At 53.7% G+C, this 57,671-nt stretch carries 43 protein-coding genes (2 of these 43 cut by a window edge); 25 read left to right on the forward strand and 18 right to left on the reverse strand.

Annotation, left to right across the window (positions count from 1 at the left end; genetic code table 11):
* From gcvT to A6X21_RS02615, 5 genes are all read left to right on the forward strand, one after another.
* On the forward strand, positions 1-574 hold the 3' portion of the coding sequence (gene gcvT / locus A6X21_RS02595) for a glycine cleavage system aminomethyltransferase GcvT (protein ID WP_068845954.1). Its footprint begins 518 nt before the window's first position; only the last 574 of its 1,092 coding nucleotides appear in the window; its start codon lies off the left edge, out of view; the stop codon is at positions 572-574.
* 228 nt (positions 575-802) lie between these two features.
* The gene (locus tag A6X21_RS02600; RefSeq protein WP_068845955.1) at positions 803-1,105 is read left to right on the forward strand and encodes a hypothetical protein; all 303 of its coding nucleotides are present in this window, start codon (positions 803-805) and stop codon (positions 1,103-1,105) included.
* Positions 1,106-1,737: 632 nt separating this feature from the next.
* Complete coding sequence (locus A6X21_RS02605) at positions 1,738-2,754, forward strand: DUF1559 family PulG-like putative transporter (RefSeq protein ID WP_083233352.1); 1,017 nt, start codon at positions 1,738-1,740, stop codon at positions 2,752-2,754.
* Position 2,755: 1 nt separating this feature from the next.
* On the forward strand, positions 2,756-3,223 hold the full coding sequence (locus A6X21_RS02610) for a carboxypeptidase-like regulatory domain-containing protein (protein ID WP_068845956.1): 468 nt from the start codon (positions 2,756-2,758) through the stop codon (positions 3,221-3,223).
* Positions 3,224-3,862: 639 nt separating this feature from the next.
* Positions 3,863-4,483 (forward strand): hypothetical protein, encoded by a 621-nt coding sequence (locus tag A6X21_RS02615; RefSeq protein ID WP_131818154.1) that lies wholly within the window; start codon positions 3,863-3,865, stop codon positions 4,481-4,483.
* Positions 4,484-4,623: 140 nt separating this feature from the next.
* Here the strand turns inward: A6X21_RS02615 and A6X21_RS02620 are convergent, their stop codons facing one another.
* Both A6X21_RS02620 and A6X21_RS02625 read right to left on the reverse strand, forming a co-directional pair.
* On the reverse strand, positions 4,624-5,928 hold the full coding sequence (locus A6X21_RS02620; protein ID WP_068845958.1) for a thioredoxin domain-containing protein: 1,305 nt from the start codon (positions 5,926-5,928) through the stop codon (positions 4,624-4,626).
* 127 nt (positions 5,929-6,055) lie between these two features.
* Complete coding sequence (locus A6X21_RS02625; RefSeq protein WP_068845959.1) at positions 6,056-8,536, reverse strand: discoidin domain-containing protein; 2,481 nt, start codon at positions 8,534-8,536, stop codon at positions 6,056-6,058.
* Between the two features lie 515 nt (positions 8,537-9,051).
* On the opposite strand from A6X21_RS02625, the gene A6X21_RS02630 reads away from it, so the two are divergent.
* Positions 9,052-9,747 (forward strand): TIGR02117 family protein, encoded by a 696-nt coding sequence (locus A6X21_RS02630; protein ID WP_068846036.1) that lies wholly within the window; start codon positions 9,052-9,054, stop codon positions 9,745-9,747.
* A 101-nt stretch (positions 9,748-9,848) separates the two neighbouring features.
* Here A6X21_RS02630 and A6X21_RS02635 read toward each other — a convergent pair whose 3' ends face one another.
* Both A6X21_RS02635 and A6X21_RS02640 read right to left on the reverse strand, forming a co-directional pair.
* The gene (locus A6X21_RS02635; RefSeq protein ID WP_068845960.1) at positions 9,849-11,159 is read right to left on the reverse strand and encodes a hypothetical protein; all 1,311 of its coding nucleotides are present in this window, start codon (positions 11,157-11,159) and stop codon (positions 9,849-9,851) included.
* Entirely contained in the window at positions 11,149-11,790 is a 642-nt protein-coding gene (locus A6X21_RS02640) for a sigma-70 family RNA polymerase sigma factor (protein ID WP_240490142.1), read from the reverse strand. The genes A6X21_RS02635 and A6X21_RS02640 overlap by 11 nt, the downstream gene beginning before the upstream one ends.
* Positions 11,791-12,183: 393 nt before the next feature.
* Between A6X21_RS02640 and A6X21_RS02645 the strand changes: the two genes are divergently transcribed.
* A complete protein-coding gene (locus A6X21_RS02645; protein WP_068845961.1) occupies positions 12,184-13,236 on the forward strand; it encodes a DUF1559 domain-containing protein in 1,053 nt (350 codons plus the stop codon).
* A 163-nt stretch (positions 13,237-13,399) separates the two neighbouring features.
* Positions 13,400-13,879 carry a hypothetical protein gene (locus A6X21_RS02650; protein ID WP_068845962.1) on the forward strand — a complete coding sequence of 160 codons (480 nt, stop codon included), beginning with the start codon at positions 13,400-13,402 and terminating at the stop codon, positions 13,877-13,879.
* On the opposite strand, the gene A6X21_RS02655 is transcribed toward A6X21_RS02650, so the two are convergent.
* The 3 genes from A6X21_RS02655 to metH form a co-directional block, all read right to left on the reverse strand.
* Positions 13,848-15,104 carry an MFS transporter gene (locus A6X21_RS02655; RefSeq protein ID WP_068845963.1) on the reverse strand — a complete coding sequence of 419 codons (1,257 nt, stop codon included), beginning with the start codon at positions 15,102-15,104 and terminating at the stop codon, positions 13,848-13,850. The two genes, A6X21_RS02650 and A6X21_RS02655, sit on opposite strands and share 32 nt — an antisense overlap.
* A 130-nt stretch (positions 15,105-15,234) precedes the next feature.
* Positions 15,235-16,221, reverse strand: coding sequence for a 3'-5' exoribonuclease YhaM family protein (locus A6X21_RS02660; RefSeq protein WP_068845964.1), 987 nt, complete (start codon positions 16,219-16,221; stop codon positions 15,235-15,237).
* Between the two features lie 175 nt (positions 16,222-16,396).
* On the reverse strand, positions 16,397-20,182 hold the full coding sequence (gene metH / locus A6X21_RS02665; protein WP_068845965.1) for a methionine synthase: 3,786 nt from the start codon (positions 20,180-20,182) through the stop codon (positions 16,397-16,399).
* Positions 20,183-20,651: 469 nt separating this feature from the next.
* On the opposite strand from metH, the gene A6X21_RS02670 reads away from it, so the two are divergent.
* A complete protein-coding gene (locus tag A6X21_RS02670) occupies positions 20,652-21,695 on the forward strand; it encodes a DUF1573 domain-containing protein (protein WP_068845966.1) in 1,044 nt (347 codons plus the stop codon).
* A gap of 285 nt (positions 21,696-21,980) precedes the next feature.
* Here the strand turns inward: A6X21_RS02670 and A6X21_RS02675 are convergent, their stop codons facing one another.
* Both A6X21_RS02675 and A6X21_RS02680 read right to left on the reverse strand, forming a co-directional pair.
* A complete protein-coding gene (locus tag A6X21_RS02675) occupies positions 21,981-22,346 on the reverse strand; it encodes a transthyretin-like family protein (RefSeq protein WP_131818156.1) in 366 nt (121 codons plus the stop codon).
* Positions 22,347-22,871: 525 nt separating this feature from the next.
* Positions 22,872-23,888, reverse strand: a complete 1,017-nt coding sequence (locus A6X21_RS02680) for a DUF1559 domain-containing protein (RefSeq protein WP_068845968.1) — start codon at positions 23,886-23,888, stop codon at positions 22,872-22,874.
* Positions 23,889-24,808: 920 nt separating this feature from the next.
* Here A6X21_RS02680 and A6X21_RS02685 point away from each other — a divergent pair.
* Complete coding sequence (locus A6X21_RS02685) at positions 24,809-25,708, forward strand: alpha/beta fold hydrolase (RefSeq protein ID WP_068845969.1); 900 nt, start codon at positions 24,809-24,811, stop codon at positions 25,706-25,708.
* A 568-nt stretch (positions 25,709-26,276) separates the two neighbouring features.
* Here A6X21_RS02685 and A6X21_RS02690 read toward each other — a convergent pair.
* Complete coding sequence (locus A6X21_RS02690; protein WP_165603665.1) at positions 26,277-28,892, reverse strand: ComEC/Rec2 family competence protein; 2,616 nt, start codon at positions 28,890-28,892, stop codon at positions 26,277-26,279.
* Positions 28,893-29,239: 347 nt separating this feature from the next.
* On the opposite strand from A6X21_RS02690, the gene A6X21_RS02695 reads away from it, so the two are divergent.
* The 3 genes from A6X21_RS02695 to A6X21_RS02705 all read left to right on the forward strand — a co-directional run bounded on the left by A6X21_RS02695 (position 29,240) and on the right by A6X21_RS02705 (position 32,680).
* Positions 29,240-30,577, forward strand: a complete 1,338-nt coding sequence (locus A6X21_RS02695) for a glycosyltransferase family 4 protein (protein ID WP_068845971.1) — start codon at positions 29,240-29,242, stop codon at positions 30,575-30,577.
* A gap of 122 nt (positions 30,578-30,699) precedes the next feature.
* Positions 30,700-31,242 carry a DNA starvation/stationary phase protection protein Dps gene (gene dps / locus A6X21_RS02700; protein WP_083233354.1) on the forward strand — a complete coding sequence of 181 codons (543 nt, stop codon included), beginning with the start codon at positions 30,700-30,702 and terminating at the stop codon, positions 31,240-31,242.
* Positions 31,243-31,456: 214 nt separating this feature from the next.
* The gene (locus A6X21_RS02705) at positions 31,457-32,680 is read left to right on the forward strand and encodes a dipeptidase (RefSeq protein WP_083233355.1); all 1,224 of its coding nucleotides are present in this window, start codon (positions 31,457-31,459) and stop codon (positions 32,678-32,680) included.
* Between the two features lie 65 nt (positions 32,681-32,745).
* On the opposite strand, the gene A6X21_RS02710 is transcribed toward A6X21_RS02705, so the two are convergent.
* Positions 32,746-33,342: a hypothetical protein gene (locus A6X21_RS02710; protein ID WP_068845973.1), complete on the reverse strand. Its 597-nt coding sequence runs from the start codon at positions 33,340-33,342 to the stop codon at positions 32,746-32,748.
* A gap of 349 nt (positions 33,343-33,691) precedes the next feature.
* Here A6X21_RS02710 and A6X21_RS02720 point away from each other — a divergent pair, with 349 nt between their 5' ends.
* The 4 genes from A6X21_RS02720 to A6X21_RS02735 all read left to right on the forward strand — a co-directional run bounded on the left by A6X21_RS02720 (position 33,692) and on the right by A6X21_RS02735 (position 38,096).
* Positions 33,692-34,933: a M16 family metallopeptidase gene (locus tag A6X21_RS02720; protein WP_068845975.1), complete on the forward strand. Its 1,242-nt coding sequence runs from the start codon at positions 33,692-33,694 to the stop codon at positions 34,931-34,933.
* Between the two features lie 82 nt (positions 34,934-35,015).
* Positions 35,016-36,272 (forward strand): M16 family metallopeptidase, encoded by a 1,257-nt coding sequence (locus tag A6X21_RS02725; RefSeq protein ID WP_240490143.1) that lies wholly within the window; start codon positions 35,016-35,018, stop codon positions 36,270-36,272.
* Positions 36,273-36,285: 13 nt separating this feature from the next.
* Positions 36,286-36,867 (forward strand): isochorismatase family protein, encoded by a 582-nt coding sequence (locus A6X21_RS02730; protein WP_083233356.1) that lies wholly within the window; start codon positions 36,286-36,288, stop codon positions 36,865-36,867.
* Entirely contained in the window at positions 36,867-38,096 is a 1,230-nt protein-coding gene (locus A6X21_RS02735) for a GTPase family protein (protein WP_068845976.1), read from the forward strand. The genes A6X21_RS02730 and A6X21_RS02735 overlap by 1 nt, the downstream gene beginning before the upstream one ends.
* Before the next feature lie 183 nt (positions 38,097-38,279).
* On the opposite strand, the gene argC is transcribed toward A6X21_RS02735, so the two are convergent.
* Positions 38,280-39,287 (reverse strand): N-acetyl-gamma-glutamyl-phosphate reductase, encoded by a 1,008-nt coding sequence (gene argC, locus A6X21_RS02740; RefSeq protein WP_068846041.1) that lies wholly within the window; start codon positions 39,285-39,287, stop codon positions 38,280-38,282.
* A gap of 408 nt (positions 39,288-39,695) precedes the next feature.
* Between argC and A6X21_RS02745 the strand changes: the two genes are divergently transcribed.
* Positions 39,696-42,032 (forward strand): DUF1592 domain-containing protein, encoded by a 2,337-nt coding sequence (locus A6X21_RS02745; protein ID WP_068846042.1) that lies wholly within the window; start codon positions 39,696-39,698, stop codon positions 42,030-42,032.
* 279 nt (positions 42,033-42,311) lie between these two features.
* The gene (locus tag A6X21_RS02750) at positions 42,312-43,796 is read left to right on the forward strand and encodes a hypothetical protein (protein WP_068845977.1); all 1,485 of its coding nucleotides are present in this window, start codon (positions 42,312-42,314) and stop codon (positions 43,794-43,796) included.
* Between the two features lie 89 nt (positions 43,797-43,885).
* Here the strand turns inward: A6X21_RS02750 and greA are convergent, their stop codons facing one another.
* The gene (gene greA, locus A6X21_RS02755) at positions 43,886-44,371 is read right to left on the reverse strand and encodes a transcription elongation factor GreA (protein WP_196349448.1); all 486 of its coding nucleotides are present in this window, start codon (positions 44,369-44,371) and stop codon (positions 43,886-43,888) included.
* 233 nt (positions 44,372-44,604) lie between these two features.
* Positions 44,605-45,741, reverse strand: coding sequence for a Gfo/Idh/MocA family protein (locus tag A6X21_RS02760; protein ID WP_068846043.1), 1,137 nt, complete (start codon positions 45,739-45,741; stop codon positions 44,605-44,607).
* A gap of 271 nt (positions 45,742-46,012) precedes the next feature.
* Here A6X21_RS02760 and A6X21_RS02765 point away from each other — a divergent pair, with 271 nt between their 5' ends.
* From A6X21_RS02765 to A6X21_RS02775, 3 genes are read left to right on the forward strand one after another with little or no spacing between them, the layout of a single operon-like run.
* On the forward strand, positions 46,013-46,267 hold the full coding sequence (locus A6X21_RS02765; protein WP_068845978.1) for a ribbon-helix-helix domain-containing protein: 255 nt from the start codon (positions 46,013-46,015) through the stop codon (positions 46,265-46,267).
* Complete coding sequence (locus tag A6X21_RS02770; protein WP_068845979.1) at positions 46,264-46,647, forward strand: type II toxin-antitoxin system RelE/ParE family toxin; 384 nt, start codon at positions 46,264-46,266, stop codon at positions 46,645-46,647. The genes A6X21_RS02765 and A6X21_RS02770 overlap by 4 nt, the downstream gene beginning before the upstream one ends.
* A 54-nt stretch (positions 46,648-46,701) precedes the next feature.
* Positions 46,702-48,198 carry a serine/threonine-protein kinase gene (locus A6X21_RS02775; protein WP_068845980.1) on the forward strand — a complete coding sequence of 499 codons (1,497 nt, stop codon included), beginning with the start codon at positions 46,702-46,704 and terminating at the stop codon, positions 48,196-48,198.
* A 143-nt stretch (positions 48,199-48,341) separates the two neighbouring features.
* Here the strand turns inward: A6X21_RS02775 and A6X21_RS02780 are convergent, their stop codons facing one another.
* Entirely contained in the window at positions 48,342-51,140 is a 2,799-nt protein-coding gene (locus A6X21_RS02780; RefSeq protein ID WP_068845981.1) for a DUF2339 domain-containing protein, read from the reverse strand.
* Positions 51,141-51,609: 469 nt separating this feature from the next.
* Here A6X21_RS02780 and A6X21_RS02790 point away from each other — a divergent pair, with 469 nt between their 5' ends.
* Both A6X21_RS02790 and A6X21_RS02795 read left to right on the forward strand, forming a co-directional pair.
* Positions 51,610-52,929 (forward strand): DUF1552 domain-containing protein, encoded by a 1,320-nt coding sequence (locus A6X21_RS02790; RefSeq protein ID WP_068845983.1) that lies wholly within the window; start codon positions 51,610-51,612, stop codon positions 52,927-52,929.
* A gap of 132 nt (positions 52,930-53,061) precedes the next feature.
* Entirely contained in the window at positions 53,062-53,709 is a 648-nt protein-coding gene (locus A6X21_RS02795; protein WP_068845984.1) for a hypothetical protein, read from the forward strand.
* 43 nt (positions 53,710-53,752) lie between these two features.
* On the opposite strand, the gene A6X21_RS02800 is transcribed toward A6X21_RS02795, so the two are convergent.
* Together A6X21_RS02800 and A6X21_RS02805 are read right to left on the reverse strand one after the other, a co-directional pair.
* Positions 53,753-55,285 (reverse strand): RtcB family protein, encoded by a 1,533-nt coding sequence (locus tag A6X21_RS02800; RefSeq protein ID WP_240490144.1) that lies wholly within the window; start codon positions 55,283-55,285, stop codon positions 53,753-53,755.
* Between the two features lie 249 nt (positions 55,286-55,534).
* The gene (locus A6X21_RS02805) at positions 55,535-56,179 is read right to left on the reverse strand and encodes a DUF4304 domain-containing protein (RefSeq protein WP_068845985.1); all 645 of its coding nucleotides are present in this window, start codon (positions 56,177-56,179) and stop codon (positions 55,535-55,537) included.
* Positions 56,180-56,369: 190 nt separating this feature from the next.
* Between A6X21_RS02805 and A6X21_RS02810 the strand changes: the two genes are divergently transcribed.
* Positions 56,370-56,825, forward strand: coding sequence for a hypothetical protein (locus A6X21_RS02810; RefSeq protein WP_131818157.1), 456 nt, complete (start codon positions 56,370-56,372; stop codon positions 56,823-56,825).
* 173 nt (positions 56,826-56,998) lie between these two features.
* On the opposite strand, the gene A6X21_RS02815 is transcribed toward A6X21_RS02810, so the two are convergent.
* A protein-coding gene (locus A6X21_RS02815) for a proline--tRNA ligase (RefSeq protein WP_068846045.1) crosses the window boundary here: on the reverse strand, positions 56,999-57,671 show its 3' portion. Its footprint extends 1,100 nt past the window's final position; the window shows 673 of its 1,773 coding nt (coding positions 1,101-1,773); the start codon falls outside the window, past its right edge — the gene reads right to left on this strand; its stop codon occupies positions 56,999-57,001.

Raw genomic sequence — 57,671 nt, forward strand, 5'->3', positions numbered from 1 at the left:
CATGACCTGGTCGAACGAACCCGTCCTCGTCAGCCGTACAGGCTACACGGGCGAAGACGGCGTCGAACTCATTATCGATAGTGGCTCAGCGGTGGCTCTCTGGCAGGCTGTTCTGGCCGCGGGTGAATCGGTCGGGATTCTCCCCAGCGGCTTGGGCTGTCGAGATACCTTGCGTCTCGAAGCCGCCATGCCTCTCTACGGCCACGAGCTTTCGGAAGAAATCGACCCCTTAAGCGCCGGGCTCTCCTTTGCCATCAAGCTCTCGAAGGCTGCCAACTTTATTGGAAAAACCGCTCTGGAAAAAATCGCTAACGGCACCATTCCGCGCCCGCGTGTGGGTCTGGCACTCGATGGCAAACGCATTGCCCGGGAAAAAACCGCGGTTGTCTCTGGCGAAAACGTCATTGGTGAAGTGACTTCCGGCACATTTTCCCCCACCTTCCAGAAGTCGATCGCCATGGCCTATGTCGACGCAGCTTTTGCCGAACCTGGCACCCGACTGGAAGTCGATATCCGCGGGAAACGGGAATCCGCCACCATCGTCCCCCTTCCCTTTTACAAGCGGAACTCCTAACGTTTCAGTAGAGCTCTCTGGTTGGTGCTTTAGGCGTAGGGTGGGTTAAGGCCCTGCGCAACCCACCAACTCAACCCTCGCTCGTTGGAGTCATGTAGGGTGCATGAAGTCCTCGAAATGCACCAATTCAACCCTCGCCCATGTCCGCATGGGAGAGGGTGGCCGCAGGCCGGGTGAGGGCTCGTCCGGATTCACAACCAACTACCAACAACCCCTGGACTTCACATCATGGCCGATCGTGAATACTCGCGTTACCAGTCCAAAGTCATTAAAGCCTTCTACGACAACCGCGACACCAGCGACCAGCAAAGGCTGAGCGAACTTGTTGCCGACCTCTACCTGACGGAGGGCAAAAAGAAGGCCAAGCTCTGGGCAACGGCTCAAGAGATCATGACCCGCATCGGCGTCCCCGCCTCCCGCATCGCCCACGTCGTCGCCTCAGACGACGCCGCGATCCTGGCCGAGGTGGTCAAAGACATCCAGGCGGGAAAAATCCAAAAACCCGCCCCCCCCAAACCACCCACCACCTAACAAAACACCCGGCCATCTCGTAGGGTGCATGAAGTTCCGACGCAATGCACCAGCTTTGTGGAGCCCTAGGTGTAAACACGAGACCATGCTGCCGCTGTAGGGTGCGGTCAAGGCTTTGCGCAACCCACCACCTGAAAATTAGGGCCCTGTTGATCGGTGTTCCTGCCAACGACCACGACCTGACATTCCTCTTCACGGTCTTCACAGAACAGCGCCCAACCTGAATCTCCGACACAAGGTGGCTCCGGTTGAAACTCCAATTTCTACCGGGGTGGTGAAGCCACTGGAGGCCTCGGCCGGGCGGCCAACCCGGCCAAGCTCCACCCACGATCCTTCGAGTCCCTCAAGTCAGTCACTCTGGCACCGCAATCTCCCTGGCCACCGGCTTACTCGTCGCTTGCCAACGGGTAACCTGTGCCAGGCAGCCCAGAATCAGCACTCCACCCGTGGGCTTGCGCCGGACTTGCAAACCAGGTGCAATTACGCGGATTGCAGGGAATTTCGCCCGCCGATCGCCTTCCGTGGCCAAAACCTGCCAGATTCAGCAGAAGCCCCACTCATCTGGTGACCGACATTGACACAGCCTGGAGACACGCTCCATACTTTTGCATACTTATTGCAAAGGCGTCCCTGTGCGTTATCACGATCCCAAACTGCACCAGACCTCTCGTGGTGGTGCCGCCGGCTTCACCTTGATCGAACTGATGGTCGTACTGACCATCATTGGGGTATTGCTTGCACTTCTCCTCCCCGCAGTGCAGCAATCGAGGGAAGCGATGAGGGCCACTCAATGCAAGAACAACTTGCGGCAGATCGCTTTGGCCCTCCATCAGTTTCATGATGTCCACCAGGCTTTCCCTCCTGCCAGCATCAAACCACGTCCCGACGGTGACCAGAGCCAAATCTGTGGAAGTTCTGAAGCAACCTGGTTGATTCGACTCTTGCCGTATCTGGAGCGGACTCAGCAATACGCCGAATGGGATGTCTCTGCACCCTTCATGAACCATTCGGAAGAAGTCCGGCGACGGGCTGTCCCTCACTATCTCTGTCCCTCTCGCAGGGGCCCTGACAATGCCGTTTCCGAAGCACAGCAAGTTCTCCTGGCTGCTCCTTGCGGTTGTGGATTCGATATTGTCCTGCCCGCTGGAGCAACCTCCGACTACGCTGGCAATCTGGGAGATCTCTCCCCCGGAGCAAACTACTCCGTAAACGACTTCTACTGGGGCGGCAACGGAACCGGTGTGCTCATCAATAGCCGTGGCGTGTGCGACTTATTGAAGCCGCTCGGCTGGATCGATCGTATCAGCTTCACCAAACTGCAGGATGGATCATCGAATACGTTACTGGTGGGAGAAATGCACATTCCACGAGGAAAGCTCAACGTGCCTCCCCATAACGGTGCCGCCTATAACGGTGACCATTTCTCGGCCTATGCCCGGATTGCTGGACCGGGGGCACCTTTACAGCGCCCGGATGGAGCTGAAGCATCCTACACGATTGGAACCTACCGCTTTGGCAGCTGGCATCACGAGACCGTGAACTTCGCCCTTGCGGATGGAAGTGTCCGCAGCCTGTCATACCACATGTCGACCTCTGTGCTCGGTCATCTGGCCCACCGACAAGACGCGGCCCCATCCTCAGAGAATTAAGATGAGACGGGATCGACGAACTTTACTGATGGCGTTAACACCGATCGGCCTGATACTGGCTTTGATCTCAGGGTGTGGGCCAACGACTCCCGGGACAATCCCTGTGTCCGGCATCGTCATGGACTTCGATGGCTCGCCGATCGCAGGCGGGCTGGTCGAACTGGAGTCTCAAACTGGCGGCATCAACGCCCGTGGCGAATTGAACGCCAAAGGGGAGTTTCAGCTTTCGACGTTCGCCACCGGCGATGGTGCCGTGCCCGGAGTGCATCGTGTGATTGTTCTGCCGCCCATCAGCCCTTACGCAGGCGCCTCAGTTCTGGCAACACATCGAACCCACTCAGCAGCCCCGCGCAGGCTCTCTTCGAGGCTCGCCGACTATCGGACATCCGAACTGGAAGTCACAATTCCAGCCACCGGCCCTCACCGCCTCACCATCCGGCTGCCCCGCTTCGACGACCAGGCAAAGTGATACCCCGCCACAGCCTGGAGGCGAGCATTCAGCACCCATGCCAGTGGCACGAGAGGATGGCCCTCAGCAGGCTGTAGGTTGCGGTTAAGGCTTTGCGCAACTCACCACCTGAATAACACGGCTCTGTTGATCGGTGTTCCTGCCAACGACCACAACCTGACATTTCTATCCTCGGTCGTCACAGAACTCCGATGTCCGATCTTGACCACTGACGCCGGCAGGTACCAATAGTATCAGCGGCTTCGCGAGAATCCCCTGAAACAATCCCCTGCCGTTCATCGTAATCGTGCCAACACCTGTTCACCTGCAACCCTTAGAATGATCCCTCGGAACGAAGGTGAATTCAGGGGATGTTTCCACGACACTCATGCGAATCTACGAAAACACCGCTTGGCAATCGAATTGCCGATAGGACTCGGAGTTCTTCTCAACGTTTAGCGAAGGCTGGCGAATTCCGTGAATTTGAAGATGACGTGAGGGATATGGGGGTTATTATTATGAAATGCGTCAAAGGATAGTCGTTTGCACAAAGCCTTAGTCCTTCCTACTTGGCTGCTGTTAAGCTGCGACCTTTGCCTGGAGATTCTCAGAAGTATTCAGGAAGCTGATCGATGTTGTTCGAGTTCAGGATTTTTCTCTATGACCGCGATAAGCCGACTGGCTACGGTGTTATTTATACTTGTCTTTCATGACAGCGCGAGCGGTGATGACCATTGGCAGAAATGCCTTTTTGAGTATTGCCATGATTTAAAAAAACTCTTCAATCAGACCTCAAACGAATGCTCAAGAATTCTATTAGCATTGGGCGATTTTGAGGGTGTCACCCACGCAATGGAACCTCAAGTCAAAGATCGTCGCGTCTTCTTGGGTATTTGCCCGGATTCAGATCTGCAATTGAAAAGAATCTCATCTCACGTCGTCCATAAAGTCAACATTTTGCCGGAATGGAGTCCGCGTACCGTATTAAGCACGTTCGCAGATCTTGAATTAAAGCGGGCTAATGCACTTCCAGATCGTCGGCCTGAAGTATACACCCATGTTATCCAATACGGTCGCTCAACGGGGAAAATCACCACGAATTTGGGACGAACTCTCCTTCATGGCCAAGGGAATGAAATTGAGCAAATGCAGATTGGCAGTCAACTCGACACAGCCTCACTAAAAGAACCCACGCATGTGATCGTCATGTTCATTGGTCGCTGCGACGTGGATGAACCATTACGGCTGATGGGTGTGGTCTCCCGAACAGTGGTGCCCTAAACTGCATAAAACCATAGCTTGCGGTTTAGGTTTTGCGCAATCCACCTGCTCAAAACCCGCTGGGTGAGACTCGATTTTTCGGCTTATCGAATTGGGGAACGGAGTTTGCCTTCACATTCCAGGGCTCGTGCCCCGTTGCCTCATTCGGAGGCCTTACCTGAGTGATTGCCGCCGGGAAGATAATAGGCCTTCATCGAAATCGTTCCTGCCGAGTCAGTTCCGCCATCTCCCTGCGCTTCAATTCTCAGGAGAACCTGGCGTCCCTTCGCCTGCGGGAGCTCGACAATCTCTTCAATCTTCGGCTTCATGGGTTTATCTGCAGACCACACCTTCTCGCCATTCATCAGAATCGTGAGCGACTTGACTTTGATGTTATGGCGTCCGACGTTCCAGTAGCGATTGAGTTCCAGACGATAAAACCCCGCTTCGCCAGCTTGTGAAGTGATATCGACTTCCCAGGTCGATATCTCCTGCTGGACGTGATGCGGTCGCCAGCCATACTTGAGGTCGACCGGCCCGGTAAAGAACTCCGCATACCCTTGAGCCCCCAGGCCCATTAGAGAATTCGGATCCAGCTTCTGAATCTCTTCCAGAACCTTCAGCGACTCTTTCTCATGATTTTTCCACCTGCGGTACACAGCATACTTGGCAGCCAGTGCCCGTTGCCGGTATTCGACAGTGATCTGCTTGTTCTCAAGCACGTTATCAATCGTAGCGATCGCTTTGTTATGCTGCCCTTTTTCTGCGAGTCCGGTCACTTCTTCGAGTAGCTTATAGGGCTGAAATTCATACCGGGCCTGCCAGCCCAGTTGATCTTGAGGATCGCTGGCCTTCAGCTCGGCCAACACGGGCTTATAGCCATCAATTTTTGGTCGATAGGTTTCATTAATCCCCCAGCCGACATTCATTAGTTCGAGGCTTTTCCCCAGAAGATCAGCCCGGGCCTTCCCCTGGACTTTAGTGGCCTTCTCCCAGAGTTCATCCCGCTCTTTACGCTTTGCAAGAAGTTCCTGAATCTGGGCGACCACACCATCCACTGGGGTCTGTTCGAGATTTTCCGTCAACTGACCAATATCCCGGCCCTGTGCATCGTAGAGACCGATCAGTGGTACCTGAAACAGATAGCGATTGAGATTGTTCTTCTTGTCGCGCTCCTGCTTAGGCCTGGCAGCTTCTGCTTCAGTATGGTCAACGTGGACGAGAATCACGTTCTCGCCCAGCGCATTACGAAAGGCCGATGTCTCAAAGACATCCCGGAGAAACTTCATCGAACCAGGATGCCAGTCACTTCCCGTCACCAGCACCACAATATCGCCCGGCACTGCTTTCGCCATTTCCAGGGCGTCACTCAACGTCGGTGCGGTTCTTGTCTCAGCAGCGCTCACGCCTGCTGAAAGAGAGGCAATCACCACCAGCAACAGGGTCAGATTTCGTATCGAGGACATCATCAGTTCTCATCAAGGACGGCATCAAACACCGTCTCAATTTTGTTGGGGAAGTATCGGTAATATCGCCGATCCATGGGGGGATCAATATCGTCACTTCATTACGCTATATACAATAACCATCTAACTACTGAGCAGGCCTCCCGTAGACATATACACCATTGAGATGGAGAAAGTCTTTGCGACCGTCCGGGTAATCCCCTTCAATTCGGACATATTTAGCAAGTGGCCGGCGTGATGTGAGATCAATCTGCCAGACCTTTTCATTCTTATTCGCCTTAAAGACCTGTTGCCAGTTCTTCCCGTCAATTGAGACAGCCACCTTAAAGGGGACAGCCCGGGCAGAGTTTCCACCATCAACATTGACAATCGCGATCCCACTGATGTTTCCCTGCTTCCCCAGCTCCACGACAAGGGCAGGATTTGCCTCCTGATCGGTATGAAACCTTCCACCCGACTCCTTGAGAATCCCTGCATGCTCCAGTGGTTCATCCCAACGGCAGGTGGTCGAGATCGCAGGGATGCCCCCTTCACTCAGCAGCACTCCGCTATAGGGCTTATGAGCCGTCTTGTAGTTCGGTTTAATAAATTTCGCGCCCAGTTCAGAAAGTGCATAAAAGGCCGATTTATCGGCTGTCTGCTCGGCCAGCAGGATCCCCTGTCGACACAGACTCTTCAATGCATCTTCACTATTACTTGCAGTGCTTGTGGCGGCTGCAGCTAACCCAGCCAGAAGCCCTTCTTTCAAGGAAACATCTTGAGCTGCCATTTTCTGGCAGGCATCCAGAAAGCGGGCGAAAATCTTATCGTTTGAAATCGTCGTTTGAAGGACATCTCCAAAGAGGCCGGGCTTTGCCGCCTGATCTCGCTGTTTACCCATCTCTTCGACGATTCGATCCAGTGGCATTTGCATGACCAGATTTTCAACCGGCTTTTCGTAACCGGCCAACCAGATCTTCTGCAGAGCCACACGATCGCTACTTGAAGTTCCTCCCTGGCAGAACCGCTTGATCAGGAGCCAGCTTGTCTCGGGAGTTCGTTGAAAAGTCGTTACCGCCAATTGGGCGGCTTCACTCTTCACGACGATCGGTGCATTCTGCTGTTGTAGCAAATCAAAGTATTTCGCCTGAAATCCATAATGGAACGGATTGGCCAGGGTTGCCTGCTTGTAGATTTGTGTTCGTACATTCGTCTCTTCCTGCGGCAAAACTTCGGCGGCCCAGGCCAGATACTGCGCCTCTCGTAAATTCGGATGCATCCAGGCGGCATCACCTGCAAACAGGTCCGCCCAATTGGCCTCAAAATAATTCCGATGGGGGGTCCGATGATTCCCATCGACACTGTTGCCATCGACCCACTTTCCTCTCTCCGGGCGGACGGCGAAAGCACAATGCCCCGGCTCTCCCATCGTCGTCGCTGGAATCCCGTCCGCCTTGGCGGATAATGCTCCAGTCGTACTGAGTGACCCACAAACCCCACCCACTCGAACCGTCTTCTGCGTATAGTTCAGCCTTTCACTCCACGGCATATAGTACCAGGCCGACTGGATGGAATCGCCAAACGGACTATCCCCTAAATAGTGAACCTGCCATGCCGCCGATCTGGCTTCAGTCGGTGAAAAACTGGCGCGGTTTCCAATCCACGTTAATTCATCAAAGGTGACTGTCGCAGCCACAGCAAACCGCATCTCCCAGATATCGAGTTGAACAAAGCCAGGATGAAGTTTTCCTTGGCGGTTGCGATCTCGATAATAACGGTAAATCTGCACGGCATTGACCGGTGTCTGATCCGACATCGCCGTTTCCAGTGCGACACTTGTCGCGATTTTCTGTTCCAGAGACGGCTTTCGAATTTCGGGGTCGAACTCAGCAATGGCCGCCAGAGCCAATAATCCGGTGACGGGACTCTTGAAGCTGCCAGAGCCGACAAACTCTTCCATCCATAACGTCTGCGAGAAGAATTCTTTGAGAAAAGTCTGTTCACTGGGCGACTTCAAAAAGACCAGTAACTCTTTAGGCGAAAACTGACGCAGAATCTCGTGGCGAACCAGTTCTCGCCGTAGTGCCGGCTCCCGTAACTTGGCCGTAAGATCGCCAGTCCCTAATGCCTGAACTTTTCCGCGTAATGCCGATGCTTGTGCAGGAAACTCGCTCAGCCACAGATCAACCGCGGGATCAATCGGCTCCACCACGCTGGCTGTTACCGCATGGGAAGATTGATTGCTCTCTGTTTTGCCATGAATCGTCGTTTTGCCAGGAATCGTGTCGCTGACAGCGATGGCATCTCCCGGAGTGCTGGAAACAGCCACTGCCATTCCAGCGACCGAAGTTCCAGCACCAGCTTTCCCATTCATCACAGGATCCACAGCCGCCAGAGAAGCTCCTTCGGAAGACGTTGGAGCAGCTCGCGTCAAAACGATCAATGCCACGATCACGGCCAGCAGACCAGCGCCTCCCAACCCCAGACCGACGACAAGCAGGTTGGAGTTACCGCCTGTCGTTTTGGTACTCTTCCTGGCCGACGATGGAGCGGAACTTCGTCGCACCTGTGGAGCCGTGCCAAGGCCATGTTTTCTCGGGCGTGGTGCGGGCGGCAACTTTTGAGACATGCGTATTTTCCAAAGCAAAAATGCGTTTTCAACAGTGTTAGTCTAGCCTGATTCCCTAAGGGGACACAGCCAGCGATTGTTCACGCGAGCGATCGCATCAAGGATCTGATCAAACCAGTTTTCGACCTGAAAACATTGAGACCGGTATTGGGCTCAGCACACGCTCTTCAATCAGGGATCTTCAGAAACGAAAGGGGGCTCTCTGGTGCTTAAAGTACAGCACATTGACCTTCAGTGCAAACACTTCTTGAGAGTCTCTCGACATCGTTAAGGTTTTGTTACTCCAAGAATCCGCGGCAACGAGTGCATGCCACTCACCTTCCTGACGATCAGGTCCAGCGGCCCTCGTCGGCAATGTCGATGAAATGCCGTCAGCTCAATACGCAGATGGCTCGACAGATTTCCATAACACAACGACGCCAAGTGGTGTACACTCACTTGCTCATCAGGCCCGAAGTAACAGATTGACTCTATGAATGGGAAAAAACATTCTCCCACCAGCTTTTGAAACCAGTATGAGTTCCACGATTCCTGTCACCTGGTATTCAAGATTTACCCGTTGGGCGTGGCGGTTGGGGAAGTGGGCATTCTTTGGCGCGCTTGCGTATGCCGCCCTGATCGTCATCGGCCTCTTCCCGGTGAACAATGACTTCAAACCCTCACCAGAGGGAGTCGAAATTTTTGTCGTTTCCACAGAAGTGCATGCCGATCTGATCGTTCCCGTTTCGCACGAGTTAGTCGACTGGTCAGAGGAATTCGATCCTGCCTGGTTTCCAGGGGATATCAGTCGCTATTCGCATGTGGCCATCGGCTGGGGTGATCGTGGCTTTTTCCTTGATACCCGAACCTGGGCAGATCTCAAACTTTCAACGGTGATCAATGCCCTCTTCTGGCCTTCCCGCACCTGCCTCCACGTCGACTTGACTCAGCCCGAGTACTATACCAATGCGGTCTCAGTCAAGCTTTCCCGGGATCAGTACCGCGAACTGACGCAATTTATAAAGTCCACGTTCCAACGAGACCACCAGGGCCGAATCATTCCCATTCCTGGCTACTCATATAGCCAGACAGATACTTTCTTTGAAGCCCATGGGAACTACCATCTCTTCAACACCTGCAACTCCTGGGTGGGCCTAGCTCTTCAAAAAGCCGGTGTCCGCACGCCATGGCAATCAACACTCCCACACACACCCACACTTTATCTGAAATGACAGTCCATCTCAGTAAGTGCATTTGGCATAATCTGACACACTACATACTGAAGTATTACCAGGGCTTAGACCTCCTAGCAAAGTGATTGATCAATCGACCGCTATGGCAGTGCCTTTATTCCGCTGACAACAGGCGCGACGGCTCGAAACGAGCTCCCTACACGGATCTCGTCAAAGTCTGTCGAATGATTCGCACGAATCGAGATGCCATCAAAACGAAAATCGGGTATTTGCAGGCGGAGTGCAGCATCTGTCACTTGCGGCTCTTCGCCCAATTGCGGATTGATCCAGACCACAGCTTCTTCGGTACCAGGCCGAAAAATAATCCTGGTTACGAGAAATACCATTTCACCAGATGGTACCGAACTCGTCTTGAGATTCACCTCGGCCTCTGTCTGGAGAGCTACTGCCGTCCAGTTCCCGGAAGGTGCCGCACCAAGTTTTCCAATGCGCAGCCCTGCCACCTCTTTAGAACCTAACAGTAAATACGAATAGCGATTATTCTCTGCTGTACTAATAGATGACTGCGCCAGAAAACTGATCCAGATCACTGTACCATCGGCTCCGATACTGTCACCATCGCGCATCTCGGTGGGAAACTTCTCAATATCGATTTTGCGAGTCGTGACCGATCGGGGCCGGGTCGCAGTCCTCATTTGCTTACCGGTCGATTTGAGAACAAGACCGGAGGCATCGGTATATCCTAAAGGCCCGAACTTTCTCATATCTTTCGGTTCCCAAGGAAAATCTGCGTCCGAATAGTCAGCAATCATCGCGACTTTTGAATCATTTTCTTTCCAGGGCTCCAACCATCCTGAACCACCATTTAAACCATTCATCCCGCCGGAAGTCGGCCAATCAATACTCCCATTAGTCCCCCGAGACCAGGGGGTTCGCTCATAGTCAAAACTTTCTTCAGCATAGATCTGGCCAGAATCCACCGGTGACCAGTAAGAGAACACTACCATCAGGCTGATGCAACCTGCCAGCAGCAGAAGTACTGGGATCACCCAGAGTTGATAGCTCCATCGCCTGATGACAGAACGAGATCGATCATCGAACTCTGGCTCTCCAGCGAAGGTCAGATCGAGATCTTCCCGACCAATTCCCGAATTAACAGTCACATGGACGGAATTTACCGTCGGTTCCTGGTATCGAGCTTTATGAGGAACGATCGACAGGTCAGAGGTGGCTGGCAGCCCGGCCTGCAGTCTTGTCCGCAGATAAGAATGTAGAAAAATACGATAGAAAGCTCTGTCTGCATGCTCTGGATCAGCCTTGATCCAGGCCGTCAATGCGTCCGATTGCTCATCTGTGAGCGGATGACGATCGAGGTGCGCATCGATCAACTCAAATGCTTCGGCATCACTCAGAGGACGGGAAGCATCATCGTTTGCTCCGTCATCGCTCATGGGAACTCGCTGCCTCATTCAAGGTCGAACGCATACAGTCAATCAGATAGGTTCGAATTCGTGTCAATGCCGTACGGACTGCACCAGATTTCATACCGACCTTGCTGGCAATTTCTTCAGTCGTCAAATCATCGTAATACCTGAAGTGCAGCAAACTTCGAGAGCGGTTCGCCAATGTCGTCAGGCATTTTTCCAGAGCCCATTTTTCCTCTGAAACAATCGTCTGAATGCGATCACAGGCCTGACTCAACGCCTCGATGGAATCACCAATAAATTTGACTGGCCTGCGTTCTTTCTTGCGGTAAAAGTCGGCTACCTTGATCTTCGCCACCCACAAAGCCCAAGGTAGAAAGGGCCTGGACGAGTCATAATCATCGAATCGCTGCGCAATTTCAGCCGCGACCTCCTGCAGCAGATCTTCGGCGTCAGAAAACTGAGGGGTCGATGCAATCAGGAAAGCGGTCAGAGAAGGTTGGGCTTTCGTCCAATGAACAGCAAAGAGTTCCCGGGATCCCACTCGCGACATTTCTCGGACAGGACGCGGCTTTTGTTCCGATTCTGAATGTCCCTCACTGGGAACTTTGGGAATCGCCTCCGGCGGTTTCGATGGCGAGGAGTTTTTATCATCCATTGTCCTCATCCCTCAAAAAAAAGTCGTCTGCATGACGCATCAACACATTCCGAGATTTGCTGATCGCACGATGAGAGCGTTGATGAATCGGCCAAGCACGATTGCAATTCGTCTGCAACACCTGATTCCACAGAATTGTATGCTCCAAGACACACGAAAACCTAACCTCAATAGAAATCTAAGGCGTCATTGTGAAGATTCGATGAGATTCCCGGAGTCTCTGTAACAGTTCCACCACTACCGCGACATTTGAGTGCAACTTTCGAAACCATCATCAAGTTGTCCTGCGAAGTTATCGCTTAAAAGATTCTATCCCGCCCTAGAACCTGCCAAAACCTGCAGTCACATCAACACCCACCAATACAATTATTGCTCTCTTAGAAGGGGCTCACCGTGCCACACCAGAATCGTCTTGGATTCACTTTAATTGAATTGCTCGTGGTGATCGCCGTGATCGCCATCCTGATTGCACTGCTGTTACCGGCTGTTCAACAGGCACGCGAAGCTGCTCGAAGAACACAATGCCGGAACAATCTCAAACAACTCGGGTTGGCTCTGCACAACTACCATGATACTCATGGCTGGTTGCCACCAGGTTGCTACCTCACCACGTTACCTTCAGGAGATTTTGGTGGAAGACGCCAGAACGGCCTCCCGGGAATGTTGCCCTTTCTCGATCAGGCACCACTTTACAATGAATATGCATCGAGAAATTTTCGTATTCGCCCCTGGGATAATAGTCTTGCCCTCAACCAGGTTCAGATTCGCGGATTGCTGTGCCCTTCGGACTCCCCTGTCACTCAAGCTGACGCACCTGTTGGCAAAACCAATTACATGTTCAGCAGGGGAGACTCGATACAAGACAATAATCACTGGGCAGGCAATGGAAATCGAGGAGTGCGAGGGATGTTTCCAGGGCTCGGTGAGACCGCCTTAATTGGTAAGGCTCAAAGATTTTCTTCTATCACTGATGGTTTGAGCAACACGATTGCGATGTCCGAACGAATTATCGCCAAAACAGGTGGTACCCGTGTGAGCGATGGTGTCACCGCAGCCAATATTGGCGACACATTCCGTAATCGCCCTGCACTCTGCCTGTTACAGACTTCCACTGATAAAACCTACACTGGAACGACGATCGTCTACTCGGGCGTCCGTTGGCTGGATGGAACGCCTATGGTTTCCGGTTTCACCACGACCGTTGGCCCCAACAAAGCCAGTTGTGCCAACGGAAATCGTGACTATGCAGACGGAGTCTTCGACCCTACCAGCCAGCATACGGGTGGTGTCAATGTTCTTTTTGGAGACGGCGCTGTTCGCTTTATCAGTGAGAATATCGACACTGGTAATTTATCTGTTGGATCCGTCACGACAGGAGCGTCACCGTATGGAGTCTGGGGCAATCTGGGTTCAGTGAACGGGAATGAAGTTGTGACAGATTTCTAACTCGAATTCCACCAGAGTACCCAGTACGAGTCATATCGACATTCGTATTGCTCCCAATAATCGACCTACGCCACTTATCATCGAGTCCCATAGTCGGATCGATTGCATCACTGAATTGTGTAGGAATAATCCAGCATAATTCTATTCGAGCAGAATGTTCAATATGTCAGTCTATCAACTCAGTATTTGTTTAATATGCCTGGTGATCTTACCAGGTTGTGGGCGGGGAACAGACTTCTGGAAATCGCGACGTCCTTCAACCACTGTCGCCAAAGGTATCGTTACATATCGTGGCAATCCACTCCCCAAAGCGATGATCCTCTTTCAACCCACTGATACTACAGCAGTTGCCGCCTCTGCAACCACCAATGCTGCCGGTGAATTCGAGTTGCGATCATTCCCTCCCGCAGACGGGGCAGTTCCCGGTAGTTATCAGGTCATGATCTTTAAAACTGATTACGATGACCCTAAATACGATGTCATGCCTGTCAATAACAACGATCCTGACTATATGAAAGAGACGGCAGATCCTCAGCCCGTTTCTCTGATTCCAGTGCGATACAACGACCCCAAGCTCTCTGGCCTGACCGCTCAGATTCCTACTGATGGTACTACGGCCCTACGATTCGATCTGGTCGATTAACCTGTCCGTGCCGCGACTCTTCATCCGGATGCCGACTGGCGACGACAAGGTATAAACACCCGACGAGGAATGCGCTCGAAGCGCTGGTTGCGAACATCCAGAAGAAGCCGGCTTCGTCGATGATCCGGCCCAGAAACGGGGCGAAGACGAGACCACCAAGATCCGTCATCCCCAGGATGATGGCCGTCCCGGTTCCTCGGGCCGATATGGGAAAAGCCCCAGCCCCCAGCGAAACGACTGCCGGGAACAGGATCGCATGCCCGAAGCCACAGATGATCGCCGGGATCAGGAGCTGCCAGTCTTCCATTACGAAGGGGATCATCAGATGACCCGCTGTCTGGCCCATCAGCCCGCGAAAGAGCATCCACCGCCGACCGATTGTCCAACCCCAGTTCCGCACGCTGATCCGGAAGCAGAACGCACTGATGGCATAGGCCGAGAAGAAAATCGCAATCCCATTCAGCCCGCGTTCTGTCGCAAAGCGAGTCAGAAAGACCGTCGTTACCGTCTGCCCCAATCCCATCATCATGGCAGCCAGCACCACGGCTCCCGGCCAGTATCGATAAAGCAACCGCACTGCCGACTGCGGCTCAGTCATCGGTTCATGATGCCCCGTCTGCGGGAATTGCCGGATGAGCAATAAATAGACCAGACCGATCCCCGCCGCCCCGCCAAAGAGGGCATAAAACTGTTCATGGAGATCAGGGATCCAGCGCACCACCTGATCCGCAATGTTAGACCCGATGATCATCCCTACAAATCCGCTGCTTCCCAGATTGCCGATCACCTCGGTTCTGCGGCTGAGTGGCACATGGTTCTGGATATGTGTCATCGAGCAGGCGAACATCCCCGTCAACCCGGTATAGAATGCGGCTCTGGCAACATACAGCGGCCAGCCCAGCCCTGTGGCCAGGAGAAAGACAAGGCTTCCTCCCGTGAATAAAGCCGAACAGAGCGTCCAGACGAGCCGGGTGCCGTAGTAATCAATGCTGCTGGAAAGCACGAGCCGCGCCAGCACAGCGACAATCAAACCCACGCTGACAATATTGCCCGTGGTCTGCTCGTTTCCGCCAAGATAGTGAACCAGTTCGGCAAATCGAAAGGTGAGTGCATTGGCCATCACAGCCAGAATATTTGCCAGGTACGCCAGCCAGAAAACACGGTCATAGATGTTGTGCTGGTTGGTGGTGGTCAGGGGAGTCGCGGAAGCCGCAGGATTATTCATCAATCTCGACCCACACCGGCCGTCTCATTCTTGTTTCAGAACGAGCCTCACTCTTTGTGCCATGTTTGCAGCAGCTTTGGGCAAACAAGTTTAGGCGACTTTGAACAAGCCACTTTAAATTTTGCTCGTATTACTCCGACCGCTTTGAAGCGTCCGTGGGTGTTTTATAAAGCTTGCGATCCAGCCTGGGCAAAAACAGCGTCCAGTGCGATTCGCCATGCGGGTCTTCCGAAATCGCCCGCATGAACTCATGCAACTTGGCATCGAGGTTATCCAGTAAATGGAGTGCCATCGCTTCAGGTGTCATTGGCAGGCGCGGACTGCCAAACTCATAGCTTCCATGGTGACTCAGAATCAGATGTTTGAGGCGCCACGACAGCTCTTCGGGAAACCTTTCGCCCGATAGCTGTTCGGTTTCGCGAATCCGCTCGGAAAGCATCTCGACACCGATCTGCAGATGCCCGATCAACTGTCCTTCATCCGTATAGGCAAAGGACGTTTCATAACTCAGTTCGCGAATCTTGCCGATATCGTGCCAGAACACCCCTGAGACCAGCAGATCTGCATCCAGGGTCGGATAGACCTCGACCACCTTGCGGGCCAGATCCATCAGCGTGACAACGTGTTCCAGTAATCCCCCATGGTAGGCATGATGAGCCTTGATGCCTGCCGGCGCCTTGGCATACTTTTCCATCAGTTCTTCATCGAGCAGGCAACACTCACACAACGTTCTCAGTGGGACTGACTCGATTTTCAGCAGATGTTCCCGCAAGCGAGACATGAGCTGCTCAATATTTGCCGTCGTTTCCGGCAGAAAATCGAGTGGATCAATCGTCGCGGCATCGATGGGCTGTGCTCCCGTCAGGATCAGTTGCAAGACGCCCTGAAAAAGCTGCACTTTTCCCCGCACACGCACATACTGGCCAGCCTGAATGTGCGCGACCGATTCTTCGGAGACATTCCACATGCGGCCATTGATCACCCCCGACTTATCGCGGAGATCGACATTCAGATACAGCGCCGCATTGCGATTGGCACGCAACTGACGATCTGCCACCAGAAACGTCTCATCAACGTTATCGCCATCTTTCAGTTCAAGTATGAGCCGCCTGGCCATGGAACTCCTATCGCAGCAAAATTCGGGGGCCGTTCAGTCCCTCACGGCCCGACTGAACATCGCAGTCATCATCAGGTAAGCATCTCGATTGCCTTGTCGAAGATGGCGGGTTGGCCCGCACATCACAAGTCTAACTCCACGATTTCTCGACTTCCGCAACCCTTTTTACGATCCATCAGTTGTCGTAGCCAAGGTTGGGCATGAGCCATTTTTCGATTTCTGCAACCGACATCTCTTTGCGTCGTGCATAGTCTTCAATTTGATCTTTGGTCACTTTATCGACCGAGAAGTAGCGGGCTTCTGGATGAGCGAAATACAAACCGCTCACAGCCGCCCCCGGGTGCATCGCATAGCTTTCCGTCAACTTGATGCCTGTGTTTTTCTCGACGTCCAGCAGTTCGAACAGCGGGACCTTTTCCGTATGATCCGGGCAGGCAGGATAGCCATAGGCAGGCCGAATCCCACGGTACTTTTCTTCAATCATCTCTTCATTTGAGAGCGATTCCTCACGGCCAAAGCCCCAGTGTTGACGAGCTTCATGATGCAGATATTCGGCAAAAGCTTCGGCCAGTCGATCGGCCAAAGCCTTCGTCATGATCGAGAGATAGTCATCATGCTGTTTGTGCAGGAATTCATCCGCGAGTTCGTCGCAGCCAATCCCTGTGGTCACAGCAAAAGCCCCCAGCGAATCCATCCGCCCACTTTCAACCGGTGCGATGTAATCCACCAAAGACCGGAATTCTTTCTGGCCGACTCGCTCCCACTGCTGACGCAACATCGGGAAGCGTTTGATGATCTCGGGTTTTCCAGCCGACACGCTTTCTGGTGAGTACAGCACGATATCTTCACCATCCGCCTGAGCCGGCCAGAAACCGTACACCCCCCTGGCCTGGAGAAGTTTCTCCTTAAGGATCCGGTCGAGCAGCTTTTGGGCATCACTGAAGACCCGGCTGGCTTCTTCACCAACGGCTGGATCATTCAGGATTTTGGGATACTTCCCGCGTAATTCCCAGGTCATGAAGAATGGTGACCAGTCAATGTATGGCACCAGTTTCTCGAGTGGGAAATCATCCAGAACTCTCGCGCCCCAGAAGTCCGGCGTATCAATCCTTACGGTCTTCCAATCGGTCTGGAACCGCCGGCGGCACGCTTCTTCAAACGGAACCAGAGTGCGCTTCTGCAGATGCCCGTAGGTATCTCGATCACGCTGCTGATTCGCTGCCAGTTGTTTCAAGTATTCATCACGGCGCTCATCATCCAGCAGGTTCTCGACAACAGGGACAGAGAGCGAGGCATCGACAATATGAACTGTCGGTGCCGAGTAATGGGGCGCAATCTTGACTGCCGTATGCTTCGCACTCGTGGTCGCCCCACCAATCAGGAGAGGGATCTTGAACCCGCGCCGTTCCATTTCTTTAGCGACGGTTGTCATTTCATCCAGCGACGGCGTGATCAATCCCGACAGCCCGATAATCTGGCAACCTTCGGCAATCGCGGTGTCCAGAATTTTATCGCAGGGAACCATCACCCCTAAATCGAGAACTTCGAAGTTATTGCAGCGCAAAACCACTGCCACGATGTTCTTGCCAATGTCGTGCACATCCCCCTTCACGGTGGCAATCAGAATTTTGCCCCGGCTCGTCGAAGTGGGTTCCGCTGCGACCGTGGTTTCACCGGCAGCCTCAGAACTGGCAGCCAGAGCTTCTTTCTCCGCTTCCATAAAGGGCTGCAGATAGGCCACAGACTTCTTCATAACGCGGGCGCTCTTCACCACCTGCGGCAGAAACATCTTTCCTTCACCAAAGAGCTTGCCGACGACATTCATGCCGTCCATCAGCGGCCCCTGAATGACATTCAGTGGTCGACCATACTTGAGCCGGGCTTCTTCGGTATCTTCATCGATGAAGTCCGCAATCCCTTTGAGAAGAGCATGCTTGAGCCGCTCTTCGACCGATTCACTGCGCCACGCTTCGACAACCGGGCCGCTGTCATCCGTTCGTGTTTCACGCGCCTTGAGTTCTTCCGAATAGGCAATCAGCCGCTCCGTCGCATCCGGTCGACGATTCAGCAGCACGTCTTCGACGTAGGTTAACAGCTCTTTATCGATCTCGTCATAAACGGCGAGTTGGCCGGCATTGACAATCCCCATATCCAGCCCGGCATTAATGGCGTGGTATAGGAAAGCGGCATTCATGGCTTCGCGAACATGCTCATTCCCGCGGAAGGAGAACGAAACATTACTCACACCGCCAGAGGTTCTCGCATAGGGGCAGGTGGCCTTGATTTCGCGAACCGCTTCGATGAACTCGACCGCGTAATTCGCATGCTCTTCCATCCCCGTACCCACGGTGAGGATGTTGCAATCGAAGATAATATCTTCCGGCGGGAACCCGGCCTTCTCTGTCAACAGCTTGTACGCACGCTGACAGATCCGCACTTTATTGACTTTGTCTGCCGCCTGCCCTTCCTCGTCGAACGCCATCACCACGACGGCTGCGCCATACTTGCGGATGATGCCGGCATGTTCGAGGAACTTTTCTTCCCCTTCTTTGAGGCTGATCGAGTTCACCACCCCCTTACCGGCCAGACACTTCAACCCCGCCTCAATGACATCGAACTTCGAACTGTCCACCATGACCGGCACTTTACTGATGGCCGGATCGTCAGAGATCAGATTCAGAAAATGAACCATCTCCGCTTTGCTGTCGAGCAGACCTTCGTCCATGTTGACGTCGATCATGTTCGCGCCGTTCTCCACCTGCTGGGCAGCAATGGTGAGAGCTTCTTCGTATTTTTTTTCGCGAATGAGTCGGGCGAACTTCTTCGAACCTGTCACGTTCGTCCGCTCACCAATCATCAGAAACGATCTGTTCGGTGCCGGCTGGCCTTCGTCGAACACCGCATCGGCAGCCGGAATCTTGAGGACATCCGACCCGCTGTAAACCGACCAGTGCCTCTCGCTGGGCACCTTGCGCGGAGCAACCCCTTTCACGACATTTGCGACTGCGTGGATGAACTCGGGCGTCGTGCCACAGCACCCACCCACAATATTCACCCACCCATTTTCAGCGAACTCGCGAATGACACCCGAAAACTCGCTGGGTGTGGAATCAAAGCCACCCATGCCGTCGGGCATACCCGCATTGGGATAGCAACTGATGTATCTGGTCGCAGTGTTCGCAAGCGTCTCGACATACTGCCGCATCTGCTTGGGGCCGAGTGCACAGTTCAAGCCCACGCTGGTCATGGGATTGTGTGAAACGGCTGCCCAGAACGCTTCCATCGTCTGCCCGGTCAGTGTCACGCCCCCCTGGAAAATGGTGCCACTCACCATCACAGGAATGCGCACTCCCCGTTCCGCAAAAACCTGCTCGATGGCATACAGGCAGGCCTTCATGTTCAGCGTGTCGAACGATGTCTCCGGCAGCAGAAGATCAACGCCACCATCCAACAAGGCCCGCACCTGCCCGGCGTACGAAGCCGCCAGTTGTTCAAAAGTGACCGGCCGATAACCGGGCTTATCGGCATTGAACGAAAGCTGGAACTTCGTCGGCCCGATACTCCCCGCCACAAATCGAGGTTTGGCAGGATTTTTTTTCGTGAACTCGTCGCAGACATCGCGCGCCAGGGTCGCCGCTGCGATATTCATCTCATGAGTCAGATGCCCCAGATGAAACTCATCAAGCATGAGTTCCGTCGCACCAAACGTGTTGGTCTCGATGATATCTGCACCGGCTTCGAGGTATTGCCGATGGATCGACTGGATCATCTGGGGCTGGGTCAGCACCAGCACATCCGAGGCGTTCTTCAAATCGATCGAATGCGACCGGAAACGCTCACCTCGATAATCAGCCTCAGTCGGCTCGAACCGATGGATCATCGAACCCATCGCCCCGTCGAGAATCAGAATGCGATCATCCAGAAGCGACTCAAACAGTCCGGGGCGGGAAGTATCAACCATGCGTCAGATCAGCCAGTCTCAATGAGTATTACCGATAATTTCCAAGGGCAGCAGCACCGCCAATCTGAACACCGAATTTCGCCGCAACACTTAACACCCTTGGATGTTACGGCAAAGTATCAGTTCAGAAATTGCCAGGGAATCATCCATCGACCTTCCCCTGCGGCCACCCGGTCAGCACCTGCCTCCAAGTGCTCTCCATACCTCATTTTAGCGACTCATCTCGTGTTCTGGCACTCCAACCCGCCTGCACAGATCGATTCAGGGCGAGTTTTCAACGCCAACCATCGCTCAAAATTCCTTGGAAACCGGCGTTCCTCTCCCGAGTGATCTTCACCAAAAAGCCATTTCCAGCTATTCCATCGTCTACTTTTCGGCCTCAGCAAGGTCATCTGGAGTTCAAGGTTACGACCTCCACGACCTGTGCCCCGTACTTTTGCCACGTACTTTTGCCTGAGTGATTCAGCCCATGTCACAAGCTTCCCTACCAGTACCATCCAGAACCAATTCGACTCGCGGGAACCTGCCCCTGGCTGTGGTTCTGTGCCTGGTCGTCATGGCCCCCCCAGCACTGGCCTGGGCTGCCCCTTTCTGGAGCCAGCCCACTCCCTGGAAGCAGGCTTTACCAGCAGGCCCGGCACTCGCCTTCTCGCAATATGCCGTCGATCTGGGCAAGGTGCGTCCGGCTGACGAACTCCGTGCCACGTTTCGCTTTCGCAATACCAGCACTGTCCCGGTGACCATTCAAGAACTGATCCCCAGTTGCGGCTGTCTGATGCCTCGCCTCGATAAACAGGTCTATGCCCCCGGCGAAGCAGGACAGATCAATCTTCGCATGCAGCCCGCTAACGAAACGCCGGGTGAGAAAGAATTCTTCTGCGATGTCGTCTATCGCGATACGCAGTCGCGAACCGACCGGCTCACCTTCCGCCTGCATCTGCCGGAGCAGCGGTTAAGTGTCCGTCCACCGGCACTGATCGTCTACCAACTCAGCAACCAGCCGACGACACAGCCTCTGTTTGTTCACGACAGCCGGGGACACCAGGTCGAGATTCTCAGTCTGCGGACAGGTTCCCCTTTTGTGAAAGCTTCGTTGACACCTCCAGAAGGCTTTTCACTTGAACAGATCCAACCTGCTCAAAAATCGAAAGAGACAGCCCCCTCTGTCTCAGCCTTGAGCCCGGCAAACATCACCCCCGCAGACAAACCTTCGCTGACTCCCATCCCGGAGAAAGAGCCGATTCCCGAAGCGACAGCGAAGACGAATAGCTCACGGACTCGATCATCAGCCGGTCATTCAGATCCCTTTCTGGGGGAAGAAGCTCACCAGCCCAACGAGAAGATCGTGTACATCACCGTCGTCGCCGAACTCCCCCCCGGCCGCCACCATGCCCTGATTGAAATCGAAACGACTGATCCTGAAACACGCTTTCTGAAAGTCCCCGTCATGATCCAGGGGCGGAGTGCTGAAGACCCGAAAGACAAACACCAGTCGCACGGGTTGCGAAAATAGCAACCACATGACTCACGCAATTGGTGACCACACTTCCAGAATTTTTCGCGGGAATCTCAAGCGATTGCACTGAAAAGTTGACAATAGTATCGTTAATAACAAGATCTGCCGAGTCATCACAGCCACAAAGGTCCGAAAATACGGGAATGCTCTAGTGTCTTTGCGGTTACAACAGTGCATAATCGCATGCGGCACATTGTGGTCATTTGTGAAGCCTGAACCACTTGATCATTAAACGGGGGCCAGGGCTGACATACCCACCTTGATATCACTTTTACCCTGATATCACTTTTCAGGAGTTGGCTCCGTAGAGGATGTAGACGTTTCGCTTGGGATAACCAGCAGGATATTGTTGCCTCCCGACTTCACGATCACAGGTTCCGGGAGCACATATTGACTAAGTTTCAACGCACCGTCATTCGTAACCGTCTTACCGTCAGAAACCGGTTCTGGCGAAATGCCAAGCGTAATCGTCACCTGATGTGACCCCACAACCGCACCCTGCATTTCTCCCGAAACAGATGAAAGAACATATCGTCCATTGGCATCCGTTGTCGCGGCTGAGGATTTTCCTTTTTCCGGCCTGAAGAATACGAACGCAGCAGGAACGGGCTTTCCATTTTGCTCCACGATGCCTTCGACTGGTGACATCCCACTTCCAGACCAGCATCCTATGGATGTCAGCCCCAACAAGAAGATCAAGACGGCCAGTCGTCGCGTGTAGAGACTGAGAGCATCGCGCAACCTGTCAAGCAAAGATACATTCCGAAGATTAAATTCTACGGTGTAAGGCTTGGTCATATTTTCTATTCACAGAAGAGGATAAGCGGATGTCCGCCAAAGATTACTCGCTATAAACTGAAGTACGAGAGCCAATATGCAGAGCAGCCTAGACGGCGAAAAACACTGTCTAGGCTGCTAACATGCAAGGGTTAATTATTCCTTCTGAAATTATCCCCACTATTCGGGAAGTGGGCCAGGTGTATCAGCATCTGCTTTAGCCTCCTGGGGGCTCTCCGTCGTTACCGGCCCGCTTGATGGAACAGGCGCGGGAGGCGACGAACCACAACCAACCACAGAAACTATCAGCACAACGCCGAGCGCTACATACCAACAATGATTCATACCAATCCTTATATTCAATGAAACTCCACATCCAAGAAGTAAATAATTACCTTAGAACTCCCCAACATTGTTTCCATCTGAGGCGCCAGCCAAATAGTACTGGAAGACCGTTGTGTTCATGTTCGCGTTCAGCACACGAACTGAACCATCACACATCGCGACGTGCATCATCCCATCATGAGCGCTGGAGAAACGCCATGCATCAGCTGTGGCTGGGTTGGCAAGGAACATACCTGGAAAAGTGAGTTTCGCGCTGGCACCCATCCAGCTCATGCTACTTGCGAGCGAACCTTGCGTAGTGATGCCCCCAATCTGCTCACCGAACATCATCACGTTCGACGTACCGTCGGAAATATCTCTCATCCGCTTTTTGCTGCGGTTGCACGCAATCCCTTTATACAACCCCCAACCGGAGACATCACCGTAGACCCCGGCAAACATCGCATAATTGCTACGTTTGAAACTGCTCGCTGGTAACCCTGTCGCAGAGGTTGGAACAGTCGTGGGAGCGAAGAACGAAAGACTTCGTGACCCGCCACCTGATGTCTGAATCCAGGAAAGACCGATTACCACCTGGGCGGTAGGATCCTGATTGGCCATTGAATCCGACGGACAGATAAATCCCGGAATCAAAGTGGCTGCCGCGCGATTGCATCCCGCATCCCAGAACCAGTTCGTCTGATTGGGTGGCAGAATGTCCGGATTGAGTTGATTAGGATCAATTGTATTAAACAACGGAGCCTGATCCATATAAGGCAGTAAATGGACGAGTGTACTGACCCTTGAGGCAGTGGAAGGTGGGTGAGCCAGTGCAGGGGTTCCCGCATCGTTCAAAGGACCACTTGGAAGACGCCCGTAGGTACTCTCAAAGTTATGAACCGCAAGCGCGAGCTGCTTGAGGTTATTCCTGCACTGTGTTCTACGTGCAGACTCACGGGCCTGCTGAACAGCTGGTAGTAACAGTGCAATGAGCACTGCAATGATGGCAATCACCACCAGCAATTCAATCAGCGTAAATCCTCTTCGAGCTGGCGAAACACCGGGAAAACCGGAACGAGAGAAAACCATAAGACCACTCCCAAAAGGCTAAAGAAAAGAAACGAAATGAGAGACCCGACCGGCTGCTTTTGAACAGCAGCGGCATACAGGGCGTTACAGAAGTGAGAGCTGCAGAAGAATGCAGCACGCCTCGCCACCAAGGCAATTACCATGCCATGACGTCCGGCAAATTCGTGAGCCGGGAATTTGCGCCACGCGGCGACTTACGAAGGAATCTTCAGGTCACTCGGTACCGCAACTCTCGGATCACAAAACCAGAAGCATTTGATCTTGACACGATTCAAAGAAAAGCCAGGGTCGGGCACATTGCTCGCAAGGCTAAATTCTTCGTGAATTTCGCAAGAATTTCGAGTTTTTGCGGAACTTTTCTGGATGCACGTAAGCTCTATCAAGCATGGATTTGTCAGTGTGAACCAAGGAGTATCTCCTGGTACTTTTCATCAATAACGTTGACTATAAGAGTTATTCTGACATCATGAATATTGATCTTTCCCGACAGATGAATGGCTGATAATTGCTTTTCTCGTGGCTTGAGATGCCAGCGATTCACACAGAATCGCACAATCCCGGTGCGACCCTGCGCGCAATAAGTGCAACTACCAACATACGTCGTCACAAGAATCACAAGCCATAGCAATATCTGTCTCAACAATCGAACGGATACTCTTCTTAACTCCCTGCGCCATCAACAAATGAATCTTGTTTGCAAATGCAGCTTGTGATCACAACATTCATAACCACTCTGATACTCTTGGTGTCTGACAACTCTCCTCACACGCTGATAGGGAATTCCTTTCTCCACGCAAGGCGTCGGTTCTAGCCCGATTTTTCGTGCATCCAGCTAAGTCCAATGAACTCCCTCCACATCGCAAACCCATTCATCGCCCTCCAGGTCGACAGCTGCTACATTGTTTTGAGACAATCTGCTCATGCACCGACTCCCAGAGCAAGGTCAGAAAGGCACCACTGACACTTCGGGCTGCGAGTTAACCACGCCTGCGAAACCACACCCCATGAACACCCGTATGCCTCACTGGGCTCAGAAACCCAAGCCGGGAGCCTGGCTGCGGGGGACGCTTTGTGCGTTCACCTTTTTGATTTCCCCCCTGGGAAAATTTGTCCCGCGTCGCTTTGCCAATCACACCTCGGCGGATCGACTCGAACATGGGCTGGTCATTATCCTCCCCGGAATCGACAGCTTCAGCTTTCTCAACCTCGGCACCGCCTGCGGCCTCCTCGACGGTGGAGTCCGCTCGGCCATTCGCACCATCGACTGGACCACCGGCTGGGATTTTCTGTTCCTTTATCATCTCCGGGGAGATCGCCGTAACTGGAAGGTGGCGCAGTTCATCGCGGATGAAATCCGCAACTATCAATCCCGCTACCCCGGCAGACCTGTCACACTCGTAGGGCATTCCGGTGGCGGTGGCATGGCCTTACGGATTCTCGAACTCCTCGGGCCTCAATCCCGAATCTCGGCCGCAGTTCTCATCGCGCCCGCTGTCTCCACACAGTACGACCTCACCAGGGCTCGGCAAGGAGTGACGCATGGGATCTGGCACTTCTATTCGCCGCTGGATGTCTTTTTTGTCGGTGCCGGCACGATTCTCCTGGGGACCTTCGACGGGAAATACTCCCCCTGCAGTGGCATGCTGGGCTTTCAACATCCTTCCGCCAGCCAGGGGGATGGTGCTCCCTTTCACCAGGTCGCCTACGACTGGTCGTTTACCCGCTGGTTTCATACCGGTGGTCACCTGAGTTGTGTCAATCGTGTCTTCGTCGAAGCCATGATTGCTCCACTCATCAAACGATTCGAGCAGGCGGTCTGATACCGATCCCGGAAATCAAATGCGTCTGGCGTGTCGATCAAGCATCCCTGCTCCGAGCTGCTGTCTTTTACACACAACTTTTTCTGCCTATTGATCTGCGCTTGGGCTGGAGACTGCGTGGCTGGGGTCAAACGTCCTCGTTTGCCCCCAGGTTATGAGACATTGATCGTTCTTAACGAATTGGCTTGGAATTCGTGAGTGCATGATTCGGATGCATTCGTGCAGGTGACCTTGATTGGCCAAGAGGCGGATGAAGACATCCGCCCCTTGCCACCCTGCCTGACACCAAATGAGACGTTGAAGTGCGAAGACCACGCCCTTACTCACTGTTTTGATTTTTGGGGCTCCAGCGTCGTGACACCCTTTCGCGAGCCATCCGAGACCAGGTTAACAGCGGTGGCAAGGCAAACGCATGGCGCGGCTTCTTGTCGTCGTGGCTTTGCACGACAACCCGTATGGGTGAGTTGGGCACGAGTTGGCCGGGCCACCCGTCGATCAAGCATGCTTGCTCCGAGCCGGCACACTCGTCGCAATGATCTCTTGGGATCCGTATGAGACAAGTCTTTATTCAAGGGAGCTGAGACCGAACGGTCACAACTCCCGCGAGGTCAATCTCAACAACAATCGCCCCCTGCTTTGAAGTGACCCAGATCTTGGAATCGACAAATGTCTGTTCGAGCCCTGTCGTCACATCCCCGGGACCCTGACTGGAAATCACATGCTGTGGTCGGGCCCACTGGTTCAAGGCAGCCACATTACTGCGTTTTCCCCCATGATGCGGTGCGAGCAGCACATCGACCATGCCTGGTGGTGTCTCCAACAACCGGACAAGCCCCTCACCTTCGAGATCACCGGTCAGCAGAATCACCCGATTCTGGTAGGTAATTTTCGCCACCAGACTTTCCGAATTATCGGTCGTCTTACGCGAAAACAGCGGTTCCTCGCGATTGACCAGAGGCCACAAAAACTCGATCTCCACGTCTTGAGACAGACAGAACTTCTGCCCACCTTGCACCAGTCGAATGATGCCCCCTTGAGAAGCCACAGCCGCCACAGCTTCACCAATCACTCGCTGGTCAGGATCGGCCGCACTTTTCGGCATTCCCAGCCAGCGAATGCTCACATCGCGCGTTAATCGGGGAATGGCATTCGCGTGATCGGCATCGGCATGAGAGATCGTCACGGCATCGAGCTGGATTGATCCGTAATGTCGAATGGCCTGGCCAATGACCCGTGCGGCCCTTCGATCCTGCCCTAAAGAACCCGCATCATACAGCCACATCTTCTGGTCGGGAGTCTCGACCAGAACGGCTAATCCATGCCCCACAGACAGGAAAGTCAAACGTAGAGGCCGCTCCTGAGGCCAGTATCCTAACGCCAGCCAGATCACTCCCAGGCCCAGCGTCAGCATGACCACGCGAACTCGATGCACCCGGAAGAGCAGCATCCCCGCCACGGCTGAGTAGAAGATCAAAGCATATTCCACCGGGAGTGGTGAGAGCACAAAATGACCGTAACTCCATCCAGCCGCCTGATCGACTACGTCGATCAGCCAATAGAGCGACCAGTCGAAAACCCATCCGGAAGGGATCGCCAGCCACGGATGAATCATCCCCAGGAGCAACGTGATATAGCCACTCCAGAGAATAATGGGGACCAGCGGTGCCAGAGCGATATTGAGAATCAGACCAACAGGCGAAATCACACCCGATGTGGCAGCAATCAATGGTGTCGTCAGACACCAGATTACAAAGGTAGCGATCATCAACTGCCAAAGCATTGCCAACCACCTGTGCCCCCGGATCGTCCGCCAGCCGGTAGGAGCCATAACCCCTTCAGACTGATTTTGACTGATCTGTGGTTTCCCCATCGTGCGTGCCACAATCAGCAGCGTGGCTACCGCCAGAAACGAAAGTTGAAAGCCTAACTGCAACAAATCGTGCGGGCTCAGAATCATCAACGTCACCGCCGTCAGCCCCAGGACGTTCAGAGGTTCAACCACCCCTGCCCAGCGGCTACCGAGAATCCAGGCACTTCCAAAGAAAGCCGCTCTCACGACGGGCGGATCATTCTCGGCCAGCATGAGAAACAGCGTAATCGTTCCCAATCCACAGGCAGCCAACCCCCAGGGATGCCGGATCATCCCCTTGGAAAGGGTCATGATCAATAAGACGACCAACCCCACATTCATGCCTGAAACGGCCAGAATATGGAGCAAACCACTTCGTACAAACGATTCTCGCAGATCGGCATCGAGACGCTGCCGACCACCCAGCAAAATGCTGCTGGCCAGTTCGAGTGACGAACGTACAATCACCTGCTCAAGACTGCGTTCTCCCCGTTGACGGAGCCACGACATCCCGCGGCGCAGCCTCCAACTCACCGGAATCCTGTCGCTGGTCTGTACGACCGCCTCAGGATGTTTAACTCTCACATGCCCTACGATCCCCTGAGCATAAAGCCAGTCCGCATAATTGAACTCTCCCGGATTCATCGGCGGTGCAGGACGACTTAACTTGCCGTAGATCCGCAGGCGATCTCCCGGCTGAAAAATTCGCGTTTCACCTTCCACATCGACCTGTACATCTCCAGACACGTGGCGATGCTCACGCCCTGCAACAAGGCTCTCGACGGAAAACACGAATCGTGAAATCACACGTTGACTTGCCGCTTCTCCATTTGCCCCCCGATCTGATTCTGCTCCAACATTCGCTGCTTCCGCAGGTATAGAACCTGAAACCATCATCGCGACGGGCGAAGATTTTGAAAACGAAGAGTGTATCCGCTCCACCAAGACTGTCGAGCGGCAAATCCCCTCGAGGCAAACACCTTGCGAACGCAAATCCGCCAGGCGGCTCAACGAATCCCGGCTCGTCCAGTTCCATGTCGCCTCATGCCACAAGCCAGCCGCACTTGCGAGTGCCAGCAGTGCACCGGCAACCAAAAAGCCAGACGCATATTGAGAGAGTTTACGTCCAGAAGTGTCATGCTTCCGCTGAAGGCTGATGCGCCAGGCTATCAGACAGACCAACACTCCGACGGCACCAGCCAAGCAAACTCCCAGGCCCAGGATTTCCTGCAGAACGATCCCCGAGGCCATAGCTCCTGCCGCGACCAATGCGGGAACTCGGCCCCATAAAACGGATGGCCGACGCGATGGAGGCTCTTCCTCCGCTGGAGTCATTGATCTGGACTGCTGTTCCATGACGAAATCGCTCTGCCTCTCCTTTGTCAATCGACCTTGGCTGTGTGAATCGACCGGTGCTGTAGAACCTGCCACTGCTGTTTGACTCAGTGCCACCGCTGTTTGACTCAGTGCTACTCATTCCAAAGAGTGCCCGAGGCCAGTCAACAGCACTGTTGAAGCAACTTCCCTCACAAACCTGTAAGAATCTGTGTGCCTGCTGACTATACTCAGAGGAGTCTGGTTGGAGGAACATTTGTTCCGCAGATTCATTCACCCGACCGCCAGAATGAAAATGATCGCTGTCAACACCTTATGCCCCGACGACATCACATGATGGAGAGACCATGCGTCTGGCGATGATTACTGCCGGTGGCGCAGGCATGTTCTGCGGCTCCTGCCTGCACGACAGTACCTGGGCCAAATCGATGATGGCCCGCGGGCACGAAGCCACGCTGATTCCCTGCTACACACCACTCACACTCGACGACGAACCGCCGACAACCTCTCGCATCTTTATTGGAGGTATTAATCTCTATCTCGAACAGAAGTATCCTTTAATCAGCAGGCTCCCGGGCTGGACACGCAAGTGGCTCGATCATCCACAGATTCTCTCTTTGGCCTCGCGTTTTTCGGTCAGTAATGAGGCGAAAGAGCTTGGCGAACTCGCTCTTTCGATGCTACGTGGTGCCCATGGGCCACATACGAACAGCTTTGAAGAGCTCGCCAGCTTTATCGTCAACGAGTATCGCCCGGACGCTGTTTTCTTCAGTAATGCCCTGATGAGCGGGCCCCTGGTCAATCTGCGGAGCCGCTTTAGCGGGCCGATCTTCTGCATGCTGCAAGGAGACGACATCTTCCTCGATGGCCTCCTCCCGGAGTATCGCGAACAAGCGATCGAGCAGATCACCGCCAATGCCAGCCTGTTTGATGCCTATATTACCCAGAGTGATTACTACGCCCGGCACATGTCGACCATGCTCAACCTCGATCTGCAGAAATTCGCCCGGCTTCCCCTAGCTGTCGATACCTCACGCCTGATGGAACAGGTCGAACATGGCGCCTCATTTCCTGCTCGCAGCCAGCGGCCTGTCATTGGATATTTTGCCCGGATCTGCCCTGAAAAAGGCCTCCATCAACTCATTGAAGCGGGCCTGATTCTCGCCAAACGTGGCCTTGATTTTGAGATTCGTGCCGCCGGCTATCTTCCCCCTTCGCAGCGAGATTATCTTCAGGCAGTCCAGCATCGCGCCAACCCACTGAAAGACCGCTTTCGATACGAAGGGAGTCCACCTTCGATTCAGGGAAAGAATGCCTTTCTCCGTTCGATCGATCTCTTTTCTGTTCCGACGACCTATCGTGAGCCCAAAGGGATTTTTCTGCTCGAAGCGTGGGCTCACCGTCTGCCAGTCGTTCAACCAGCTCATGGTGCATTCCCGGAGATTGTTCCTGCAGATGGCTATTCACAAGCTGGCGGGCTGCTCTTTTCGCCTGATAACCCTGTTGATCTCGCTGATCAACTTGAACAGCTTCTCTGCTCACCGGAATTACGAACGCAAATGGGCGCTGCCGGTTTTGCGAAACTTCATCATCACCACGATCTGACAGCTCTCGGCCAGGCGACTGAAGAACTCCTCTCAGGCTGGTTGCTCAAACAGCAGTCTGGACAAACTTCGGCCACATAAACTTGAGATTTCTCTACGAGAAATCAGTTCACACAGGCGGAAATCTGTTAGAAACCTGACGAGATCCAGGTAATTCCATCAGGCACAGATTTCGCTTTCGTTGAAATTCGAGTGATTCAACAATCCGTGAATCCTGCAGATTCCGTGTTAGATCCACCAAAGTTAGATTCACCAGAAAAGGATTATCCATGCATCCCACCAAGAACGACCTGCCCGAACATGTCCGTTTTGCCATGGTCGAGTTATTGAACTCACAACTGGCAGTGGCCATCGACCTGGCACTGCAGACCAAGCAGGCCCACTGGAATGTGAAGGGGCCGCATTTCATGCAGTTGCATCTCTTCTTCGATGGACTGCGTGATCTTGTGGATGGCTTTGTTGATGACATTGCTGAGCGGGCTGTCGCTTTGGGTGGTACTGCCTATGGGACGACTCAGTACGTTGCCAAAGCCACGACACTTCCCGAATACTCAACGAGTATCACTTCGGGCAAGGATCATCTGCAGGCTCTGGTGACTGCCTTTGCCTACTTCGGCAAAGCGGCCCGAGCCGCCATCGAGACTGCGGATGAAGCGGGCGATGCCGATACGGCCGACCTCTTCACAGGCATCTCCCGTGAAACCGATAAGCAGTTGTGGTTCCTCGAATCGCATTTGATCGGGTAATCACAATGGCCCCGTAAGTGACCGGAACATCTTAAAGTCAGCAGCAGCATGGCCAACAATTGACTGGCCATGCTGCTTTTTTATTTCGTTTTCGAATGCGTTGATTTAGATTCATCGTCATGACAGATGGCTGCTCGCGCCATAATTTTTTCAAGCACTTTCATCGTTGATTTGTGATCCATCCGACAACGAACAATCTCAGGCCCCAAACGAAATGATCCATTGTCAGATATCGTTCCTGAAAAAAGTCTCACGATTAGACACTTCTCCGCGACTTATTCTGGCTCTACTCAGTCTTCTCACGACTGATCTGCTTGCCAGCGAGGTATCTCCGGCTCCCCAAGCCTCATCAGACACAGCCTCAGCAGCCAGAACTCTCAGCGAAGCAGAACTCGATGCTCTGACCCGCGAGATTCATTTCTCGGGCATGCTCTTCGACGGACATAACGATCTCCCCTGGCAGATCCATAAACTCGCCAAAGGTTCTGTCGATCGACTCGATCTCACGGTGCCGCAACCGTTGCTCCATACCGATTTTCCGAAATTGAAACAGTCGGGGTTAAAGGCTCAGTTCTGGTCGGTTTATGTTCCCGCCGACACTTACCAGCAGGGCACTTCTCTGACGCAAACTCTCGAACAGATCCAGATTGTCCGGAAGCTCGCTCAGAAGTATCCCGATCAACTCGAACTGGCCTACTCTTCAGCCGATATCGAACGAATTGTCGCGCAAGGGAAAATCGCCTCACTCATGGGAGCGGAAGGAGGCTATTCCATTCAATGTTCGATCCCCATTTTGCAGCAACTTTATCGTGAGGGCGTTCGCTACATGACGTTAACCCATTCGAAGACGATCGAATGGGCCGATTCCGCCACTGATCAACCGCAACATGGAGGTCTCACTCCGTTTGGCGAAGAAGTCGTCCGCGAAATGAATCGACTGGGAATGCTCGTTGATCTTTCGCATGTCTCCGAAGAGACAATGCTCGATGCACTCGACATCACGAAAGCCCCCGTCATCTTCTCCCATTCCTCTGCCAAAGCGATCTGCAATCACCCGCGCAATGTCTCCGACGCGGTTCTCAAACGAGTCACCGCCAATGGCGGCATCGTCATGGTCAATTTCATGTCCGGCTACATCGTTCCGACGGAAAGGCTCAAAGCCAATCCTAAAGATGTCGGCACTCTGGACGATGTCGTCGACCATATCGTCCACATTGCCAAAGTGGCCGGTGTCGAACATGTGGGGATCGGCAGTGATTTCGACGGAGTCCGCCAGCTTCCCCGGGGACTCGAAGATGTCTCAAAGTATCCGGATCTCACAAAGGAACTCATTCGCCGAGGTTTCACCAAGCCCCAGATCCATGCCATCCTCGGCGGCAATATCTTGAGAGTCCTTAAAGAAGCGGAACAAGTCGCGAAAAGTTCGAAACAGCCATAAGTTCAACTGCAGGCAAACATAGCTATACTCAGGCTGGTCTGGGGGCAATGCTGGAAGATGTCAATTCAAGAGCCACAACCACAGCCTCCGCCACCTGTTCCACAACCTTTCGCTTCCTCTTTCGGGCGTGTTCCTTCGGCTTGAATCGGCTGAACTTCAATAATCCCAAAACCAGCCGCTGCAGCCTGAAGGGCCAGCTTGGTACAGTCGGGGCCGCGGCCAGCCAGAACGTAGAGAATCCACTTTTCACGATCCAGCGTCTTCTCCAGATCAATCAACTCCAGATCCAGATTCCAGCTTCGGATACGCATGACCCAGGGCATGAACTCCTGGGCTGACAGCGATTCGAGCTCGCGAATTGCAACCTCGTCATCTTCTGTGGGACGCCGCTGAATGGTGATCGCCGGCAGAGCTTCATGCGGCACGAGGCGCCATGTTTTCGAAATATCTTCCAGCACCCGGCCCGAGAGTGGGCCGCGTGGTGTTTCGAGGATCACGACATCGCCCCGCTGGACAGTGAGACCTTCACTGACAACTGCACGCTCCACTTCAGGCATGCGACCAGCCCGCACCAGCACAATCTGGGCGGATGTTTCGGGCGACTCGGAAGTCGGCACGGAATTTAATGCTGCTGCAAACGAGGCTTCGACTAAAGACGACATAAGAGCCACACACTCACTTGAGTAATTGTTTCAGATTCTTTTTCGCCGACCAATTTTCACGACTGCCAATGACTCTTCCGACACCTGTATTCTCGCAAAAATCGCTCATATTCTCCATCGAGGCGAATTGCGGGCCGTATGATCCTCGTTTCCAGCGACGCAAAAATGTTCCGCGAACTAACGCATCAGATTTGCCTCGCTCTCGCCAATCGTCAATACTGCTGTAAGTCCAGTGTTCGTCAGTTGTTCCAGTAGCCATCGTCGTGACGACGATAGCCAATGTTTGAAACGACGAGAGGGCTGAAGCAGCGGATCTGCTGGACGATCATCACGACAGACTTGAGGCGACATGCAACAACAGATTGAATCGATCGTTCTGCCCAATGGGCTGGCGATTGTTTCCGAAAGAATGCCCGACACACGAGCCGCAGCCTTCTGCTGGCTGTTGCCCGGCGGCAGCGTTTACCAGCAGCCCGGTAAAGCGGGAACATCAACTATTCTGGCCGATCTTCTCTTCCGCGGTGCGGGCCAACGATCAGGAAGGGAACTGTTGGGCCAACTCAGTCTGCTGGGTGTGCAGAACGAAGAGTCAATCACTCCCGCCCATCTGGTGCTTTCCGGAGTGACGCAAGCCCGCAATCTGGTCGAGACTTTGCCCGTCTATGCCGACATTCTTCGCAGGCCGCACCTTCCCGAAGAGGAATTCGACGCGGCCCGCTCCGGGCTTGAAATGACCCTCGCATCGAACGAAGACGACCCACGCCAGAAGCTGACACTGGAACTTCGCCGCCGCACTTATCCTGCGCCCTGGGGCATTCCTGCCGATGGTGAACTGGCCGACCTTCCCGCGATTGACATGGACGATGTCCGCCAGTTGGCGAAGAGTTCTCTTCAGCCACACCAGGCGATCTTCAGTGTCGCCAGTTCATTGGCACTGAACGACCTGCTCCCCACGCTCGAAAAGCTGCTGGGCGACTGGCAACCTGGCGAGATCACCGCACCACCACTTCCTCCGACCACAGGTGGTTATGATCATTTAACGCATGAGTCCCAGCAGACACAGATCGGCATTGCCTACCCGGCAGCAGACTCCACTCACCCGGATTATCTCAAAGCGTGGGCGATTGTCAGCATTTTGAGCGGAGGGATGAGTTCGCGGTTGTTTACCGAAGTTCGCGAGAAACGAGGTCTCTGCTATTCGGTCAGTGCCAACCTGCATTCACTCAAAGGGGCAGCCCGGGTGATCTGCTCTGCCAGCAGTCAGAACGAGCGGGCTCAGGAAACCCTCGATGTTCTTTTAGCGGAACTTCAGCGACTCAAGCTGGGTATTGCCGGGGAAGAACTGGCCCGGTGCAAGGCTCTCGCCAAGAGTTCACTTGTGATGGCACAGGATTCGACATCTTCCCGGGCTGCGTCCATTGCACGAGACTGGTATCAACTGGGTTACGTCCGTACTTTGCAAAGCCTGAAGCAGCAGATCGAAGATCTGACAGTTTCTGATCTTCTTGCCTATCTTGATCGCTGGCCATTGGCGAATCTGCAGATCCTGACTGTCGGCCCCCAACCTTTAGTCATTCACTTCAATCAATGACAGTTCTGTTACGAACAGCGAATCGCCGGGATTTCCCTCAAGCTGTGCCTGAACCAGAATATTTGAATATCGACGTTTTTCTATGACGCAGTACTACCAGCAGAAGCCTATGCTCCAGCAAGCCAAACTTTCCAATGGTCTGACGATTCTGGGCGAGCATCGCCCCAGTGCCCAGAGTGTCGCCTTTGGCTTCTTTGTCCACACAGGTGCCCGGGACGAAAATCATGCCTGCGAAAGTGGTGTCAGTCACTTTCTCGAGCACATGGTTTTCAAAGGAACGGATCAACTTCCCGCTGAGACGGTCAACCGACTCTTTGACGATCTTGGCTGCAACTACAACGCCTCGACCGGTGAAGAAGTCACCACCTTCTATGCTGCCGTCCTGCCAGAATACTTTGAAACGGTCTTCCCGCTTCAAGCGGCCATTCTCTTCCCCAGCCTGCGCGAAGACGACTTTACCACTGAGAAACAGGTGATTCTGGAAGAAATCGCCGAGTATGCCGATCAACCGGTTTACGTCGCCTACGACCATGTCATGCAGCTTCATTTCCGCGAGCATCCCTTGGGTCAACCGATCCTTGGCACTCCGCAGAGCATTCAGTCTTTGACGGCTGAGCAGATGAAGACCTACCACCGCGAGCATTACCTCGCAGGGAACATCGCGCTCGTTATTGCCGGGAATTTTGACTGGAATCAGATTCTGGAACTGGCTTCGAAAGAGTGCGGTCACTGGCCCGCTGGGGAAACCGCACATCCTTGTCGCTGTGCTGCTCCGGCAGCACAAACAGTCGTTATCCCAAAACCGGCTCTCCAGCAGCAGCACATCATGTCGATCTCTCCAGCCCCGGATTCGTGCCATCGACTTCGATATGCCGCCGAGATGGTCTCCATTATTGTTGGCGACGATTCGAACAGCCGCCTCTATTGGGAACTGGTTGACCCGGGCTTAACGGATATCGCCGAGATCTCTTACAGCGACTACCAAGGTTGTGGCACATGGCTGACTTATCTCTGCTGCGATCCCGAAGTCGCTGAAGAAAACTGGCAAGCCGTTCGCAAAGTGCTCGATGAACTGAAAACGAAACCAATCACCGTCGAGGAGATGGAGCAGGCGCGCAATCTGCTGGCGACAAGGCTGGTTTCGCGTGGCGAGCAACCGATGCACCGGATGCTGGCCATTGGCCAGAACTGGCACTCCCGGATGGAATACCGTTCTCTCGACGATGAACTGGCAGCACTTGATCAGGTGACGATGGATGATTTGCAAAATGTCATTCGCGAGTTCCCACTCCTGTTGACATCCACGGTCTCTGTCGGTCCGAACACGGCCATACTTTAAGGATGCCGCTTCCATGGTCGAGACAATTCGCAAGCCCCCCTTGTCACTCGAGGCGAGTTTATCGACGCTGATTGTCTGCGATCTGCAAACCAGATTGTTACCAGTTATTCATCAGTCGGAACGAATCGTTCGGCGGGTCGAAGTTCTGGTGCAAGCCGCAGCCTGCTGGCCAATCCCCATCATCGCCACTGAGCAATACCCGGAAAAGCTGGGATCAACCATCGAAAGCCTGCAAAGCTCATGCACTCAGGTGCTTTCCAAACTCGAATTCAGTGGCTGGTCGGCTCTCAATTGGAAGCCCGCTGATGAAGCGACCACGGAACGAACGCAAATCGTCTTGTGCGGAATTGAATCGCATATCTGCATTCTTCAGACAGCACTCGATCTGCTGGCCCTGGGCTATCAGGTCTTTATCCCTTACGATGCCACCGGCAGCTATCGCCCCGACGATGTTCACTGGGCACTTCAGCGAATGATGCAGGCCGGTGCGATCATCGTTTCGACTGAATCCGTTCTGTTTGAATGGTGCCAGACTTCAAAGGCACCCCAGTTCAAGACAATCAGCCAGCTCATCAAATCGACACGAGGTGACTGATGGCTCCCTTCTGGAAATTCTGGAAGAAAGATCCCGTCGCGAACATCGGTGGCAAAGCAACTGATGCGACAAAGTCGGATCGACCGCCCGTCGATTTCCCGACGCCAGTCCTCTGGCTGCTGGGAAAAACCGGCAGTGGGAAAACCTCGATTATCCGCTATCTTACGGAATCAACCACCGCCGAGATCGGGAATGGCTTCAGGCCGCAAACAAAGTGCACGAACCGCTACGACTTTCCATCGATCGAGAAACCACTGCTGACCTTTCTGGATACACGCGGATTGGGTGAAGCCGGTTACGACCACGAGCCCGATGTGGCATCGCTGGCGACAGAGGCACATCTCATTCTGCTCGTCGTGCGGGCCATGGATCATGCACAAGCCGAAATGGTCGCCCTGCTGCAGCAGATTCGTAAGCAATCGTCACAAATCCCTATCCTCCTTGTGCTCACGCATCTGCATGAGGCTTATCCGGGACAGGATCATCCGGCAGAAATGCTGGCAGCCGAGAAATCCAGCACGGCCCCGGAGGTGCCACCCTGGCCATCAGCACTCGCGAGATCGATCGAGCAGCAACTCGTCACCTTCGGCCAGTTCATCCATGGACACGCTACCATTGACTTTACGCAGCCAGAAGACGGCTTCACGAACCCTTTTCTCGGGGCTCAAGAACTGACGCTCGATATCTGCTCGCTATTGCCCGATGCCGCCATGGTGCAACTCTCCCAACTGCAGCAGTTCCAGCGAGCCCAGGCCGGATTGCCCGCCAATCTCGCCACACGGCTGCAGCGGACACTCTGGATTTACAGCAGTGCCGCAGCCGTGGCTGGTGCCATCCCTGTCCCGTGGTTTGATCTCCCTGTGGTGGTGGGAATACAAGCAGCACTGGCCTGGCAGATCTCGAATGAATATCGCTATCAATACTCGGGTTCGCGAATTGCACAACTGGTTTCGGCAGTCTCCGGCCAGATGATCGCCCGCCAGGGTCTGCGTGAGCTCCTTAAGATCATTCCTTACGTTGGCTCAGTCACGTCATCAGCACTGGCATTTGCGACAACTTACGGACTCGGCCAGACCATCATCTGGGCCATTGAACGTGAACGAACCGGCCAGTTCCCTTCGACTCAGGAGTTTCGGGAACATTTGAAAAACCAGGCCAGCCTTGCAGGAGAAATCTGGAGGAAGAGAACCCATCGAGAGAGTTCATCATCGGATGGGCAGCCCGGCTGATTCGTCACAAAATCCTGTTGAAAAGACCTTTTGCCCAATCCAGAAATCAATGGCGTGTACAGAGTCGATTCAGCATGCTTGCTCCGAGCCGCAAGCATGGCACTTATGCATAAAGTCCTAAACTCTCTCCATTTCTTTCACACTCTTCGCGACTTCGCGCGAAACAATCCCGAAAATCAATAGTTACAGCAGGCCATCGGTCTCAGGATAGCCATACATCAGGTTGAAGTTCTGAATGGCCACTCCACTGGCCCCTTTAATGAGATTATCGAGGCAAGCCAGGATCACGACGCGATCCTTGACAATGCGGATCGTCATATCAAAAAAGTTGGTATAGGCCGAATCTTTAGTGGTTGGAATTCGATCAACCACTCGGACAAAAGGGCTCTCCTGATAAAAGGCCCTGCAGACTTCCAGCAGTTCCTGTTGTGTCGCCTTGGCCTTTGGAACTGCATAAATGGTGGCTTCGATCCCTCGATCCATCGGTGTCAAATGAGGAGTGAAGATCACATCCACGTTACGGCCGCTGGACTCCGAAAGAATCTGTTCAATTTCGGGTTGATGGCGATGATTGCCCACCGAGTACGCACCGAAACTTTCATTGCACTCCGCAAAGAGAATGTTCTGTTTCGGTGTCCGCCCCGCACCGGAAACTCCACTCTTCGCGTCGATGATAATCCCGGTTGGCTCCACAAGCCCTTGTTGAATCAAGGGGGCTAATGCCAGGATCGATGTGCTGGTGTAACAACCCGGGTTGGCAATGAGATTGGTCCCTCGAATGCGATCGCGATAAAGCTCTGGCAAACCATACACAGCCGAACTCAATCGACCCGCATCCGTATGAGCGTGCCCGTACCATTTGGCATAAACTTCGGGATCTTTCAGACGGTAATCCGCACTCAGGTCAATCACTTTCAACCCGACTTCGAGATGGCCGGGAACAGCTTCCATACTGGCCACATGGGGCAAGCAGCAGAAGACGACATCGGCCCGCTCTTTGAGTTGTTGTGGGGAAAGATTCTCTAATGAAAGATCAAATCGCCCCGCCAAGGACGGGTGAATCTCGCGAATCGGACTGGTTTCCGTGCGGCTGGTGATCGCCGTCACTTTGGCGCTCGAATGCCGGGCCAGAATCTTGAGGAGTTCCAGTGCGGTGTACCCTGTTCCACCAAGTATGGCGACGCGTGTCATATTCCTGCTTTCCCTGATACTGACTGGCCCAAAAAAGTCACGATAAGCCTCCAAAGCCAGCCCATCGAGATCGAACTTGTCATCTACTGAACAAAAGACCCGCCCTGCATTTTCAGTGGGCAGCAACTCTGTTGAGCGAGAGTTTGACGTGAAGGATGCCTGCCGAACAGCCACCACAGGCTGCGAAGCTGCACATTTCATCAACACTCTTTGCCACAGTGGAAAAGTGGAAAACAGTGGAAATTTGACGCCAGCCATCCGCAACCGTACCATCAAAGAATGTCGATAAGTCGGGCAGATTATTCTGCCTGGCTGAATCGATCACCCGCCCGCAAGGTTCCTGCCCGCACGACAGCCTTCCCCAGACTGGTCAACACCAGACACCTTCCGCCAAGTCGAGAGGATATGATGCCCCACACCTCCAAGTTCTGGTTTTTGCAAAACCTCACCGTCTGCGTGGTGCTCCTCGGCTGTGCCTGGATGAATTCCTCGATCTATGGCGAAGAAGACCCGCACCACGCCGCAAAAGTTCGTGGACAGGCTCTTTTTGCCCAGAAGTGCGCCAGTTGCCATGGCACGGCCGGCGAAGGAGGAACGGAAAGCTACAAAACTCCCTTGATCGGCGATGCATCGATTGTTGAACTGACCCGCATCATCGATGCCACCATGCCCGAAGGCGAGCCCGAACAACTCGACAAAACTCAGTCGGAAGATGTGGCTCGATACATTTACGACGCCTTCTATTCTCCCGATGCCCAGATTCGAAATTCTCCCTCCCGCATTGAACTTTCCCGCCTCACTGTCAGGCAATACCAGCAGGCCGTCACCGATTTGCTCGGCAGTTTTCGTGGAGGTTACGAGAACACCAACGAGTTCGGCTTGAAAGCGACCTATTTCGATGGGCGTCGCTTCCGCAAAGAAGACAAGAAGCTCGAACGGATTGATCCTGTCGTGCAGTTCGATTTTGGTGAAGGAAAGCCCCTGCCTGATGTCGAAATGGCCAGCGATGAATTCTCGATTCACTGGACGGGTTCGCTCGTAGCTCCCGAAACTGGCGAATACGAAATCATCATCAAGACCGCGAATGGTGTGGAATTCTGGCTCAACGATGAATCCAAAATCCTCATCGATGGTCGTGTTCGTTCAGGGAACGATGTCGAATGGCGAGAGCGCGTCAACCTGTTAGGTGGCCGCCGATATCGACTGCGTCTACAGATGTTCAAATCGAAAAATGCGAAAGAAAAGACGGCCGCGATTGCCCTGTGGTGGCGACCACCACACAAAACAGAAGAGCTGATCCCTTCGCGTTATCTGCTCCCCGCGTGGACACCCGAAGTTTTTATTGTCAACACTCCCTTCCCGCCTGATGATCGCAGTGCCGGCTATGAGCGTGGGAACAGCATCTCGAAAGAATGGGAGCAATCGACGACCGATGCCGCCATTGAAACGGCAGCGTATGTCGCGAGGAAACTCAAAGACCTGGCGGGTTACGGTCGCGATGCCAATCCGGAGGAGAAGAAGCGAAAAGTTCGGGAGTTCAGCATCCGCTTTGTCGAACGAGCTCATCGCAGGCCACTTTCGGACGACGAAAAGGCGCGCATGGTCGATCGCTGGCTCGATGCCACCGAAGATCTCGAAACAGCCGTGCAGCGTATTGTGCTGCTGACGCTCAAATCCCCCAGATTTCTCTATCGTGAGATTGTTGGTTCGCCGAATGACCCATGGAATGTCGCCTCGCGACTCTCGTTCACGCTCTGCGACACCATTCCTGATCAGCAGTTGCGAGATGCGGCTGCCAAAAATGAACTGCAAAAGCCTGATCAGCTTCAGCGGCAGGCAGAACGCTTAGTCCGTACCGATGCCGGCAAAGCCAAGCTGAAGACCTTTCTGTTGAACTGGGTGCGTGTTGAGCATTTGCACGATATCGCTAAAGACTCCCAGCAATATCCCGAATTTACGCCAGCGATTGTCAGCGATCTGCGTACGTCACTCGAACTGTTTGTTGATGAAGTTCTGCAGAGTCATGAAGCGAGCCTTAAGCAGCTTCTTCTCGAAGATCACATCTGGATGAATGGTCCCCTCGCGAAATTTTATGGAGCCGACCTACCTGAGAATGCAGATTTCCAGAAAGTGCGTATCGATAATGGCCAGCGGGCCGGGGTGTTGACTCATCCCTTCCTGATGGCGGGCTTTGCCTATACTTCGACAACATCTCCGATTCACCGCGGCGTGTTTGTTACGCGCAGTGTGCTGGGCCGTTCGCTCAAAATGCCACCAATTGCTGTTTCTCCCGAGCCAGCCGATTTGCATCCCAATCTTTCAACACGTGAACGTGTCGATTTACAGACCAAAGCGGAGATGTGTCGCACCTGCCACAACCTGATCAATCCACTGGGCTTTCCACTGGAATCGTTTGATGCTGTGGGCCGCTTCCGGGCTGAAGAAAAAGGGAAGCCAGTGGATGCGACTGGGCAATATCTCACTCGGGCTGGGGTTGAAGAGAAGTTTGCGGGGAGCCGGGCACTGGCCGAGTTCCTGGCGACGAGCCCGGAAACGCGAGCCGCTTTCACACAGCAGCTCTTCCAGAATCTCGTAAAGCAGGCCTGGCCAGCCTACAGCAAAGATCTCCTGACACAACTTGATCAGAAGTTTGCGGCCTCAAACCTGAATATCCGCGAGCTGGCCGTGGCCATTGCTGTCGCGACAGCCCGCGTTCCAGAGACTGCCGAAACCGCTGCGAAGTGAACACAATATGGTGTTCAAACTCATCGCTGAGCAATCCCCTCGCCATTAAAACTGACGTTGCCAAACAAGAGTGGGCGGAATGGCATTTTGTCGTGAGGCTCCTCGACAATCCGTCCACGAGCTGACCGCCCCACCCACCAACCATGTTCTGGCTGGAGAACCCGATACGGAACCGGCAAAGACGGGGTTGCCATGATGGCGGAAGTTGGCGATTCTTCAAGGATGCGGGCGATTTCGCACGGCAGGGATGGTCGTATGCTCTGATGGGAAGCGGTCGATATGCGCCAGGATCTGAATTCATCAATCGAACCACAGACAGCCTCTCGACAGTCTGGCTCACCACAAACTGACTCAAAGCAACTGAGATCAACACTCGAACTCCATCGCAGAGAAGCACTTACGGCTTGCCTTACGCTGGCTGCCGGGGCGTGTCTGGGGCACGGGATGCCACTGCTTCGTGCTGAGGAAGATGCCGTCTATACGCTGGAAGAGCCGGCTGATGACTTCCGCGTGTTCGGGATTGGTGCACGGATCGAAGTCATTGGCCAGGTGCAGACACAAGACGAAAAAGCGCAGGCCAAATCGCTGCCACTGAAACTCAACGCCGGAATTTCTTTTCGTGAACGCCGACTCCTGGGGCCGGGCCGCGATGCGGAAGCATTGCGTTCCATTCGCGAATACGAACAGACGACTGCCGATATCGTTGTCGCTGGCGAAGCCTCCCGCAGGCAACTTGCTGAGACACTCCGGCTGATTGTCGCCCAGGGCCGCCTGGAAGGCATCGAGCTCTACAGCCTGGGCGGCCCGATGACGACTGACGAAATGGAACTGCTCCAGACGCCAGGCGACACGCTCTCTTTGATTGCGCTTCTGCCAGGAAAAGCCGTCAAACCGGGAGAGACCTGGACTCCGGATTACTGGGTGTTGCCCATGTTCGTGGCTGTCGAGGCTGTGGTCGATCAGAAGCTGACCTGCACATTCGTGGGAGTCACGGGGAATATGGCTCGAATTTCCTTCGAAGGCGAATTGAATGGGGCCATTGAAGGAGCGACGACAAAAGTCACAATCTCCGGAAATCTGGATTACGACCTCACTTCAAAATCGATCGCTGAAGTCGAACTTTCCCAGGTGGAAAAACGCTCGATTGGCGCGATCAGCCCCGGGCTCGACATTACGGCTCGCTTGCGACTACGTCGCCGACCGGCACAGATTCCCGGCCGTGTGGGCGAAACCAAATATGTCGATGAAGCCACCGTCCTGCCCACCACCCGGCAAATGCGCGTGCGGTTCGATGCTCCCTGGGGTCTGACGATCCTGCATGGTCGGTTGTGGCATCTGTACCATGAAACACCGCAGGTGGCGATCTTCCGCAAGATGAAGGATGGTCAGCTCATTGCTCAGTGCAATATCTCGCCGCTTCCTAATGCCCAGCCGGGAAGTCACCTTCCCGAAGCCGAGTTTGAATCTGATATTCGGACCGCTTTGGGTGAGCGATTCCGGACAATGCCCAAGAAAGAGGTCATACCGGCCGCCAACGGACGATTCGTTTACCGCGTGGTGGCCCAGGGGATCCAAAAAGAGCAGGCTCTGACGTGGATCTACTTCCTCGTGGCCGAACGTACGGGGCGCCAGACTTCGCTCCTGTTCTCGCTTGATTCTTCGCTTCTGGAGAAGTTCGGCAAGGAAGACCTGGAGTTCGTCGAAGGTCTGAGCTTTGGTGTCCCTGCGGCAGGCTCAGGTGCGCCCACACTCGCTGTTCCATAAGCCGCCTGCAGAGTCAAATCTGCTGCAATGAAAACTGAGTTCAACAGCAGGGTATTGATCGTTCAAGTACCCTGCCATGAACGAAACGATTACGCGAGTTCTTCGATCTCGGTGATCTCGTAGTTGATGGTGCCGCGAGGAACCTGAATCGAGACTTTGTCGTTAACCTTCTTGCCCAACAGAGCACTGGCCAATGGGCTGGTTGTGAGAATCTTCATGACATCGCTCATGTAGTCTTCTTCACCCGGCCCCACGAACTCGTACTTTTCGATATCGCCGTCGTCGGTATTTTTGACAGTGACACGTGTTCCGAATGCGACAACCCCTTTAGGAAGGGTGGATTTGTCGACGATGTAGCAGCTCGCCAGCTTCGACTTGAGAGAGTTAATCCGTGCCTGCAAACGCCCCTGCTCTTCGCGCTGGCCGTGATACTCGGCGTTTTCTTTCAGATCCCCCTCAGCGCGCGCCTCGGCAATCGCCTCCGCGATTTTGGGCATGTCGTCGTGCTCAAGCTTGCGGATTTCTTCCTTGAGCTTGTCGTAACCCTCGCGAGAGATTGGTTGCAGTTCCATCACAGACTCCACACGGCCTGTGAATTCACAGGCAAATAAGCTTCATATCATGAAAAATGCATGGCCACTCGATCGAGTTGCCATGCTGAAAGACCGGCATTGGAAACGAAAAAGGCAGGGCTGTCGTTCAACAGCCCGCCTTCCTTAAGAAAAGCGTAACACAAAGCCCACCCAGTTTCCACCGCCTGACCTGCCCTGGCAGCTTCGCGCGGCAGAACTGCTTGTGCAGATTACATTTACGACTCAATCGTCTTCCAGGTTCGCTCTTTAGCACTGGAGATCACCGCATCACAAACCTTCTGTGTTTCCAAAGCTTCGCGGAATGTTGGTGAGCAAGGCTTACCTTCTTCAAGGGCTTTCAGGAAATCGGCCACCTGATGAATAAACGTGTGTTCGTACCCAATCTGCAGACCAGGAACCCACCAGTTCTTCATGTAAGGCTGATCGCCGTCGGAAACATGAACCGAACGCCACCCACGGACAATCCCTTCGTCGCCATGATCGAACCACTGCAAACGGTGGAGATCGTGCAGATCCCACTTGAGAGAGGCGTGCTCGCCATTCACTTCCAGTGTGTAGAGTGCTTTATGGCCACGGGCGTACCGGGTCGATTCAAACAACCCTAACGATCCATTCTTGAAGTGACAGAAGAACGTACAGGCATCGTCAATGCTGACTTTCTCGATCTGCCCGGTGAGTGTGTGCTTACGCTCCTTGATGAATGTCTCTGTCATCGCACTGACATCAGTGATCGATCCATTCAGCCAGAGTGCAGTATCAATACAATGGGCCAGCAGGTCGCCAGTCACACCCGAACCCGCAGCAGCCGCATCGAGCCGCCAGAGAGCAGCCCCGCCCTGTGGCAGATCTGCGGAAATGGTCCAATCCTGCAGGAAGTTCGCCCGGTAATGGAAAATGCGGCCCAGCTTACCAGAATCAATGAGTTGCTTGGCCAACGTCACGGCAGGTGCCCGGCGGTAGTTGTACCAGACGGTGTTAGGAACGCCTGCACGTTCAATGGCGGCGACCATCTCTTCACCTTCGGCGGTGTTCATCGAGAGTGGTTTTTCACACAGCACCATTTTGCCATTCGCTGCCGCCGCCAGAGCAATGTCCTTGTGCAGGTTATTGGGAGTGCAGATATCGATCGCGTCGATATCTTTGCGTTCAACAACCTTTCTCCAGTCGGTTTCGACAGATTCATAACCCCACTGATCAGCGAATGACCGCACCTTTTCCGCATCGCGGGCACAAACCGCCTTCAGCACCGGTTTGTACTTCAATGGAAAAAAGTGATTGACCTGTGAGTAAGCGTTGGAGTGAGTCCGGCCCATAAAGCCGTAGCCAATCATGCCAATATTCAGATTCTTCATGATGACGTTCATTGGAGAAATGAATGGAATGCGGGCGACCACCATCTGGCCAAACCTCGTTCAGCAGGCGATAATAACCAAGCTTTGATGCGTTCGCTGCGCCACTGCCGTCTTTCCTGAGAATTTGAAGACGTTTTTGATTCAAATCGCAGGTAACTCTCAAATTCACAGAAAGTTGAGAATCAGCACGATTCGATTGTTCTGCGGTGATTGGGATTACCCGGCCATCACAATTTTTCGTAATATCATGGAGTGAAGGAAGGAAAACGGTATGGCAGAAGTTCATCCTCTGACTCTCCAACTAACGGACGAATTACAAGCTTTTGTGGATGCCAACAGTGGCGATGGTACAAACTTCACGAATGCCAGTGAGTTTGTCGAACACCTGTTGTGGCAGCGTAAACGGCAGGATGAAGCAGCGCAGGTTCGCGAATCGATTGTTGCGGGTTACAACGATGCAATCGATGGTCGTGTCGTACCTTATGAGGGTGATTTAAGGGCTCTCATGAAGAGAAATCCCTCATGACGTCTCGGCAGCGTCACTTCATCCAATTGACACGGCAAGCGCTGCTCGATCTTCAGAACATCTATGACGAATCCGTACTTCGATGGGGAGAACATGTTGCTGCGAAGTATCTGGATGAACTTCAGCAAGGTCTGGAACATCTGCGTGAACACTCAGACCGGCTTGAGCAGATAAATGATCTGCACGAATTTTTACGATTTTACCGAGTCAATAAGCATCTGATTGTTTGTGATACTCACCAACAATCGGTGGTCGTCCTGACAGTCATACACACTGCTCGTGATATTCCGGCCAGGCTCAGCGAACTTGTGCCTGGGCTGAAACATGAAATTGATCTGCTGCATCGTCGATTTCGCGAGCCTTCCGCAGACCAGATATAATTCTCCCGCACTGAATTCGCATCATGTATTCCACGTGGGATGAAAGCTCTCCTCATGACCACCGAATCGCGATGGATCTGGCCCTTTGAACTCACCGAAAAACTCGGCGAAGGGGGCATGGGTGTCGTTTACCGGGCGAGATACGTCGGTAACGATCGCGAAGTGGCACTGAAACTGTTGCCGGATGATGTCGCTCAGAATGCCACTATTCTTGCCCGGTTTGAGCGGGAAATGGAGGTTCTCAAACAATTACGGCACCCGAATATCGTGCACTGCTTTGGTGGTGTCTGCAAAACCAAGCAGCGTTTCTATGCGATGGAACTTGTCGAAGGTGGGACTTTAGCCGATGAGCTTCGCAAGAAAGGGAGATATTCTTGGGATAAAGTGATCGAAATGGGCATGCAGATGTGTGCCGGTCTGGGCTACGCTCATGAACAGGGCGTTATTCACCGCGACGTCAAACCAGGAAACTTCCTCATCGGGAAAAACGGTCAACTGAAACTGGCCGATTTTGGCCTGGCAACGATCTCCTCGGGCCAGAAGATCACGAAAGCCGGCAAAACCGTCGGTACCTTTTACTACATGGCCCCGGAGCAGATCCGCGGCAAGCCTCCCGTTTCTGCCCGCACCGATCTCTATGCCCTCGGCTGTGTTTTATTCGAATTGCTGACGGGCAATCCCCCGTATATGGGAAATCACCCGGCGGAAACTTTGCAGAAACATGTTGAGGCACCGATCCCGCATGTGGCCACTCGCATGCTCGATTGCCCTGCGGCACTTGATGCGCTGATTGTCGATCTGCTGGCAAAAAATCCCGAGGCACGCCCCGCCTCGGCTGCCATCGTCGCCAAACGCCTCGAAGCGATTGCCCTCCCTTCACGCGGGACAGTCGCTGATGTTGACCATCAGGCTGTGACACCTTCGTCGGACAATTTTTTCCTAAAGGCGGCTCTTGGAAGTGCACCAGCAGTGGCTCTTGGGCCTGCCATTCAATCGACGGTCCGCATGGATTCTGACGAAGAAATCCCCACTTCACCTGCAGGAGCATTGAGAACACAACAATCTCTGATCATCGCCATCATTATCCTGGCAGTTTTTCTGATTGAAGCCTGTTTTGCCTACCGCTCGGCAAGTTTTCGTCTGGAAAAAATCGAGGCCGCATGGCGCGAAAAGCTTTCAGGAACAGACTCTGGTGAACGACAACAAGCTGTCGCCACTCTGCTTTCGTTCGATCAGCTCAGTCAGAAGACAGTGACAGCCGCTGGTCAACTCCTGGAACGCCCGGAACCGGAAGCCCGCAAAGCAGGTCTGAAGCTTCTGGGGAAGCCGTGGCCACAATCCTCACGCTTTGCTGAGATCGCTCTGCGACTTCAAAAGGCCGATCCCGAACAGGATATCCGCTATCAGGCCAGTGAGTTCGCCAATGCGATCAAAAATGAACCTGAGCAAAGTTCATCAGGCTTCTGGACTCGCTTGATCCTCTGGCTCGCAATAATCGCGGGAACAGCGATTTATCTGAATCAAGAGGCTTTACTTAAACGCAAAAGCTGAGTCGTGATTGAGTTATCGAGACACTCTCAAGAGCGAGACCCACGAGACGGCAATGGAACCGAACGACTCCTCTTTACACATCCGCCTGTAAATATTCTAAATGCTACATATCTCAGTGGCTTCTATTCCCTGAAGCATCGGCTTCAAGTAGATTCCGGTGAGTCCTGACCACTCTCATCAAGACCCGTTTCAAAGCTCTCTCGATTCTTCAGATAGAGCGCCGATCCACCGAGAATCACGATTCCCAGGACGATAAAGGCCACAATTCGATAGAACGAATCCAGCTCGGCCAGGTCGATCATAAAGACCTTGATGGCCACGACCCCAAAGAGTCCGAGAGCCACATAACGCCACTCTTTCGCGTGACGAGTAATGCCATAAAGCAGCATTCCCAAAGCAAAGACCGACCAGAGCATCGAGACCGCGCCATCTCGCAAACCGGGGCTGAACACGCGGCATAGTTCGTAGATTTCTGCTGTCAACCAGCCAAACAGTAACAGCAGCGCAGTGATCGAATACAGCCGCTGCAACACGAGACGATCTTCACCTCGCCTCCCTGCAATCACAGCACTCGCCACCAGTGTCGACAGCACCATCAGAACGTCAATCAGGCGATAAACCGCATTCACCCAGATCTGAATACTCGAAACCTCGCGCTCCGAATTCAGCCATGCGTAGGGCAAGGTGTATTGAATTCCGATCTCGCTCATCGGATTCAGATCAACAAAGACCAGTTTTCCTAACAGGGCAATCATCATTATGAGACTTAAGGCGAGCTTAATGGGCGATTGCCGACGATTCGAGGCCAAGAGCAGGCCCAGGGCATAGCCCGCCCAGATTGTAGTAATGGCCAGATATCTCAGACGCTCATCAAAGTAGCCCAAGGTTCTGACACATTCGGCATTGAGATAAATAAACAGCAAGACATAGCTGGCCACATTCAGAAAGCCTGCTAGCTGCTGTGCAAACGATAGCGGAGCCAGATCGTTTGCCTGGCGAAGTTGCCGGGACTCACTTTCGATCCCGCTGGTTTCCAAAGGTTGCCGCTGGAAGTAACCCACAATCCAGAGACCCGCTACAGGAATGCCAAACTGAACCAGACGCTCCAGGAACTGCAGAATAACCAGTTTCACTGGCACCGTTGATGTCAGCGTCGATGAGAATCCGAGGGGGAAATCAAACCCGACCAGCCGGATCATCACTAACAGACAGACAAGCGAACCCGACAATCGCAGCAGTTCGCTGCCGATCTTTTTCCCCATCCAGGCCAGAGTGATCGCGACGGCTGCCCAGACAACAGTAATCCACTTCTCGGAAACCGCCAGCGGGATCGCGATCACAAGAAAAATCATCGATAAAGCAGTAAACGCTATCGACAGAGGACGATCTACCAGTCGGCGCTGCAGGAGAGCAAAGGCATGCAGCGTGTAAAAGACAGATAAACCGATGGAGATAACCGCCATCATCCGCTGGCCATATACAGGTTCAATTAACTGATAGACCTGAGTAAAGAAGACGGCCACATTGATGAGCAGCAGCAGGATATCGAGGGCATTAGAACATTTTTTCCAGACAATCTGATACATGAATGTCATGCTGGAAAAGAGTGCAAACATGCCTGCCAGCAACCAGGCAGCCTGCACGATCTTTTCCGGCTGATCGACTGGCAGTGAGAGAATCACAATGCCATACGTTCCCAGGATATTGATCGTATGGATCAGCGGCCAGTAGACTCGCAGCGACATCAGAAAGATGCCCGCTCCTAAAATCAGCAGGTAAATATAGAGTGAAATCACGTTTCCATTTCCACTAATCAGAAATGGAGTTGCGTAGCCACCCAGCGTACCAATCACCGCGATGAGCTGTGAGCGGAAGCCGACTGCCAGAACGCCACTCGTGATCGTCATCGCGATCATCAACCCGAAGCCTGTAGGTTCGTCGATGAGTGCTCGTGTGGGCTCGTTCTCGAGTTTAAGCAGGAACATGGCTGCATAAATACAGAAGTAGAGCGTGGTGACACCTCCGCCCATGAAGGCATGCCCCAGCAGGCGAAACTTTCCCGGGAGCAGCCAGATCCCGCCACCAATCAGCCCCACACCTGTAACGACCGCCATCATCAGCCGGGCGAAAGGTGAAATAAGTCCCTTCTCAATCGAATATTGCAGGAAGAACCCGACGCCCAGGATCAATACCAGAATGCCAATGCGCATCAACCACTGGCTGGCGATGGCATACTCGAGCGAAACACCCTTCGGAATCTGATCTTCGCCAATAAAGATCCAGTTGCGAATTTTCTTCAGGACTTCATAGGCCTGAGTCTCGAATTCTGACATTTCGGTTGTTGCCGGAACCGATTCGACGACAGGCTTCATTTCTGGTTTGGCTTGCGGAATCGCCTGTGCCTGGCTGTGACTTCGATGGAGACTCTCCAGCCGTGCTTCACGCGTGGCCTCACGTGTTTTATCAGCCGCCGTCCAGGGCACAGACGCTGCTACTGCCGGTTCGTCGATAAAGTCCTGTAACTCAGCCACAACGACTGGCTTGGCGACGCCGGGAGATTCTTTGAGATAGGGCACCACTTCTGCAGGGATGGTCGATGGCGTTGAATCAGCGGCCTGAACTGCAGCAGGTGGTAACTCACTGACCACCTGTTGAGCAACAACAGGAACGGAGGCTGCAGGTCGATCGACTTCTGCCGTTGGCTGGGGAACGCTGGATCTGGAGATCGATGCTTCAGGCCTGGAAACAATCGTCGCAATGCGATCGATCTCGCGCCCCTGAGCGTTGAGTAAGTCGCGGAGCTGTTCTGTGCGGGTGAGCATTCGGCCCAGTTGCGTGAGCATTTCCTCCTTGAGCTTGGCCAGCATGCCCACCATTACAAATGGCATAATCAGCATCATGCCCAAAAACATAATGCCGATCAGACCGTAGAATACTTCCATGACCAGCTTCCTTATCACTCATGCCCTGATGAACGTGCCCCGTTTCCGCCTTGATCGAAGCGATCTCGCTCGCAAGATTTCGCGTGTGCGGTCGGCCCGTCCATTTTTTGAAGAGCAAATGCCAGACTGTGCAAAGTATGGAATACGACTGCTGCTGAAGATGACACAAGGTCCGCCACAACCTCAAAAAGGCGAAAAGAAGAGTCGGTTCTTGCTGACTCTTCCCTCCCCAACGCCCCTAAAGCTCTCCCCGATGCCCCGAAAACAGAGCGACACCAGGCGAATTCCGCACTTATCGTTGGCTGCATGTATAAAAATGTCCACATCGACCTGTGGCAGATGCCTCAGAACTCCCCATTTTTCTGCCAGAATTCGATGGAAAAAGAGAGTGGCAAAAGAAGTTGTCGATCGATTAGTATAAAGAATCAATGCCTGCTGATCCGTCCCGCCTGCCCGATCGGAGCCCGCCATGTTCAGCCCTGCCAGCCGCCGTCGTTTCCTCCGCGACCTGGGTGTCTCTGCTGCCGCACTCCCATTTGCCTTGAATTTGCCGAGCCTGGCTCTGGCCAATTCCACAACCCGCAAACAGCGGCTGGTGGTGATCTTCAGCCCGAACGGCATTGTTCCGAAAACCTTCTGGCCGAAAGAGACAGGCACTGAGTTCGAACTGCCCGAAAGCGTGACTCCACTGGCTCCATTCAAAGATCGCCTGCTGTTCCTGAAGGGTGTGTCTGACCGCATTGGTGGCGACGGCGATAACCACATGCGCGGCATCGGCTGCCTCCTCACCGGGATCGAACTCTTCCCGGGCAACATCCAGGGGGGCTCGCATACACCCGCAGGTTGGGCGAGCGGAATTTCGGTCGATCAGGAGATCAAAACCTTTCTGCAATCGCGGCCCGAAACGCGTACTCGATTTGGCTCACTCGAATTTGGTGTCATGGTTCCTGAGCGGGCTGATACCTGGACGCGTATGGTCTATGCCGCCGGTAATAAACCCATCGCGCCGATTGATGATCCTTACCAGATGTTCCATAAGCTCTACGGCCGCATGAAAGATCAGGCCAACCTGGGGAGCATCCTCGATGATGTCCTCGACGATCTCAAGCGGCTGGAAGCAAACGTCAGCCCGCGCGACCGCCAGTTGATCGAAGAGCACGCCTCGTTTGTGCGCGCCATGGAGCAGGAGATCGAATCTTCGAAGAACATGGAGATGGGCCATGCCATCCCTGTTCTTGAGCCGGGCCTGCGTCATGAAAATGACCAGATGCCGCAACTGACGAAGCAGCAGACCGATCTGCTGGTGCACAGTTTTGCCGCTGATTTCAACCGGATTGCCACGTTCCAGTTCACGAACTCAGTGGGTGGAGCCAAGATGCGGTGGGCAGGTGTCGAAGAAGGTCATCACGAGCTTTCCCACGAGCCGGACAGCAACGAATCGGCTCAGGAAAAGCTGACGAAGATCAACAAGTGGTATTGTGAGCAGATTGCCTACCTGTGCCAGCAACTGGCCAACACACCGGAAGCTGACGGCAGCGGGAGCCTGCTCGATAACACCCTCGTGATCTGGACGAACGAACTGGGCCAGGGGAACAGCCATACGCTGGATAACATTCCGTTTGTAATGATCGGCAACGCCCCCGGCTTCAAGATGGGTCAGTCGCTCAAGTTCGACCGCGTGCCCCACAACCGGCTGCTCCTCTCGATCGCCCACGCCTTCGGCCACCACCTCGACCGCTTCGGCAACCCGGAATACTGCAAAGACGGCCCACTGACGGGCATTGCATAGAGTCCGCCTTTGCCTTTCCAGTAGGGTGCATGAAGTCTTCGAAATGCACCAGCCTGGCATATCCCCAGACAACCAGCACATTACCTCTGCAAGCTCAAACTTGATGCCGTTTGTGTAGAGAGTTCCTCTTCTATGCATGTCGATCAAAAAAAGCTGGCCATTCGCGTCAACGCCTTCATGAAGAAGCCGGAGAGTGAGAAGATCTGGGCTGAATTGGAAATTCCAATCTGGGCTGGCGTCCTTTTGTCGGGCGTTACTCTTGTTGTCGGTGCCGTGAAGCTCGTATCAATCATCTGGGCCATCAATGGCTGCAAGATGATCTACTCCGGCTTAACTTTGGAGGCAGTTCAGGGTTGCCGCTCGAAGGCTCGCAAAGACCCGACTCTTCTCGCTGGACTTGTATGCCACGGGGTCATCACGAACCCAAACATCAACGTCGGCGCCGTGTTGGGATCACTCGATCCTGCGGCTGACCACAATCGCCTTGCTTCAACGGCCAAGCAGCTCGCGGAGATTTACAAGACCCAATCCACATCTTCGGCAGATCCCGAAATCGTCTGTATGCTCAAGGACGACGAATACCAACCCTATCGTCGTCGACTCATTCCGGAACGTTTTTGTAAAGTGAAGGAATGCTATCTGTTCGATGTCACGGTCAACCTGGCCGACGGAATCATGTCCGAACACGGCACCGTGCTTTATGCCTTCGTGACGACCAAAGATGAAAAGCCGCTGATTGAACAACTCCCCTGGTCAGTGGCCGCTCCGTGTATCTCATAAGGCAATTCCGAGTTCGATTAATCATATGATCTCGAAGGTAATCTCACCCCTTCCCCGTCATCAGCGGTGTCACTTCTGCTACGGGTCTGGCGATACCGGCGGCGGTGAGCGTTTCGACAACTGGAGCAATCCCTTTGAAGGCGAAGGGGGCTTCTTGCTTGATGTCGGCGAGTTTGGCTTCGAGGATATCGCGGCGCTGGCGGATTTCTGGCCGCCGCAGGTCGACCGGGGTGACAATGCGGAACGCCTTCAGAAAGGCTTCGAACTCGGCATGATGCCCCTTCATCGCGTCGCCGCGTGAGAGCGTGCGGCCCGCGCCATGGCTGGCGCTCGACAGCGAGGCGGCGTTCCCCTGCCCCACCAGGATAAAGCTGTTCGCCCCCATCGATCCCGGCACCAACACTGGTTCTCCCTGATACGCGAACGGCGTTTCTTCCATCGCCTCGAACCCTCGCGCCGGACAAGCCCCTTTGCGGTGCAGGACCACCTCGGCTCCGTCGCGTTCCTCTTGCCAGACCAGGTTGTGGGGTGCGTCGTAAAGAAGCGGGAAATCGGCCTCGCCCACCACTTGACGCAGGCAATCAAGCGCCATAATCGCCAGGAACATGCGGTTGGCAAAGGCGAAGTTGGCGGCGTTGTTGAGCGTATCCCAGAAGAGTTCAGCGGTTTCGCGGTGAGCCTCGCCGGTCGGTAAAATGAAAATGCCGTTGTCCGGATGCTTGAGCTCGGCGGGGTGGATGGCCCGCACCTTGTCACGATAGTAACCGCCACAGAAGTGGCCAATCGAGACCGATCCGGTGTGAACCATCACGGTGACCATCCCCGGTTTCAGCCCCCAGGCGTGGGCGACTGCCTTGTCGTGGATCTTGTCGATCCGCTGGATTTCCACAAAGTGGTTCCCGCCCCCGATGCTGCCAATCTGGCCATCCCGGCTGACACGGTCGTCCGGCCCAAGGAAATCATTCAGGCCAAGAGTCCGGTTCGACTTCAAGCTGCCACGCTGGTCGATGCGATCAAGTTCGCGACCAATGTCGAGATCGTGAAACAGCCTCCAGAGTCCCTCAGTTTGCGACTTCGGCACAGCCTCCAGCAAACCGGTCAGTCCATTTTTGAACAACGCTTCCCGCTGGGCACGCGACATGGGAATGTTGCGGCCTCCTTCGAAGTAAATGCGGCGGCAGGCCGTCTCCAGTTCATCCAGTTTACCGGTGACTTGCTCCGCCCGGAGGGATGTGACATGCAGCCGCATGCCACAATTAATGTCATTCCCGATGGCCTGCGGGACGACGAATCCCCTGGTCTGCAACACCGTGCCGACGGGGATCCCTTTGGCCTTGTGAAAGTCGGGAGTGACGGCCACCTGCGTGATCCCCGGGGGTTCATCGAAGCTCCCCGGCGAAGCCTCCGCGACACGTTCGACAGTCTGCTGCAGACCGAGAAACTCGATCAACTCCGTGACCGCAGCCCCTTCGACCGGAACCTGCTCGTTGGCAAACAACACCGCATCGACGCCACGAGCGTTGTTCACACGCAAACGCGTGGCATCCAGACGTGTCAAACGAGGATCAATGGTCAAGATGGCGCCCACATGATTGGCATTTACATCAACAAGCGACTCCTGGACAAGACTGGAAGAAAAAGGTTCACCCGGCGTGTTATTTGAACAAAAAAGCTTGAATCAGTGATACGCCATTGATTGCCTTGAAGTGAACGAACGGGCTGTACTCTATTCGTTCGAGATAACGTGTAGGCCGACAATGTTGTTAACACTTGTCACCATGTCACCCGAAATCAGCAATCTGGTTGAATCGAGTGAATGCTAATCTCAAGGAGATCGTGTGCCCAAGATGTGGGAAAGTTTCGAGAGACCCAATTGGTCAATCCACCACTTTGGCTGATTGATGGTCTTCCTGTCTGCGAAGAGTTCACATAAATGGTTTACTTCGTGAAACGCGCCGTCCATGTCGCCGAGTATATAGAGAACTTGCGCGTTCTCCTGTTTGGGGCGAAAACGGTCGAACCACCGATGCGTTCGATAGGCCGCGACGCCATCAAGTGATGCAAATTCGAAGGCCAATTGCTCCATCGCTGCTCTCAATTGCCTTTCTACGAGTTCAACATCGAGATCAGCTTGCACTGACCATTGTTTCGGCAAGTTATCAATGAGGCATTCGAGCCGATCCCGTGTACCACGAGAATCGCATTCGTATTCATTCGGTTTTTCAAGAATCTCTAGATTGGCCAGTTGGCAAATCTCATCAAACGCGACGCCAACATTGACATAGAATGTCTTCTCGTCGTGTGACGAGCCTTGGCTGAGCTGAAGATTGACGACCTGAATGACCTTTTCATGCCGACGATGAAAGTTCATCGCGGACTTGCGGAAACCGAGAGGCTTCAGGACGGATGTCACCGCTCGTTTTACTATTTCGTCGAAGAGGACATCCGCCAGGGACTTGCCAGGTGACATATGTGTCGAAGAACTTTCCTGCTACGATAATTGTGAAACAAATAACGAATTAGCCAATCATTTGAGCTATCGAATTATAAACTATGCCGGTGCATTTCGAGGACTTCATGTACACATACCTGAGTATGTGGCAGGATCCAATCACTTGAATGTTGTATGGCCATGTTTCACCAATCAGAAAGTCATGCGAATGAGCATCGAACATATCCGGGCCGCAATTGACGCTCAAGGAAGATGTCACACACTCGAATTTCGGCCCCGGACACTGTTAGAAGGCACCCTCTTTTCTGAAATCGATCGTTTTGTTGAATCGATAAACGAAAACGAACCAGAATGGATAAAATTTCAAGGATTAGGGGAGAGGTGGGATGAAATCAACGAAGCCACAGCTGGCACCATCATTTGCAGAATCCTCGAATTCGACCTTGCATACAGCAGCTATCGAGAGATGGATGAAGCTGAAGCGATGGCAATTCGTGACTTGTTCCTTGCAATGTTTGATGACAAGGTGCGTTTTTTCACTAATGGAACATTCACCAGTTACGGATTGAGTTGTAACTCTGTAGCTGGTGCGACATTCGAGACTGGCGTAATCGCAGTGGATTCGCAAAACATCGGAATGCTTTGGTGCCACGATGAGGACTAGGTGGCGGGCGACATCTCTACCCCGTACCTGTGATTTAGACTTCACACTCTGCTGAAGTAGCACCGTTAAACGAGACACCTTCACTCCGTCGTTACCTTAACGCCAAGATAAGAACACCCGGCGTTTTGCGAAACGCCGGGTGATTCTTTTCATGCATTGACAAACAAAATCGATTACTCGGGCACGTGAGCGGCTTCTTCTTTTCGGCGGGTGGCGAGTTGTTCGAGAATCGCGCTAGCGGCACCGGCGACGGGGATTTTTGTGGCTTCTGGAAGGTGGCGCCATTTGAGTTCGACCTGGCCTTCTTTTAACCCCTTCCCGCCAATGACGACGCGGAGCGGAATGCCGATCAGGTCGGCATCTTTGAACTTGACGCCCGGCCTTTGATCGCGGTCGTCGATCAGCAGATCGACACCAGCGGCTGTCAGTTCTTTTTCCAGTTGATTGACGACTTCATCGACAGCCGGATCGTTCACACCAATTGTCGATATGACGACGGAGTACGGAGCAATCGACAATGGTAAGACAAGACCATTGTCATCGAATTTGGTTTCAGCCATCGAGGCGAGAATCCGGTTCACACCGATGCCGTAGCATCCCATGATGAGTGGCTGCCGGGTGGCAGCTTCGTCGTCGTAGGTGGCATTGAGTGAAACGCTATACTTTGTTCCAAGTTTGAAGACGTGGCCCACTTCGATCCCGTGGACGAGTTCGAGAGTCCCTTCACCGCGCGGGCTGGGATCACCGGCAGCCGCATTGCGCAGGTCGAAGGTTTCGTACTCACCTTCAGCCGTCCTGGGGAGATCGAAATCCCGTCCCAAGACGACATTGGCCAGGTGATAATCC

The sequence above is a fragment of the Planctopirus hydrillae genome, assembly GCF_001707835.1.
In the GTDB taxonomy this organism is placed as follows: domain Bacteria; phylum Planctomycetota; class Planctomycetia; order Planctomycetales; family Planctomycetaceae; genus Planctopirus; species Planctopirus hydrillae.

Bases quoted from the DNA above. Each gene is read 5' to 3' on its own strand.
- A6X21_RS02600 (WP_068845955.1), top strand. From the start codon at position 803: ATGGCCGATCGTGAATACTCGCGTTACCAGTCCAAAGTCATTAAAGCC.
- A6X21_RS02610 (WP_068845956.1), top strand. From the start codon at position 2,756: ATGAGACGGGATCGACGAACTTTACTGATGGCGTTAACACCGATCGGC.
- A6X21_RS02615 (WP_131818154.1), top strand. From the start codon at position 3,863: ATGACCGCGATAAGCCGACTGGCTACGGTGTTATTTATACTTGTCTTT.
- A6X21_RS02620 (WP_068845958.1), bottom strand. From the start codon at position 5,928: ATGTCCTCGATACGAAATCTGACCCTGTTGCTGGTGGTGATTGCCTCT.
- A6X21_RS02625 (WP_068845959.1), bottom strand. From the start codon at position 8,536: ATGTCTCAAAAGTTGCCGCCCGCACCACGCCCGAGAAAACATGGCCTT.
- A6X21_RS02630 (WP_068846036.1), top strand. From the start codon at position 9,052: ATGAGTTCCACGATTCCTGTCACCTGGTATTCAAGATTTACCCGTTGG.
- A6X21_RS02635 (WP_068845960.1), bottom strand. From the start codon at position 11,159: ATGAGCGATGACGGAGCAAACGATGATGCTTCCCGTCCTCTGAGTGAT.
- A6X21_RS02640 (WP_240490142.1), bottom strand. From the start codon at position 11,790: ATGGATGATAAAAACTCCTCGCCATCGAAACCGCCGGAGGCGATTCCC.
- A6X21_RS02650 (WP_068845962.1), top strand. From the start codon at position 13,400: ATGTCAGTCTATCAACTCAGTATTTGTTTAATATGCCTGGTGATCTTA.
- A6X21_RS02655 (WP_068845963.1), bottom strand. From the start codon at position 15,104: ATGAATAATCCTGCGGCTTCCGCGACTCCCCTGACCACCACCAACCAG.
- A6X21_RS02660 (WP_068845964.1), bottom strand. From the start codon at position 16,221: ATGGCCAGGCGGCTCATACTTGAACTGAAAGATGGCGATAACGTTGAT.
- metH (WP_068845965.1), bottom strand. From the start codon at position 20,182: ATGGTTGATACTTCCCGCCCCGGACTGTTTGAGTCGCTTCTGGATGAT.
- A6X21_RS02670 (WP_068845966.1), top strand. From the start codon at position 20,652: ATGTCACAAGCTTCCCTACCAGTACCATCCAGAACCAATTCGACTCGC.
- A6X21_RS02675 (WP_131818156.1), bottom strand. From the start codon at position 22,346: ATGTCACCAGTCGAAGGCATCGTGGAGCAAAATGGAAAGCCCGTTCCT.
- A6X21_RS02680 (WP_068845968.1), bottom strand. From the start codon at position 23,888: ATGGTTTTCTCTCGTTCCGGTTTTCCCGGTGTTTCGCCAGCTCGAAGA.
- A6X21_RS02685 (WP_068845969.1), top strand. From the start codon at position 24,809: ATGCACCGACTCCCAGAGCAAGGTCAGAAAGGCACCACTGACACTTCG.
- A6X21_RS02690 (WP_165603665.1), bottom strand. From the start codon at position 28,892: ATGACTCCAGCGGAGGAAGAGCCTCCATCGCGTCGGCCATCCGTTTTA.
- A6X21_RS02695 (WP_068845971.1), top strand. From the start codon at position 29,240: ATGCGTCTGGCGATGATTACTGCCGGTGGCGCAGGCATGTTCTGCGGC.
- A6X21_RS02705 (WP_083233355.1), top strand. From the start codon at position 31,457: ATGATCCATTGTCAGATATCGTTCCTGAAAAAAGTCTCACGATTAGAC.
- A6X21_RS02710 (WP_068845973.1), bottom strand. From the start codon at position 33,342: ATGTCGTCTTTAGTCGAAGCCTCGTTTGCAGCAGCATTAAATTCCGTG.
- A6X21_RS02720 (WP_068845975.1), top strand. From the start codon at position 33,692: ATGCAACAACAGATTGAATCGATCGTTCTGCCCAATGGGCTGGCGATT.
- A6X21_RS02725 (WP_240490143.1), top strand. From the start codon at position 35,016: ATGACGCAGTACTACCAGCAGAAGCCTATGCTCCAGCAAGCCAAACTT.
- A6X21_RS02730 (WP_083233356.1), top strand. From the start codon at position 36,286: ATGGTCGAGACAATTCGCAAGCCCCCCTTGTCACTCGAGGCGAGTTTA.
- A6X21_RS02735 (WP_068845976.1), top strand. From the start codon at position 36,867: ATGGCTCCCTTCTGGAAATTCTGGAAGAAAGATCCCGTCGCGAACATC.
- argC (WP_068846041.1), bottom strand. From the start codon at position 39,287: ATGACACGCGTCGCCATACTTGGTGGAACAGGGTACACCGCACTGGAA.
- A6X21_RS02745 (WP_068846042.1), top strand. From the start codon at position 39,696: ATGCCCCACACCTCCAAGTTCTGGTTTTTGCAAAACCTCACCGTCTGC.
- A6X21_RS02750 (WP_068845977.1), top strand. From the start codon at position 42,312: ATGCGCCAGGATCTGAATTCATCAATCGAACCACAGACAGCCTCTCGA.
- A6X21_RS02760 (WP_068846043.1), bottom strand. From the start codon at position 45,741: ATGAAGAATCTGAATATTGGCATGATTGGCTACGGCTTTATGGGCCGG.
- A6X21_RS02765 (WP_068845978.1), top strand. From the start codon at position 46,013: ATGGCAGAAGTTCATCCTCTGACTCTCCAACTAACGGACGAATTACAA.
- A6X21_RS02770 (WP_068845979.1), top strand. From the start codon at position 46,264: ATGACGTCTCGGCAGCGTCACTTCATCCAATTGACACGGCAAGCGCTG.
- A6X21_RS02775 (WP_068845980.1), top strand. From the start codon at position 46,702: ATGACCACCGAATCGCGATGGATCTGGCCCTTTGAACTCACCGAAAAA.
- A6X21_RS02780 (WP_068845981.1), bottom strand. From the start codon at position 51,140: ATGGAAGTATTCTACGGTCTGATCGGCATTATGTTTTTGGGCATGATG.
- A6X21_RS02790 (WP_068845983.1), top strand. From the start codon at position 51,610: ATGTTCAGCCCTGCCAGCCGCCGTCGTTTCCTCCGCGACCTGGGTGTC.
- A6X21_RS02795 (WP_068845984.1), top strand. From the start codon at position 53,062: ATGCATGTCGATCAAAAAAAGCTGGCCATTCGCGTCAACGCCTTCATG.
- A6X21_RS02805 (WP_068845985.1), bottom strand. From the start codon at position 56,179: ATGTCACCTGGCAAGTCCCTGGCGGATGTCCTCTTCGACGAAATAGTA.
- A6X21_RS02810 (WP_131818157.1), top strand. From the start codon at position 56,370: ATGAGCATCGAACATATCCGGGCCGCAATTGACGCTCAAGGAAGATGT.